Genomic DNA, 57,671 nt, shown 5'->3' on the forward strand with positions numbered 1-57,671 from the left:
TTCAGTCGCTTGTTTGCCATTCTTAGTCCTCCGTTTCCTAACCTTAACGGTGGACCCATTCAGATGGGGAGGCTCACCCACTCAAAAATAGTTTGCGTATTTCGCCAAATATGGGACGGTCTTGAAAGCTTATTGTTTCAGGTTGAGCGTTTCAAGAAGGTGCGGGTTTATGAAAGCCATTGTTGTGATGTTTGACACGCTCAGCCGGCATTTTCTGCCGTGTTATGGCAACGACTGGGTACATGCGCCGAACTTCCAGCGGCTGGCAGATCGGTCTGTGACGTTTGACACCTCTTACGTCTGTTCCATGCCCTGCATGCCGGCGCGGCGCGACTGGCACACGGGGCGGCCGAACTTCCTGCACCGCAGTTGGGGGCCGCTTGAGCCGTTTGATGACTCGATGCCCAAGATGCTGAGCGAGGCGGGCGTACACACGCATCTGACCACCGATCACAACCACTACTTTGAAGATGGCGGGCTGAACTATCACACCCATTACACCACTTGGGCCTATTGGCGCGGGCAAGAGGGCGATCCGTGGATTGGCGATCTCAATGAACCGGGCATTCCCAAGGGCGCCTTTGGCAAAAACGGCATCTACTCTGAGCCTGAGGTGTTTGAGGCCTATCGCAAGGCGTTTCCGGAAGAAAGCAACGCCTCGATGCAGCGGCTGCGCTATCTGACCCGACAAGACTGGGTCAACCGCGGCTTTATGAACGTGGAGGAAAACCAACCGCAGGCGCGATGCTTCAAGGATGGGTTGAAGTTCATCGAAAAGAATGCCGAGCATGACAATTGGATGCTGCATATCGAGACCTTTGATCCGCACGAACCCTTCTACACGCTCGACCGCTACAAAGATCTCTACAAAGAGCATTACGAGGCTTACGACGGGCCGATGTTCGACTGGCCGATGTATGCGCGCACAACGGGCAGTGAAAAAGAGAACAAACATCTGAGGGTGGAATACGCAGCGCTGGTCAGCATGTGTGACGAGTACCTTGGCAAAGTCATGGACATGATGGACGCCAAAGAGATGTGGGACGACACGATGTTGATCGTCTGGACCGACCACGGGTTCCTTCTGGGCGAGCATGACTGGTGGGGGAAGATGTCGATTCCCATGTATCAAGAGATCGCCAATACGCCGTTTTTCATCTGGGACCCAAGGTCCGGCGCCCGGGGAGAGCGACGCAAATCGCTGGTCCAACCTTCCATAGATCTCGCTCCGACACTTCTCAATTTCTTTGGTCTCAAACCAACGAAAGACATGATTGGACAGGATCTGGCAGGCGTGATTGCCCAGGATACGCCGGTGCGGGATGCCGCGATCTTTGGCATGCACGGGGCCCATGTGAACGTGACGGACGGGCGATACGTCTACATGCGCGCGCCGGCACATGAGGACAATCAGCCGCTCTATCAATACACGCTGATGCCCACCCACATGCGCAGTGCCTTCGCCGTCCAGGACTTTGCTGACATGACGCTGTCGTCGCCGTTTCCCTTCATGAAGGGCGCGCGAACCATGAAGATCCAGAACGTCACCTGGGTCGCACGCGACCGTCAATTCGACACCATGCTCTGGGATACACAGGCAGATCCACAGCAAAAGTCAGAATTGAATGACCCGGCGCTTGAGACGCATATGCAAGGCCTGATGCAGGCGTTGATGCGGGACGCAGAGTCCCCCAAAGAACAGTTCGAACGGCTAGGCTTGGGCTGAGGAATATCTGTCGGCGGCCAACAATACCGCGTGCCCTGAGCCACCAGATATGCACCTAAAAGCTTATCCAAATTCTTGAAGATTGGTCGGAGTGAGAGGATTCGAACCTCCGGCCCCTGCCTCCCGAAGACAGTGCTCTACCAGGCTGAGCTACACTCCGACCGTGTCGCGGGTCCTACGGTCCATCCTCAGATTTTGCAAGACCCTTTCGGGCTGGTTTTCGGCGTAGCGCGACGGACACGCGGAAGGCTCCAGGTGAGAAGGCGCGGGTGCGGTTTCGTAGCACTGGTGTGGTGGTCGAAGTTCCGCCCGAGGCCTCGCGTATCACAATGTAAAGCCCACTCACGATGATAATTCCGGCGCCAATAAGTGTCTGTTTGTCAATGGTTTCACCGAACAACAGCGACCCGTAGATGATCGCCCAGATAATCTGCGAGTACTGCATCGGTGCGACGATGGCTGCTTCGCCCACCGTATAGGCACCAACCAGACAAAAGGCTGCCAGAAAACCCAGAACGGCGATGCAGCCCATAGCGGCAAGGTCAACAAGCTGTACGGGCACATAGACAAAGCTCAAGCCGCCCGCCATCACCAGGAAAGTGGCTGCCAGAGGAAACAACAACATCACCACACGGCGTTCTTCCTGGCCAATCTTGCGGGCAATCACCGATTGGGTAGAGGCACAGACCACGGCGCAGAATGCCGCGAGATGACCAAGCTCAAGCTCGGCATTGCCGGGGCGTACCACCACGACCACCCCCGCAAGACCGACCAACACGGCACCCGCGCGATGCAGGCCAACCTTTTCTCCAAGGATCGGGATTGCCAGCAAGGTAATGAGCAGTGGAATGGTGAAGAAGATCGCGTAGGCCTGAGCCAGCGGCAAGGTCGAGACCGCGTAAAACCCGCTCATCCCCCCGAGCGCCATCACCAAGGATCTAAGTGCAATCCACCATGGATGGACCGGGCGTAGATTGCCCTGCGTTGGATCGCGCACCAGCATCAGCGTGACCAACGGAAAAGACATCAAGCTGGTGAAAAACAGGATCTGTACAGGCGAATAGGTGCCCCCCAAATGCCGCACAATCACGTCATGGGTCGAAAAAAGGGCAAATCCCGCCAAACCAAGAAGGATGGCTTTCAAGCTCATATCAGGGGCCTGTGGTTAGATGTGTGCTGTTGCCTCTTTGGACCTCAAGGCCGCGGTGTTTTCAAGAAAAAAGGCGCGGTTGCCCGCGCCTTTCTGCAAAATCACTTTGAAATGGTTCGCCCTTAGAGGCTCGCGTACAGTGCGGCCAGAATGGCGTCGCCCATTTCCGATGTCGAAACTGGTGTACCGCCATCGGCCTGCATCAGATCCGCAGTGCGCACGCCATCGGCCAGCACCTTCTCGATCGCTGTTTCCAGACGATCGGCTTCGGCACCTTCGTCAAAGGAATAGCGCAGTGCCATGGCAAAGCTCAGGATACAGGCCGTTGGGTTGGCTTTGCCCTGACCGGTGATGTCCGGCGCCGAGCCATGTACCGGTTCGTACATCGCTTTGGGGCGGCCGTTTTCCATTGGCGCGCCAAGGCTGGCCGAGGGCAGCATGCCCAAGGACCCGGTCAACATCGCAGCACAATCCGACAGGATGTCTCCGAACAGGTTATCGGTATAAATCACGTCAAACTGTTTAGGTGCACGCACCAGCTGCATCGCGCCATTGTCGGCGTACATATGGCTCAGTTCCACCTCGGGATAGTCTTTCGACACCTCGGTGACGACCTCACGCCACAGGATGCCCGACTCCATCACGTTGGCCTTTTCCATCGAACACAGACGCTTGTCGCGTTTCATCGCCAACTCAAACGCCGCGCGCGCGCCACGCTCAATCTCGCTCTCGGTATAGCGCTGGGTGTTGATTCCGACACGCTCGTTGCCCTCTTCGAAGATGCCGCGGGGCTCGCCGAAGTAAACGCCCGAGGTCAATTCGCGTACGATCATGATGTCGAGGCCCGAAACGATGTCGGTCTTCAGTGACGAGAAATCCGCCAGCGCGTCAAAGCACTGTGCCGGCCGCAGGTTGGCAAACAGGTCCATTTCCTTGCGCAGGCGCAAGAGACCGCGCTCGGGCTTAACCGAGAAATCCAGATCGTCGTATTTCGGACCACCCACGGCGCCCAGAAGAACCGCGTCGACTTCTTGTGCCTTGGCCATGGTGTCGTCATGCAACGGCACGCCATGCGCGTCATAAGCCGCGCCGCCCACGAGGTCTTCGCTCACGTCAAATTTCAGGCCGCGCTTGTCGCCGTACCAGTCGATAATGCGGCGTACTTCGGCCATGACTTCGGCGCCGATGCCGTCGCCGGGAAGGATAAGAAGCGAGGGGTTGCTCATGGGTGTCTGTCCTTGATGAATCTCTTTGCGATTGCCCTAAAGGCACAAGGCGGAAAGATCAAGAAACGAAGGGCCGCAACCCTTGATCCAACAACTCCCAGACCCGCGCGATCCGGGGTGTGTGCCGCAGGGCCTCATGTGCGGTCAGCCAAACTGGCAATATCGGAAGAGGGAAATCCAGTGGTACTTGGATCATGTCTGGATCTTCATCGGCGATATTGGTCTGGCAAAACCCCAGCCCGCAGCCTGCGCGCACCAGCTCCCAATAGGCGCTCTGGTTGTCACAGCGCACGGCGAACCAGTCGCGGCTTGCCGGAATGCCCATGGCGCGCATCTCGCGAATGATGTCGTCATTGCTGTCATACCCCACGATGTCATGCTTTTGCAGATCGCCGGCTCCGTGGGGGGCGCCCTTGCGATCAAGGTAGGCACGGGCGCCAAACATCCCCAGTGTGATGTCGCCCAAATGCCTGGTCACCATGTCCAGCTGCTCGGGGCGATACATGCGCACAGCTATGTCTGCCTCGCGAAACAACAGGTTTTCCGAACTGTCCGACGGCACAAGGTCAATCCGAATGGCCGGTTCGGTGCGGCGGATATCTGCAATGATGGCAGGCATCACGTGATGGGCCATAAAGACGCTTGTCGCGATCCGCACGTCCCCCTCAAGCCGTGTTTCACCCCCGGCCGCCGCCAGCGACAGACCAGCCATCGCTTCGGCCATGCGTTGAGCATGGGCCTGTATCTCGCGCCCTAGGGAGGTCAGCTCAAACCCCCGCGCATGACGCTGAAACAGCTCTACGTTCAAAGCTTCCTCCAAGGACTTGATGTGCCTTCCCAATGTAGGTTGCGACGCGCCCAACTGCCGCGCGGCACCCGACAAGGACCCAGTGTCGGCCACGGCCAGAAAGGATTGGATCAGCGACCAGTCCATGGATGCGAGCGATTTATCCATTCATGAATGAATAGCACATCTGTGAATTTAGAAAATACCTATTCATAAGGAGCAGGCCTATGTTGGGGGTGAGCACGCATCAAAGGACTATTCGCATGACACAGACTGTTCTCATCCTCGGCGCCTCGGGCCGTTTTGGCCATAACGCCAGCCTCGCTTTCAAACAGGCCGGGTGGCAGGTTCGTCATTTCGACCGTCAGAAAGATACCCTGCGTGAGGCCGTGCACGGCGTGCAGGTTATCGTTAACGCCTGGAACCCGCCCTATCCTGACTGGGCCAAACAAGTGCCACGTCTGCACGCGCAGGTGATTGAAGCCGCGCGTACCGTCGATGCGACGGTTATCATTCCGGGTAATGTCTATGTTTATGGCCCCGATAACGAAGCCGTCTGGCATTCATCGACGCCGCATCTGGCCAGAAATCCTCTGGGTCGCATTCGAATAGATCTGGAAGCCGCCTATCGCGATAGCAACGTACGCACGATCATCCTGAGGGCCGGTGATTTCCTAGACACGCGAGAGTCTGGAAACTGGTTTGACATGATCCTCGCTAAACCTTTGCCCAAGGGGGTGTTCCGGTATCCCGGTCGGACCGACATACCGCATGCCTGGGCCTATCTGCCTGATCTTACGCGCGCAGCCGTGCTCTTGGCGGAACAAAGAGATAAGTTGAACCGGTTCGAGGACATCCCATTCCCCGGTTACACGCTGAGTGGCCAGCAGATGCGCGATGCGCTTTCAGAAATCGCCGGTCGCGATCTTCGCCTGAAACAGGTTAATTGGCTGCCCTTCCGCATCATGTCGCCGTTCTGGAAACTGGCCGCTTGCTTGCTGGAAATGCGGTATCTCTGGAACACGCCCCATGAACTTGGCAGCGAGCGGTTTGATGACCTTCTGCCCGAGTTTGAAGTCACTCCAGTGCACACCGCCCTCCGGCGCGCCATTTCATGGCAGGATCAAAAGCCCTCGTCGGTGCCAGTGTCGACGTCCACCCAGACCAGCCGGTGACGGCTTGCGATGATCTCTGCATTGGTGTCGGGCCAGACCACGCCAGACTCGGTGACGGTCCAGTCTGTCGAGGGCAAAACATAGTCGACCCGCATGTCGCCGGGTGTTGGCTCGGACCAATCAGCGGTGTTAAGGCCGCCTGTTGCCGATTGCGGCTTTGGGTCTTGCAGCGTGGGGTGGGACAGCAGGTCACGTATTGCGGCATGGCGACCCTGTCCCTTGTCCGGGTCCAGATTGGCCGTGCCAAGGATAAAGAAACGTGAGTGCGGCGGCGTTCCAAGTGCACCGTTCAACACCTGCAGCCACAGCCGGATTTCATCCGCGTTGCGCAACCCGTTGCGATCCTCGGGCCCATCAAACACCGGCGTCGTGGCACTGAACGCCATGACTGTCACCGGTGGGGCGTTTGGGACGGCGATCGGGACGATCCAATGCCCGGTTGAGGACAACCTCTGCACCGTCTGCGCCTGTTCTGACGGAAATGGCTTTCCGTCGACTGTTGGCAATGTCGCCCATGGCAGATCACGCCACAAAAGTGCGGAGAAATCCTGAACTTGGTCCGTAATGACAGGCCAGCGCGACATCAGCACCATACCACGCTGACCGGCAAAGAACCCAAATCCTTGGGCATCCGACGCGCGCCCGGTCCTGCCATCACCATCCAGATCAAGCCCGGTCGCCATCCCGGTGTTGGGACGCAGCGCGAACACATGGGGGTAGAGAAAACCAGCCTCGGCGATCACATCGCGCAGGGCACGCATTCCCAGCAAATCCGCGTCATAGTCGACTTTCTGCAGGAGCAGGATGTCCGGCGCGTTGCTGGCGATGATCTCTGCCACGGCCCGGGCCTGAGGGTCGCCGCGCAGGATGTCGCGCAACATCAGGCCAGGTCCTTTACGATGCATCTCAACGTTGAAACTGGCGATGCGGAGCGTGTCTGCCAAGAGTGGCGCGGCGGTCAAGGCCACCGCAATACATGCAAGGATCAGATGGCGTGCACGGCCTGTGCAGCGGCATAGGCGCGACGGCGGTTTTCGTCGATCATTTCTGCCACCCTGGTCATTGCCATGCCACGCATGATCAGGCTCGCGGGAATAAAGGCCCATGCGCTAATCGTCCAGATCAGTGTCATCGGATCGTCCAGATAGATCGGATCAATTAGGTCCGACATCATCTGGATGATCGCTGGGATCAAGAATGGCATCAGAAACCCTAACGCAATGTTAAGACGACCGTCGCGCTGCAGTCGTGGCAGCACATCTCCACCTGCTGTCGGGTCAAACAGGGGCAAGTTCACCCAGACGTTGAAAGCGCCGTTTCGGGCAGGCCAGCCCAGAATACGCACATAGAAAAAGAACAAGGTCAGCGTCGCGAGGGAAATCAGATAGGCCATGCCCGACGCTGTCCGCACGGCCAACACCAGTGACTCGGATGCATTGTCGGGCAACATGATGACCATCAGGCGGACAGGCGAGTAGGGGAAATCAATCCAGTCGCCGACGATAAAGCCCAATGTATAGAGGAACGAGGTCAGTGCATTTGGCTCGTACCGTCCGCGCGCAATCACCGACAGGGTCAGAACACACAGGAATATCGCAAGAAACCGCAGCCGATTGAACGGCGGCGCATAGCGAAACTCAACAATGCTGGGATAGGTCGACAGATACTCAATAAACACCAAGCTGCCTGCGAACAGCGCAAACAGAATTACAATGTGAATTGCATCCGTACTCACATTCGGAAGAATTAAAGCGGGCGTCGACATCAGCAACGCCACCAGAAGTGCGCGAGTCAAAGCGCTTGCGAATTTTCCGACCACTGCCTCTTTCCCTTCAACCTGGACTGTCGCGATACGTTGCCGCGAGCTTGTTCCAACTTGATCCCGCCTACTTTGGCAGGGTTTGCCTCATTGTTGCCTTAATCCTGCCCAGTTTCGCTCAAGGTCTCAAGGATTTGTTTTGGCTTGTCCGGATTTCGGGTGATTAGCGGGGTAAGTGGTGCGCCTTTGCACCAATTTGGCACAGAAAAAAGACAGCGAGTCCAATGGGCTACTAGATATTGTGGTGATTAGAGCTGCGAAACGCAGAAAAACTGCGTCTGAGAGTTTTCAAAAATTGATGCTGGCGCCAAAGGAAAACGGGCCGCCCAAATGGGGCGGCCCGTCATATTCTTGCCTTAATTGGGCCTCAGGCCCAGGGGCGAGCGGTGGCGGCTTGTGCTTCGAATGTGTCGATGGCTTTGGCTTTTTCCATGGTCAGGCCAATGTCATCCAGACCATTCAGCAAGCAGTGCTTTTTGAACGCGTCCACTTCGAACGAGATCACGTCGCCTTCGGACGTGGTGATTTCCTGCGCTTCCAGATCAACCGTCATGCGGGCGTTTGCGCCTTTTTCAGCATCTGCCATCAGCAGATCAACCTGCTCTTGTGGCAGAACCACCGGCAGAATGCCGTTCTTGAAGCAGTTGTTGAAAAAGATGTCAGCGAACGACGTCGACACGATGCACTTGATGCCGAAGTCGGCAATCGCCCAAGGCGCATGCTCGCGGCTGGAGCCACACCCAAAGTTGTCGCCTGCGACTAGAATTTCAGCCTCGCGATACTGTGGTTTGTTCAGCACGAAATCGCCAATCTCAGTGCCGTCGCGGTTGAACCGCATCTCATCAAACAAGTTCGCCCCAAAGCCGGTCCGTTTGATCGACTTCAGAAACACCTTGGGGATGATCATGTCGGTGTCGATATTCACCAGCGGCATAGGTGCCGCGATGCCTTGGAGTATTGTAAACTTTTCCATGTCTCGGGCTCCTTAGATCAAATCACGAATGTCAGTCAGCTTGCCGGTCAGTGCGGCAGCGGCGGCCATGGCGGGGGACACCAGATGGGTGCGGCCCTTATAGCCCTGACGACCCTCGAAGTTGCGGTTCGAGGTTGCCGCGCAACGCTCGCCTTCCGACAACTGATCTGGGTTCATCGCCAGACACATCGAACAGCCCGCAAGGCGCCATTCAAACCCGGCCTCTTTGAAGATGTCGGCCAGACCTTCTTCTTCGGCCTGTGCCCGGACAAGACCCGAACCCGGCACGATCATGGCACGCATGCCGTCCTTGATCTTTTTGCCTTTGACCACTTCGGCCACGGCGCGGAAATCTTCGATACGGCCGTTGGTGCAAGAGCCGATAAAGACCGTGTCAATTTCGATGTCGGTCAATTTCTGACCGGGTGTCAGGCCCATGTATTCGATCGAACGGCGTGCCGCTTCGACCTTACCGCCTTCGAAATCTTCGGGGTTTGGTACGACACCGGTGATGGGCAGCACGTCTTCGGGAGAGGTTCCCCAAGTCACGACCGGCTGGATGTCTTCACCTTTCAGAGTAACCACTTTGTCAAAGGGCGCGCCTTCGTCGGTGAACAAGGTTTTCCAGTATTCGACGGCTTGCTCCCATGCGGCGCCTTTTGGTGCGTGAGGACGGCCCATGCAGTATTGGAACGTCTTCTCATCCGGTGCGATCAGACCGGCGCGTGCGCCGCCTTCGATGGCCATGTTGCAAACGGTCATACGACCTTCCATCGACAGATCCCGGATCGCTTCACCGCAGTATTCGATGACATAGCCGGTGCCACCGGCCGTTCCGGTTTCACCGATTACGGCCAGCGTGATGTCCTTGGCGGTCACACCTGGCTTCAGTTTGCCGGTGATCTCAACCTTCATATTCTTGGATTTCTTCTGGATCAGCGTTTGCGTCGCCAGAACATGCTCCACTTCCGAGGTGCCGATGCCATGCGCCAGCGCGCCAAAGGCGCCGTGGGTGGCAGTGTGGCTGTCGCCGCAGACAACGGTCATGCCGGGCAGGGTCCAGCCCTGTTCGGGGCCAACTATATGCACGATGCCCTGACGTACATCGTTCATCGGATAGTAATGGATGCCGAATTCCTTGGCATTGGTGTCGAGCGCGGCCACCTGAACGCGGCTGTCCTCGGTCATTTGCGACGGGTCCTCGCGGCCCGCAGTGGTCGGAACGTTGTGATCCGGCACAGCAATGGTCTTTTCCGGCGCACGCACATTGCGACCCGCCATGCGCAGGCCTTCGAACGCTTGAGGGCTGGTCACTTCGTGAACGAGGTGGCGGTCGATGTACAACAGGCAGGTGCCGTCATCAGCTTCGTGCGCCACATGTGCGTCCCAGATTTTGTCATAGAGTGTCTTGGGGGACATAGGTCCTCTCCCTTGGATGGTCATATGTGAAAAGTGACAGGAATGGGCACGCCTTATAGGCGGGCAAGCACCGAACGGGCTTCGCCGTAGAAGCGTTCGCGCAGACGCGCGCGGTCATCCATGTCGAAAATCCGTGTCATGAAGGGTCAGATATACCGGCTGAGCGAGTCTCGCAAGGGAAATGGCGGTGAAATCACTTGTCCTACAAGGTCAGGCCATGTCACGCTGCAAGACAGTTGGAAGGCGAGTATGACAGAAGAAACGACCCAGGCGGACGAAACGACTACGACGCTCGAGACGATCGAAGGCACTGCTGCTGAGGCGCCCGCTCCGGATACTCAAGAGATCGTGCTAAGCCTATGGGAGCAGTTCTTAAGCTTTGCCGAAGGTCTCGTGCGGCCTTGGAATGCCTACCAGATCGCGATTGCCTTGGGCGTTTTGGCTATCTCGCTGATCCTCGCGCAAGTTCTGAAACCCCGCATGTACGAGTGGATGAAAGAGCGCGAAGGCTGGCCAAAGTGGCGCTATCGCTATCTGGTCACAACGCATCGTCGTTTGGCGCTGATCATTTTCGTTGTTCTGATTTGGTTGACGGTCTGGATCATGCGTGGTGTGACGTGGCCCAGCCGGTCATACATCCTCGCCGTCCTTGCCAATCTCTCGACGGCCTGGCTGGTGGTTGTGGTAGTTTTGCGTCTTGTGAATAACGCGTTCTTGCGTTCGGTCTTACGGTATGGCGCGTGGATTTGGGTGACCGTCTCCATCCTCGGGTTGTCCGAAGAAACCATGCAATTGCTGGACAGTGCCGCGATTGAACTGGGGGATGCACGCATTTCCGTCTGGCTGGCGGCCAAGGCGATCGTCATGCTCGGCATTACCATTGCCGTTGTCAGGTTCCTGTCGAGAAAGACCGCGACGACCATTCGCGACAACGACGCAGTCTCGCCGACCATGCAGGTGTTGTTCATCAAGATCCTGCAGGTCTTTCTTTATGGTTTGGCTTTCATTGTGGGGCTGCGCACGCTCGGGTTTGACCTGCGTGGATTGGCGGTCTTGTCGGGGTTCATTGGTGTCGGCCTTGGGTTTGGTCTGCAAAAGGTGGTGTCGAACCTCGTGTCTGGCGTCATCATTCTGCTCGACAAGTCGATCAAGCCCGGTGATGTGATTTCGCTTGGGGATACTTTCGGTTGGATCAACTCTCTTGGCGCGCGGTACGTCAGTGTTGTCACCCGAGACGGCAAGGAATTCCTGATCCCCAACGAAGACCTCATCACCAATCAGGTGGTGAACTGGTCGCACACAAACTCATTCGTGCGGCTCGATATCTTCTTTGGCACCGCCTACGGGGACGACCCGCACAAGGTACGTAGAATTGCGGTTGATGCGGCCAAGAGTGTCAATCGCGTGCTGACCTATCCGAACACGCCGGTGTGCCACATCGTCGGGTTCGGAGACAGTTCCGTGGATTATATCCTGCGGTTCTGGATTCAGGACCCAACGGGGGGCCTCACCAATATTCGGGGCAATGTGTACCTCGCCCTCTGGGACGCCTTTCAGGAACATGACATCTCAATTCCCTTCCCGCAGCGCGAATTGCGCATGCTGGAAGATCCGGAAACGCCGGCTTCGTCCTAGTCTTCACCCAATTCTTTGCGGGCTTCGCTGTGGCCCATCTCGGCGGCCACTTTTAGGTATCGTAAATAGGCGCGCGGATCGGGGTCGACCCCATTGCCGTCGCGGTAAATCTCGGCAAGTTCATAGGCTGCCATTGATGATCCAGTTTCAATGGCCATCCCGAAGAGGTCTATGGCGGAAATGGGATCGGGGTCAGACATCGTGCCATCGCGATACCACTGCGCTAACAGGACTTGGGCATGCGTGTAATCGGCGAGGGCCGAGGATTCCAAATTCTCCAAAGCCTCTGCGCGGGCGGTTTCACCTTCGTGCTCTTGCAATAGACGGGCCAGGTTGTACTGCGACAAGTAATTGCCGCCTTCAGCACCTTTGCGGAACATCAATTTTGCATCGGCAATGTCCACTGGGCCATACTCTCCATCCCGAGACAGGACCCCAAGGTGGTTGTAGGCGATGAAATACCCGCCCTCAGCCGCGGCCATAAGAGCATCGCGAGACCTTTGGTCCTGCGCTTTGTCATAGGCGCGTCCCAGCCAATAGGCGACCTGAGGGCTTTCAGGCAGTGTTTCTCGGGCCCACTCGCAGCGCGAAACTGCCTCTGCGATGTCAATGTCATTCCAGGCGACACCGGGGAATGGGCTTTGTTGATCATTGGGGTGCGCTGCTGCGTAGCCGCAATTGTTGATGGCTTGCTCAATGTCCGACTTTTCCTGCTCGATGACATGCAGAGTCTCGTGGCCGATGTCTTCAACATGCTGTAGCGCAACCCGGGACCCACTCATCGGAAATACAAATCGATCAAGCCCAACCAATACGGTCCAACTATCCGCGGCCTTGGCGCGATCGACAAACTCTTGGTCCAGAGAGAATGTCGTAATCAGCCCGCCAGAGTCGTGAGGATCTTGCAAAATGCCCCTTGCAAGCGACTTGGTGTCCAACGTGTGGCTGCTGCCATCAGCATTCTTCAGAATGTTCCGCAGATGCACGTTGCGCTGTTGGCTGGGTACAATAATCGTGGTCTTCCACTCGAGCCCATCTGCCTTGAGCTGCACATAAATTGACCCACGCGGCACTTCTACATACGCGATGGGCTGGTCCTCACTGAACCCTGCGTCACCCCAAGTCGGCGCGTACCATGTTCCGTCTTGCGCAACTGCCATCGAAGATAGCGCCATGAAGCATGCGAAAGTCGTGATCGAGATTGCTTTGATAATCGTCATGCCTGCATCCTGTCGTGATTGTCCCCGCACGGGCTGGCCCGTCCAGGCCATGTTAACGACACGCCTTGTCAAAATCAAAAAGCAGCAGGCATTAGACCAAGAAAGCACAAATCGTCGGCAAATGTCACAGGTGTCATCAAATCCGGATGAGGTGTCATTGAGAAACCCCAATCGCAATGCTATCTTGATCATACGCCCGGCGTCGGGGTTTTGCGGCGCGCAGAAAGGAGGGCAGACTTCTGTCTCTGAATACTGATGTGGCTCAGGCCACTTCCGATCCCGTAGGAAACGGGCCCCGGACCGACGTAACCAGCGAAGAACTGCTGGCGCGTATCTTAACTTCACTCGAAGAAGACAAAGCCGAAGACATCGTGCAGATCGACCTGCGCGGCATTTCCGCTATTGGCGATGCCATGGTGATCTGCACAGGCCGGTCTTCCCGTCAGGTGATCTCAATTTCGGAAAAGCTGGTGGATCGGCTGAAATCCGAATTTGGTCGCCTGTCCAAGATCGAAGGCAAGGATACTGGTGACTGGGTGCTGATCGACACCGGTGACGTGATTGTTCATGTATTCCGTCCCGAAGTTCGCGAGTTCTATCAGCTCGAGAAGATGTGGATGCCAGGCGGCAACGCCTGAGCCTGACAACGGGCGACATGCCCGGAGATATTGATGCCGTTACGTGTGCATATCTGCGCCGTGGGCCGGTTACGGTCCGGTCCCGAGCGCGACCTCCTCGACGATTATCTGACACGTTTTGACCGCACCGGGCGGGCCCTTGGGCTTGGCCCGGTCTCGGTGCACGAAGTCGAGGACAAAAAGGGCGGCGGCATGGCAACCGAAGCTGGGCTCTTGTCCGGCGTCATTCCCAAAGGCGCGGTAATCTGCGCGCTGGATGAGCGCGGTAAGCTGATGTCCTCGCCCGACTTTGCCAACATGCTTGGCGGCTGGCGAGACGACGGACGCGGCGATCTGGCCTTTGTCATCGGCGGCGCGGACGGAATTGCCCCCACTTTGCGCGCACAAGCCGACGCCAAGTTGTCATTTGGCAAGATGGTCTGGCCCCACATGTTGGCCCGCGTGATGCTGTCGGAACAGCTTTACCGCGCGGCGTCGATTTTGGCCGGAGCGCCTTATCACCGGGTTTGATGAGGAAGCGGAGTTGTACCCTTGCGCGGAGTCAAGGCCGCAGGCCGCCGCGTAATCGCCAGACCGCCCGCAAGGGCTGGCGATTTGGAAGGCTGGGTATAGCGAACTCACCCTTTGTCCGCATAACCGCCATTAACCCAAAGAAAAAGGGCGCCCCGAAAGGGACGCCCCTAAGTCTTTGAACCAAGTCGCGGTTTATTGCGCGGCGGCGTTGTCGACGTCGATGGTCACGCCTGGGCCCATGGTCGAGCTCAGGGCGATCTTCTGGACGTAAGCGCCTTTGGCACCTGTAGGCTTGGCTTTCAGAACGGCGGCCATAAAGGCACGGACGTTTTCAACCAGCTTGCCTTCGTCGAAGGACGCTTTGCCAACGCCTGCGTGAACCACGCCAGCTTTCTCGGCTTTGAACTGAACCTCACCGCCCTTGGCGGCTTCAACGGCGGCTTTGACGTCCATGGTCACGGTGCCAACTTTAGGGTTCGGCATCAGGTTGCGCGGTCCGAGGACCTTACCCAGACGGCCAACGACAGGCATCATGTCCGGGGTTGCAATGCAGCGATCAAACTCGATGGTGCCGCCTTGAACGGTTTCCATCAGGTCTTCGGCGCCAACGATGTCTGCACCAGCGGCCTGAGCCTCTTCGGCTTTGGGGCCACGGGCGAACACAGCAACACGAACGGTTTTGCCGGTGCCGTTGGGCAGGCCAACAACACCACGAACCATCTGGTCCGCGTGACGTGGGTCAACACCCAGACATACAGCGATTTCAACAGTCTCATCGAATTTCGCAGTGGCATTGCCTTTGACCAGAGCAACAGCTTCTTCAACGCTCAGGTTGCTCTTGCCTGCAGCCGCTTCACGCGCTGCGACAGTACGTTTACCAAGTTTCGCCATTACTTCACCTCGATGCCCATAGAGCGCGCGGATCCAACGATGATCTGCATGGCAGCCTCGATGTCGTTTGCGCTCAGGTCTTTCATTTTCGCTTCGGCAATTTCTTTTACCTGTGCGGGAGTCACCGACCCAACAGTCTCACGACCAGGGGTGTTGGCTGCCGATTTCAGGCCAGCGGCCTTTTTCAGGTAGTAAGACGCGGGTGGCGTCTTGATGTCCATCGCGAACGATTTGTCCTGGTAATAGGTGATCACGGTCGGGCACGGCGCACCGGGCTCCATGTCCTGCGTCTTGGCGTTGAACGCCTTGCAGAATTCCATGATGTTGATGCCGCGCTGACCCAGGGCAGGACCCACGGGTGGCGAGGGGTTGGCTTGACCTGCAGGGATCTGCAGCTTCATCGTGCCAGCAAGTTTCTTGGCCATTTGGCCTCTCCTTCTTTCCAACACTTTCGGGACGCGACCCGAAAGCTCTCAGTTGTGTGGTACAGTCCGCGCATCGCGATGCGCTCGCCTCCCACTCGGGTTGGGCGCCGTTCAGCGCCCGATACATCAGGTCTGTTTGTTGACCTGCGTGTATTCCAGTTCGACCGGGGTTTCCCGGCCAAAAATCGAAACGGTCACTTTCAGACGTTGATTTTCTTCATCAACTTCTTCGACCATGCCATCAAAGTCCTCAAACGGACCGTCGTTGACTTTGACTTTCTCACCGATCTCAAACGAGATCATCAGTTTCGGCGCATCTTCGCCTTCCTGAACGCGGTTGAGGATGCCGTTCACTTCCGCATCGCGCATCGGCATCGGGCGACCCTGCGGACCCAGGAAACCGGTGACGCGGTTAATCGAGTTGATCAGGTGATAGCCCTGATCGCTCATCTCCATATGCACAAGCACATAGCCCGGCATAAAGCGGCGCTCGGTGGTCACTTTCTTGCCACGGCGCACTTCGATCACTTCTTCGGTCGGAACCAGAACTTCGTCGATCTGATCTTCCAGGCCTTTTTCTTCTGCAGAGACACGGATTTGTTCAGCGACCTTCTTTTCGAAGTTCGATAGAACACTGACCGAGTACCACCGTTTTGCCATTAGATCGTTCTTCCCGTCACTCAGCGACCCGAGGGTCGAAATTTCCATCAGTTTCAGCGCATCGAAATGCAGCTCTCCGGAACAAAAAATCGGCGCGCAACTCGAATCGCCGCACGCCATCTCCAGAATTAGGGTGTCGTCTACCCCCGAAATCGCATCAATTCAAGAGCCCGATGCAATTTTGCGCTCGCAACCGGACTTCCGCTGATTGTCCCGTTTTGTACATCCCCAAAATCAAGAATTGTCCGTTTTGGACATTATTTTTGGCTAACAAACTCGCATCTTTCTTGTGGTCCAAAGCCCATTGGACACTTTAGCCGAGAAGACTTGGTTCAGGTCGCACAGGCTGCCAATGTTTCCGAAGGACGTTCGTCATAGAGACTTAGGTAATCTTGCGAGAACTGCCCCAAATGCCAAAATCCGTGCTCGCTCGCGATGTCCCCTACAGTGCATCGCCCTGCTTCGGAGCGACGTAGAATGGCCCTCACAGAGGCAAGCTTGTTACGTTTGAGCAAAGCTGCAGGGGACATACTGAACCGCTCGCGAAACGCGTATTGAAGTGTGCGTTCACTGACGTGGCTTTCGGCACGCAAATCACTGAGGTCGGCCGTTGCCAGATCGCAGTCGGAAAGGAACGTCAGACCTTTGAGGATGGCTATATCGCGCGCCCGCATCGACGGGCGTTTCAGGGGCGTGCGCCGGGCCGCCCCAAGCCAAAAGGGCAAGAGTTGGTACAGAATCTGCCGTGCTAGTTCGGCAAAGCGACCCGGAGGCGCTGATTGCAAAAGGCGCATCCGCCAGATCGCCTGGTCGGCCACGGTTGAAGGAAGGGCAAAGGTCTCGTGCCATTGGGTGTCGGGTTTCAGATCAAGCTCGAGCGTCTCGGAAACACGAGCGATAAAGTCTTGCGAGACAGAAAGCGTGTGGACCTGCGAGCCCGGGCTGGAAAAGCTGCGCAGTTCTCGGCCAACCGGAAAAACCCAGCAACAGTTGCTGTCCACATCATGTCCGCGCACCCAATAGCGCGGCACCGTCGGCTCCATCATGTTGAAAGTCACAAGTCCCTCAGGCGGTGAGCCGATCATGGAAAGCGCAAAAGCAAACTCAGAGTACATGTAGTGCAGGTTGCCATCGATGGTCTGGACAAATGAGGCCACATCTTCAGCGCAATTGGCTTTGGATAAGGGCGATTATTCCGCGTCCCAGGCCTGAAGGGCCTGTGTCATCTCATCAATTTCCTGAAACGGCGCGCGCATAGTGGTTTGAGACCTCTCGCGATGATCTCGGGTTCGTCCGATTTTTGCGGATTTTCGATAACGACGCAAGTCGCAGCGGGCCTAGGCTGGAGGGGATGCATTGTGTGGCCTGCAAGTGCGCTCCCCAAAAGTCATGACATTTGCTAGCTGCATTGTCCACCGAAAGAGGATTTACCGATGAGCAAACACTTCCTATTTGGCAGTTTCACCCTTGGCGCAGCGTTTGCCGTTACAGCGCCTGTGCAGGCGGAAACTCAGATCATACATGATGCCGAGTTTGTTCGGATGGAACAGGAATTCAAAGAAGCCTGGGTGGCGGATGATGACTCGGTTCGCGAAAAGCTGGCTGCGCTTGAGGCGCGGTTCGGCAAAAAACCAAACATCGTCTACATTATGGCCGACGACGTCGGGTACACGGAACTGAGCAGCTATGGCGGCGGCAAGATCCGTGTTGCGCCGACCAACAGTCTGGACCAGATGGCCGAGGAATGCATGCGGTTCCTGTCCTTTTATTCCGAGATCGAATGCTCGCCCTCGCGCGGGGCGGTTCTGACCGGACGGCACCCGATCCGCAACGGTGTCTACAACATCACGCTCCCTGGCGAGACCGGCAGTGGGTTGCATTGCGGCGAGGTGACGATCGCCGAGCTATTGTCGGACGCGGGGTACTACACCGGCTTTTGGGCAAGTGGCATCTGGGAGATGACGAGGGCAACCACCCTACCGAACAAGGGTTTGACGAGGCCGAGTGGTCAGAAGGCACCCCGCCGTGGTGGGTCAATAACAAGAATGCCTTGAAAGATGACGACATTGGTGGCTTCACTCAGCGCACGTTGATGCATTCTCCGGGGTCCGAGGGGTTCCCCTATGACACCGGTGGGGTGATGCGGGCCAAGAAAGGCGAAGAGCCGCAACTGGTCTATGAATACTCGATGGAAAAGTACAACACCTATGACACCGAGGTGGCGGATCATGTCATAGAGTTTATCACCCAGCGCGCCGACAGCGATCAGCCGTTCTTTGTGAACTTCTGGGGTAAGGGCAACCACTTCTGGGGCGCTCATCCGGACTTTCGTGACACACCTGCAGAGACCAACACAGCTGCCCAGATGGTGGAGCATGACTATAACGTTGGCCGGGTGCTGAAAACGCTCACCGATCTTGGCATCGCCGAGAACACACTGGTGGTCTGGAGTTCGGACAATGGGCCAATGTACACAGTGCATCCGCACGGCGGCTATTCCCTGCTGCAGGGCGGCAAGGGTGAGACCCGCGAAGGTGGCATCAGGGTGCCAGCGATTGCTTGGTGGCCGGGCATGATCGACCCCGGTCAGGATCCGTTGGATCTCATCCAGATCACCGACTTCTTTACCACGTGGGCCGGCGTTGCCGGGGTGATGTCAGAAGTGCCGGGGGACCGGGTGATTGATGGCGTCGACCAGAGTGGGTTGTTCCTGCTGGGCGAAGGCAAGGGGCGGCGCGATTACGTGTTTCATTACAACCGCACCAAACTGGAGGCCGTTCGCAAGGATCAGGTCAAGCTGAACCTGAAGCCGCGCAATCCGGACTTTCACTTTTATGAGGTGTTCAATATCTACCACGACCCGGCAGAACGGTTCCCGAATGAGGCGCGCAACGGGATCTGGGCCGGACCGGGCATGACTAAGATGATTCAAGAGCATCTGTTGTTGATTGAGCGATATCCACACCGACCGGTGCAAAGCTATTACCGCGATTTCGATACGTCGTTTGATCCGCAACGCACACCGGTCTACAAACCCAAAATGACCGTCAATTGGTAGAAGCCTCTCGCAGGTTGGGCAATGCTGTTCGACCTACCGCCGTCTAGGCGGTTGGCGGGGAAGCTTAACAATGCATGATTGTAGGTGAGTTACCCGAACAGCCCCAGAACACCCTGCAGACCAGACCGGATCAGAATGTCGACGAGCGCAAAGAAGGCAGCGGTCAGGGCCGCCATGATAAAGACCATAACAGTGGTCAGCATCACCTCACGGCGAGTCGGCCAGACGACCTTGGTGACTTCGGCGCGGACTTGCTGAATAAAGGTGAGCGGATTGGTTTTGGCCATGGTACGATTTCTTCTCTTGCGAACAGAGGCTGACATACGCGGGCCAAGTCACAAATTCAAGTGCCGTTTGTGAGACCTTGTCCAACCTGTTCCTGTGCCGCAATCTTCTCAAACCGGGATTTGAGTTTTTCATCGTCAACAGGTGGCTCAAGCGCGCCCTCAAGATCAGGAATGTGAAACCCGTGAACCCACGAAGGCGGCAAGCGATCTGCCAGCCATTCCACGCTCATCAACAGTCGGTTCCCACGCTTTAACAGACGCTTGGCCCTTTGTGGATTGCGACGGCGCAAGCGATTGTACCACCAGCTCACGATGGCTGCGACCCGATCTGTTCCAAGGAAGGCAATCAACAGCCCCAGGAGGAGGAACACCACCAGCGTAAAAATCGGGATAAACCACGGTCGCCAGACCGCAATCGCGATCAACAACATAATGGCAATATTTCTCGGCTTGCGTGAGAACCGGCGCACTGCACGCCCCGGCGCACCTTCGACGATCGTCAGACGGCGCCATTCCTTCTTGGAGGTCTTAGTTTTTTGAGGTGTTTCTGGTGTGGTGTTCGGGATCATTCCAACCGGCACATCTCCATCCTTGCGGTTCAGCCGTTCTGAAGCACGTTGCTGCACGTCTTCGATATCCAGCAGCTTGTCGCGGGCAAATGTATCTAGATCGGTTAGAACCCTACCAAAATCTTCGGGTGCTTCATGCTCGGATATCGTGGATGCCGCAGGCATATCCGGCGTCAGAGATGTGTCGACATCAGGTTGAGAATCCTCGGCTTCAGGACCGGGCTGCTGTGGCTCCTCGAGTGCAATTTCGGCGCTCAGAGCCATTTGCACCGCGGTATGAGGATCCGGTTCGGGTGAAGAGTGTTCAACGGCAGAGCCCGCCAAGTCTGAGGAGTGCGTGTGAGCGACAGGCTGTTCGGGCTGTGAAACAGGCGTTTCCTCGGCCTCGACCTCAGGCTCATCCGACACCAACATGCGGATGGTTTTCAGCGTGTCCCCGGTGAACGGTTCGCCAGGTTCCACAATATCTTCACCAAATTGGCGCGCAGGTTCGCCATTGGGCCGATAAAGCCCGGGAGCTTTGGCCATCTTTCCACATCCTTATAGCTATAGGTCAGAGCTCAAAACTCAGAACCCAGCCCCCGAATTCAGTGACGTGCGATCTTGGCAGCACGGACGTCAACGATTCGCGCGATCAGCGCAAAGGACATTTTTGTGAAAAATTTGGGAATTCTCGCGGCAAAATTGTGGCAGGAATGAGGCAACCCCCAGTCAACGCTGGCTGTTGGCGTCCTGAAAACGGTGGCGAATTGAGCTGAAAAGTTTGTTGCTGAGCGTCAACTCGACCTTCCACAACCGCAAGAAACGGCGCAGGAAGAAAAAACTGCCGTCGCGCGCCCGTTCAGGTCCTACGGCGATCGCCGCCACAAGGAACAAAAACAAAATGCAAACCATCAGGCGGATGGTGCTGAGCGGGTGCAACCACGCAATCATGATTGCGAGGACAATCGCCATCACGCGGGGGCGGGGCCACTTGGCATTCAGATGCGCATACCGGCGCTCCTGCGCGGCTTGGATTTATTCTGAGGAAGCGCCGGCAAGGTCGGGCGCAGAAAATAGGGGTCGAAACACGGATTTTGCGCAGAGACTTTGGAAATTGGCAGGGGCAGCAGGGTTCGAACCCGCGACCTACGGTTTTGGAGACTGATGCCCAATACTTATTGAGTGTTGGCAGTCATTCTAAACCCTTTGTTTCATTGTAGTTCGTCGTTCCACTCGGCCTAGGCTTTTGGATCTCGGTGCAACCGGTGTGCAACCGGCTGAACACGATGGTCATCAGCTTTCAGGCGGCACCCACCCCGCATCGATGTCGCCCTGCACCTTGGTCACCACAGACTTGCAAAAGGCTTGGTCGAATTCACACCACCAGACGATGGCTACGGCTGCCTCGGCGCGCTTACCATCACCGAGCAGGATGTCGCGGGCGATCTCGTAATGGTCCAGCGTCGGGTCATTCTTGGCTGGCCCCATGCGTTCAAGCATTGAGGCCAGTTCAGTTTCAAAGGTCATTCGGATTTCCTCCTTCGGTCCAATTCAGCCGCAGCTTGTTCGTCGTCGCATGCATTTGACAGCCAGACCAGCTCTGTCTAGCCCCCAATTTCAGTACCAGTAATTTTTGATTTCTCTAATAAGGTTTCAGGTGCCGGCGGGCGCATGTTCAATGCGTGATGAGGCCTGACCTGGTTGTACTGCCTGAGCCAAACATTGATTGCTACCTGGGCTTGTTGTGTGGTGTGGAACCATTCTGCATTCAGGAATTCCCGCCTAAATGTTCCGTTGAACCGTTCGTTGTACCCGTTCTCCCAGGGGCTGCCCGGATAGATTTGCATCGGCTGGATCCCGACCTTCTTCAGCCAATCCTTTAGATGTGCAGCAATGAACTCTGGGCCATTGTCAGAGCGGATGAATTCCGGTTTCCTGTGCTTCATCAACAGAGGGTGTAGCGCATCCAGAACATCGATGGCTTTCATCTTAGGGCGCACTGCCTCGCAAAGCGCCTCGCGGGTGCAATCATCTCAGACAGCTGAGGCCGCCCAATACCGCCAAACTTCTTGCGCCAGTAGTAATAGGTCTTGTCAGAAATCCCCGCTTTGCGACACGCACTCACAACATCCAAACCATCATGAAGATGCACATCAATCTCGCGCAACACCTTCAGCGCATCCTCATCCGAATACCGTTTCCGAGCCACCCCTACATCCTCTCATGACACTAAAAAGTGTCAAAGTTTTAGGGAGCTAAAACAACGACCACAGGCGCGGTGTCCAGCGCCGTCACGTGCTTCGTTGAGAAAACATGTCAGAGATTGTAAATTTTCTGCCTAGTTGAGTGAAACGGCCCATGTGAAGTGAGCCTGTGTTTGGGAAAACGAAGCAAAAGGACGTGGCTCGCATTCTGCTAAAGGTTCAGGAGTGATTTCAACAGGGAGTATTGAAACAGATTTGCATTGCGCAAACTGCGCTTGCAGCTCACGTCCATCGCTCGCAGTATCCAATAAGACTCTACCCCGAGGTAAGAATGCCAAAACTGATTGTACTCCCTTTCCTTATCGTCCTCATGGGGTGTTCAGTACACGATCCCAACGATGGGGCTGGCCGTTTGAGTCGCGAGTTCGCCAAGGGTGAAAAGCTGATGATCAAGTGCCAGGAAAATGAAAGAAAGTGCCCCGCATATTATGAATTCAAGGCTGAATGGGAAAGGGAAGTGCGTCACTACACGACATTTGAAGCCGCATTGGCAAAACACAAAGCCAGAACTGCGCAAGGATACGCTGTTTAGAGGCACCTTGGATGTTGTGAAATTCCACCAACTTCAGCAAGAGCCCCAACTTTGGCAAGCACCGAGCACCGAGTGAGCAGAAAGTGAGTTAAATGAGCCGCATCTTTTTCGCCCGACATTTTGTCATTGCCAGAGTATTGCTTCTTTGTCTGGGGCATATCTTTGGGCCGGTTGTAGCCCAAGCGGAAGCGGTCTCTGATCAAATCAAAGATCTGGTTGGAACAGTGAGCGCTGAGAGCGCGGCCTTACAGAACACAAACCTTGATGCGGCTGATCTGTTGCCCAAACTGTATGATGCGCGAGAATATCGTCCCGCGTGGGGGGAAGAAGGTTCTGTCGAGGTGCTTTTCCGAGCGCTGGACAAAGGTGTTGCTCAGGGGTTCACACCGGCAGATTTCCATATACCGGAGCTGTTGGAGCGATACAAAAAAGCCAAAGCCGGCGGCGCTTGGGAGAAAGCCACGTTTGATGTCTTGGCGATGGATGCGGCCATCAAGCTGATAAACTACTCCATTTTTGGCAAAGTGAACCCCGGCGACTTCGACAAGGACTGGAATTTCGCAAGGCCGGTTATTGAGAGAGACCCGGTTCAGGTGATCACCCAGTACCTTGATGGACAAGGTTTCGCCGCCTTAATGGCGCTTATCGACCTGGAAAACCCTCAATACCAAGGCCTTGTTGACGCACTGGAGACGTATCGTCAGTTTGCGTTGAATGGTAGTTGGCCCGAAGTGCCAAGCGAGACTGTTCTTAAGCCGGGCATGTCTGAACCTGCCGTCGCTGTGTTACGACATCGGTTGGCTGCAGAAGGCGCGCTGAACGAAGGCCAGATTCTCCCCTCAACAATAGATGAAGGTGATCCGGCACAAGTCTATGATGACCGCCTCGAGGTGGACGTAAAGGCTTTCCAAGCGCGCCACGGATTGGAAGCCGACGGCGCGATTGGCCCCAAAACCTTTGCCGTGCTCAACCGATCTGTTGAGGATCGCATCAATCAGATCCGGCTGAGCCTCGAGAGGGCTCGATGGTTGTTTCGAGATGAAGAAAGCGAATACGTACTTGTAAACATTGCAGGTGCGCGAACGTACCTCGCGCGGGCAGATGGATCTGTATGGACAACCCGATCTATTACCGGATCGCAGTATCGTAAAACGCCAGTGTTCCGTGATGAAATACAGTACATGGAGTTCAATCCGACATGGACTGTTCCGGCGTCGATCTTTCGAAAAGACAAATTGGCCCGCATTCGCAAAGATCCCGGTTACCTTGATCGCGGCAACTACATTGTGCGCAATCAGGAGGGGGCGGTCATTCCTGCCAGTTCGGTAAATTGGGGTGCCGACAATCCCAGAGTGACGTTGGTTCAGCAACCGGGACCGAACAACGCGCTTGGCCTCGTCAAGTTTATGTTTCCAAACAAATATGCTGTCTATTTGCACGACACAAATGACCGGACACTGTTTGGCCGTAACGAACGAAATCTCAGTTCGGGGTGCGTGCGCGTGGAGTACCCATTTGAGTTAGCAGGTCTCTTAATGGAAGGTGATCCGGAGTGGAATTCCGCACGAATGCAATCCATTCTAGATAGTGGGAAAACCGTGCGCATCAATCTGCCAAAACCGATGCCCGTTCTACTCACCTATTGGACCGCCTGGGTTGAAGACGGCGAAGTACATTTCCGCGAAGACATCTATGGACGAGACAAGAGGATCCTGACGGCCTTGGACAGGTGAAGTAGGTGAACTCCCTTGCTATATACGTGAAAATGCATGAGGCCCAAAAGGAACCGCTTGTTAGTGCCGATGCGCTAGGCAACTGACTAACATGAGAGGTGATCGATTTAACTGTTGAAAAAGGCGTATTGTGCGACTGACACTTCCCGGCAGGGTCCACCTCAGGCCCACCTAGATAGCCCACCTATGTGCCAACGGCAGCTTTTGCACAGCTGCAACTCAGTGTTTAAGGATCCGATCAACTGCAGCTTTGAGCAGTCGGGAGCAACAATGCATGCCCCGGCCACAGACTTTGCAAATATCGCTATCTGCGTATTCCCGAAATTCGAATCTGACCTAGATGCAGGTGCCGCGAACAACGGCTTCGTCCCGCATCGCAGACCTTGGCACTCAGACGAGCAGGCGCAAAACGTCCAGCGCAGCTGTCGGGACGGTTGAAGTTGAAGAAATCGTTAAAAACGAAGGGTGTTTCTTAACATAATCTTTTGCGCAAAATGGAGAAACGGCCTCAAAAATCTTGTACAACTTGGAGAAACACCCCTCAAAAAGATGTACAACTTGGTCATTCTGCCGGCTTTTCGCAGAGTTAAACCGATCTTGAGAAAGCTTACCGGCCAATCCCGTCCGTGGCTTCCAGCATGACAGACCGTGAGTGCGAGGCAAATTCGCGTCTCCACAACACAAAAAGTGTTAGAAAAGACCCCAAAATCAATGGAATAGCGCCAAACAACCACGCGGCGGCGGCGAGGCTGAAATAGACTGAACGCATGGCGCGGTTAAAGCTTTTGGCCGCTGTGATATTGATTTCACTGGCTTTTCCCGCCCTCGGCAGCCCCGCGGGGTCATTTGGGTCATTGGGCACGGCGGACATGACAACGGAACAGTAACCAAACAGCCGGTGGGCCCAGACGAACTTTAGAAAAGCGTTTGAAATCAACAGGATCATCAAGAGCAGCTTGATCTCGATAACAAAGGTCGGTGCCTTCATAATTGTGAATTCACGTGCCACGCCCGATAATTGGTCAGGATTACCAACCAGCGCCAGCCCTCCCCCAATAGCAATCATCGTCGCAGAGGCAAAAAAAGAGGTGCCCTGACGCAGGTTACCGAGGATCTGTGCATCGAACACACGCGGATTACGGTCAACCAGATGTACCATCCACTCTCGCCGATACTTCACCATGATCTGTGAAAGGCTTGGATGATATTTTGGTGGATTTTCAATGAGATACCCAATTCCCTGCCAGCAGATCAAAAGCAGCAATACAGCGGCAAGCTCTAAGGGTGAAAACAGGTCTAGTCGGTCGGTCCAGCTCATGACGCCACTCTAGCGCGGGAACAAGAGGGTTGCCAGATGTTTAAATTGGTTATATTTCCTTACCAATATTGGAAAGGGAATCGCGATATGGAAATGCCAGCCCCCGATCAGTCGATCATTGCCCGCAAGGCCCGCATCGTCGACCGCCTGCGATCGGTCCTTCCCGCCGACGCCGTGATCGAAGACGAGGTCGAAACCCGTGCTTATGAGTGCGATGCCCTTACAGCCTATCGGTGCCCGCCCTTAGCTGCGGTCTTGCCAGCCTCGACAAAAGAAGTTTCCGAGGTGCTCAAGGTTTGCCATGCAGAAGGTGTGCCGGTTGTGCCGCGCGGTGCGGGAACGTCGCTTGCGGGGGGCGCCTTGCCCACAGCGGACTCGGTAATCCTTGGTGTGGCGCGTATGACCGAAGTGCTTGAGACAGACTATGACAACCGGTTTATTCGGGTTCAGTCTGGGCGCACGAACCTGAGCGTCTCCGGCGCGGTGGAAGAAGAGGACTTTTTCTATGCGCCTGATCCGTCGTCGCAATTGGCCTGTGCCATTGCGGGCAACATCGCAATGAACTCTGGCGGTGCGCATTGCCTGAAATACGGCGTCACCACGAACAACCTTTTGGGCGTGACGATGGTCATGATGGACGGAGAGATCGTTGAGATTGGCGGCGCACATCTGGATGCGGCAGGGCTGGACCTCTTGGGCCTGATCTGCGGATCCGAAGGCCAGTTGGGCGTGGTCACCGAAGCCACGCTGCGGATCCTGCGCAAACCCGAAGGTGCCCGGCCCGTGTTGATGGGGTTCGATTCCAACGAGGTTGCAGGGCAATGCGTCAGCGACATCATCAAAGCGGGCATTCTGCCAGTGGCGATTGAGTTCATGGACCGCCCGTGTATCCGCGCGACCGAGGCTTTTGCCGGAGCAGGCTATCCGGACTGCGAGGCCTTGCTCATCGTCGAAGTCGAAGGCAGTGACGAGGAGATTGAAGCCCAGCTGTCACGGATCAACGCGATTGCCCGCACGCACAACCCGGTTGAACTGCGTGAAAGCGGTTCCGCCGAGGAAAGCGCCAAGATCTGGCTGGGGCGCAAATCGGCCTTTGGAGCCATGGGTCAGATCAACGACTACATGTGCCTCGATGGCACGATCCCGGTTTCGCAGCTGCCCTATGTGCTGCGTCGGATCGGAGAAATGTCCAAAGAGTATGGGCTGGACGTCGGCAACGTGTTCCACGCCGGTGACGGCAACATGCATCCGCTCATTCTGTTTGATGCCAACAAGCCCGGTGATCTGGAACTGTGCGAGGCCTTTGGCGCAGACATTCTGAAGCTCTGTGTCGAGGTGGGCGGATGTCTGACCGGAGAGCATGGCGTGGGCATCGAAAAGCGCGACCTGATGGTGGATCAGTATGATCCCGAAGATCTTGAGATCCAGATGGCTGTGAAAGACGTGTTCGATCCCGATTGGTTGTTGAACCCCGCCAAGGTTTTCCCGCTTGCCTCGAGCCAAGAGCGGCGGATCGCGGCGGAATAGGCGCCGCGCACCATCCCAGAGATATTGAAAAAGAAGACGAAAATGAGACCTGAGAACGAAGCGGCTATGGCCGAGATGGTTAAAACGGCTGCAGGCCCTTTGCGGGTCATTGGCGGCGGCACGCGTGACATCGGGGCGCCTGTCGAAGGCGAAACCCTATCAACGGCCAAAATGTCCGGGGTCTCGCTCTACGAGCCGGGCGCGCTGACAATCGTGGCCGGGGCTGGAACGCCGTTGGCCGAGATTGAGGCTGTGCTGGCCGCCGAGGAGCAACGTCTGGCGTTTGAACCGATGGATCACCGCCCTTTGTTAGGCACCAGCGGCGAACCCACCATTGGCGGCGTTGTCGCGGCGAACGTCTCGGGCCCGCGGCGCATCCAGGTCGGCTCGTGCCGCGATTCACTGTTGGGTGTGCGATTTGTTGATGGCGCTGGCCGCGTTCTCAAGAACGGAGGCCGCGTGATGAAAAATGTCACGGGCTACGACCTGGTCAAACTGATGGCCGGGAGCTGGGGAACACTTGGCGTGCTGAGCGAGGTGTCACTGAAGGTTCAGGCAATCCCGGAAGCGTCAGCCTGCGTGTTGCTAAATGGCTTGGACGATGTGGCCGCTGTAAACGCAATGAGCATGGCGCTGGGCTCACCCTATGACATAACCGGCGCGGCACATGCGCCGGTGGGCGTTGACGGGCATCCGGTGACGATGATCCGGATTGAGGGTCTGGAGGCGTCGGTGGCGTATCGGGCGGAAAAGCTCAAAGCGTTGTTCGCCAAGACCGGCGCCGAAGTGCTTGTCGAGAGAACGCCAGAAAAGCTGACTGCAGGCTGGAAATGGGTGCGCGATGCAGAGCTCATGCAAGGTGGTGCGGGTGACGTCTGGCGGTATTCGCTCAAACCATCGGATGCGCCCCAAGTGGTTGCAGACATTCAAGAGCAGCATCCCGAAATCAAGGTGCTTTACGATTGGGGCGGTGGCCTCGTCTGGGTAGAAGCCCCTGCTGGCACTGACCTTCGGCGCTCGGAATTTGCCGGACACGCGACCTTGGTGCGCGCGTCGAATGCGACGCGTCGAGCGGTTCCAGCCTTCCAGCCTGAGCCAGCTCCTCTGGTGACGATATCCAAAGGCCTGCGTGCCAAGTTCGATCCCCGTGGGATCCTTAATCCGGGACTGATGGGGTAGGGCCGATGCAAACACATTTCACAGATGAGCAAATGCAGGATCCCGGCATTCAACGTGCCAATGAAATCCTGCGGTCCTGCGTGCATTGCGGGTTTTGCACGGCGACGTGTCCGACCTATCAGGTTCTGGGTGACGAGTTGGACAGCCCACGAGGTCGCATTTACCAGATCAAGGACATGCTTGAGAACGAGCGCGTCCCAGACCCCAAGACAGTGCTGCATATCGACCGTTGCCTGTCGTGTCTGGCCTGCATGACCACATGTCCCTCGGGTGTGCACTATATGCATTTGGTGGACCATGCGCGCGAATACATTGAGGGCAAGTACAAGCGCCCGCTCACGGACCGCCTGTTGCGTTGGACACTGGCGCGCATTCTTCCGTATCCCACACGATTTCGGTTGGCGCTTTTGGGGGCCAAGATCGGCCGCCCCTTTGCCTTATTGATGCCAGACGCACGTTTGAAGGCTATGCTTGAGATGGCGCCGAAGCATATCCCACCGGTGAGCCGCAACGACGATCCACAAAGCTTCGCCCCCGAGGTGCCGCGCAAAAAACGTGTCGCGCTGATGACGGGATGTGCGCAAAAGGCGCTGAACACCGATATTAACGACGCCACCATTCGGCTTTTGACCCGGCTGGGTTGCGAAGTGGTTGTGGCCGAGGGCGCGGGATGCTGCGGGGCGCTGACGCACCACATGGGCAAAACCCAAGAAAGCCACGGCACGGCGGCCAAAAACATCCGCGCCTGGTGTGCTGAGATGGATGGCGACGGGCTGGATGCCATTGTCATCAACACCTCCGGCTGCGGTACAACCGTCAAGGATTACGGCTTTATGTTCCGCAATGAAGCTCTGGCCGAAGATGCGAAACGCGTCAGCGATATCGCGATGGATGTGTCCGAGGTTTTGATGACGCTCGACCTCCCCGAAGGAGAAAGTAAAGAGACGGTTGTGGCGTATCATGCCGCATGTTCGTTGCAGCATGGTCAGCAGATCAAGACCTATCCCAAGGATCTGCTCAAGCGGGCGGGCTATTCGGTGGTTGAGCCAGCGGACAGCCATCTGTGTTGCGGTTCCGCAGGAACCTACAACCTCATGCAGCCCGAGATTTCCAAGAAGCTCAAAGATCGCAAGGTGCGCACGCTCGAAGCTAAAAATCCTGACATTATTGCAGCTGGCAATATCGGTTGCATGATGCAGATCGGTGGCGCAACAGAGGTGCCGATTGTGCACACCGTTGAGCTGTTGGATTGGGCGACCGGTGGGCCGCAGCCCCCCGCATTGACCGCCGAAGGCAAACGCGCCCCCGAAATCCCGATCCTGCGCTAAAGGCCCGCGCAACCACAGTCGGCCCATGTTCCTGCCCTAGTTTCGCCTTGTCCCCTTGCTAACAAGGGACAACGTTGAACATGGGGCAAACATGGTCCGATCGCTTTTAAATATTGTTTTCAGTCTCTTGCTGGCAACTTCAGTTGTTGCTGAAGATTCGGGATTGCGCCGTATGGACACGGGCGATCAGGCGCAGGGCTGGGAGGCCGTGGGTCGACTTGAGTTGAATGGGCGTGGGTTTTGCACGGGCGCGTTGATTGCCCCGGACCTCGTATTGACCGCAGCCCATTGTCTTTATGACAAAAGCACGGGCAAGCGTCTGAGTGTCGAACAGATTGAGTTTCGGGCTGGTTGGCGCAATGGACGCGCCGAAGCTTACCGAAACATTCGCCGCGCCGTACAACACCCCGACTATATATTTGGCCGTCAAAACGATGTGCGCCGCGTAACCAATGACCTTGCAGTGTTACAGCTCTATCACCCAATCAAAAACACTCGCGTGGTGCCTTTTGAGACCGTGATGTCTCTGGGTCGCGGGTCCACTGTGGGTGTGGTTTCCTATGCTGAAGACCGTGCCGAGGCGCCGTCCTATCAAAAAATGTGCACGGTTCTGGGTGAGCAGGAAGGCATCTATGTGATGTCCTGCGACGTGAATTTTGGCAGCAGTGGCGCTCCAGTGTTCTCGTTTGAAAATGGTCAGGCGCGGATCGTGTCCGTTGTATCAGCCAAGGGTGAGTACAACGCACGGCCGGTTTCTCTGGGCGTGGCGCTTGATGGTCCTTTCGAGGATGTCATGGCGGCGTTCTCCTCGGTTAAGACCTTGCCAGACAACCGTCTGAGCACGCAGCAGCAGAGAAACCGAACCGGCGCCAAATTTCTCAAAGCTGGAGGGGGTTGAAACCCCAAAAAAGCCTCCCCATCTCAACAGAACCGGGACGCCTGTTAAGGGTTTCGGAGAGAACCGCCTGTCCTTGTTGGAAGGCAAATACTGTTGTCGCTCATGATGGAGGATAACCCATGAGAAGTTTTGATTTTGCACCCCTGTACCGTTCGTCCGTTGGTTTTGACCAATTGGCCAATATGATGGACCGCGTTTTGTCCACCGAAGGCTCTCAGGCCAGCTACCCCCCTTACAACATCGAAAAAACCGCCGAGGATGCCTATCGCATTTCTATCGCGGTTGCCGGATTCTCTGCCGAGGATCTAGGGATCGAGGTGAAAGAAAACGCATTGATCGTGACCGCACGCAACGCCGGTGACACCGATGAGAAAACCTATTTGCACCGTGGCATAGCAACCCGTGCCTTTGAACGCCGTTTCCATTTGGCGGACCATGTGCGCGTGACGGGTGCAAGCCATTCGGATGGCATGCTGCACGTTGATCTCGAACGCGAGATTCCCGAGGCGCTCAAGCCGCGCCGCATCGAGATTGCCAGCGGCAAGCAGATCGAAAAAGACGTGGTTGAGGCCAAAGCCGTCAACTAACGCAAGAAAACGTTTGTCTCGCAAATTCGACCCCCGGTTGCTCGACAGCCGGGGGTTTTGCTGTGCCTTGCCATCTGGTGTCGCTTCACCCAAAGTCCGCGGATCGCCTGAACGGAATGACGCGTGAATTTTGCCGCCCTAAAGTCCCCGAATTTTCGCACCTATGTTGGCGGCAGCTTCTTGGGGCTGTTGTCGCTTTGGATGCAGCGGGTCACCAGCGGATGGCTGGCGTGGGATCTGACAGGGTCTGCCAGCTTTGTGGGGTTGGTTGCATTGGTGCAATTTGCGCCTGCGATCTTTCTCTCACCCCTGTTTGGGGTTTGGGCGGACCGGCTGAATGTCCAAAGATCGGCCCTCTTTGTCCAAACTCTCAATTTCTTGGTGGCCGTAACCTTTTGGGGTGTCGTTGCCTTGGGGGCGCTCACACCAGTGTTGATGATTTGTGTGACTTTGGCATCCGGCATTACCGCCGCAGCCAGCCACCCGGTCCGCATGTCTTTGACACCCCGGCTGGTCAAGCGAGAGTTGATCGGCTCCGTGGTCAACATCGTCGCGATCAATTTCAACGTCGCGCGGATGATGGGGCCAGCGCTGGGCGGTGTCCTCATTGGCACCTTGGGCGTGACCACGACGCTCTTGATCCAAGCCGTATTATACATCCCGTTTCTTTTGGCGCTCAGCCGTGTGACCTTGCGCCCCAAGCGCGACAGCGGCACGATTGAAGAGCCATTTTTCCAAGCACTTGCAACCGGGTTCCGCCACGTTTGGGTGACGCCGGTGATCTGGCGGGCCATGGTGACGGTGGGGGTTCTTTCTCTTGTTGCGCGTGGAACGCTCGAAATCCTGCCCCCCTTGGCAGATGGCGTGTTTCAACGCGGGGCCGGAGGTTTGGGAGTCCTCTTGTCAGCGACTGGTATTGGCGCCTTGATCGGAGGTGTCTTCAAAGGCTTTCTACGTCCGCAGGAGCCGGGTCAAATTCCCGGCCTCTCGTTGGTGTTTGTGCTGCTGGGTTTGGGCTTGGTGCCCTTGTTGGGCGCTGTCCGTGTGTGGGAACTTGCCTTGCTGACCGTCGCCGGAATGGCTTTTGTCACAACCCTCACAGCGATTTCCATGCAGACGGCCATTCAACTGGTGCTGGAAGACGATATGCGCGGGCGCGTCATGAGCCTTTGGGCGGTGGTGACGGCGGGTGGGTCGGCCTTGGGTGCCGGGGTGTTGGGGCTTATGGCGGATGTGTTGGGATATCCACCAACCCTGTTTTGGGTCGGGACAGCTGCGCTGGTCGGTCTGGCAGGATACTTCGCCTATATCCTTGGCCAAAGGTAGGTCGGACAGACTGTCCGACCTACGAGACGTTTGCTTAGTCCTGTGCGGCGAGGCTTTCGGCCAGGCGCATCAGCTGCACAGCCTCTGCCCGGTACCCAAAAGCGTCCTCTCCGCGTGCACGATTGGCCAAGGCAATCGCGTCACCCCAGCTCCAGTCTCCGAGATATCGACCATCACTCAAGAGTTGCCCGAACCCAGCGATCGCGGCGGCAAAGCGCATGTCACCATTTGGCTCTGAAGACGTTTCAATCGGGGTCTCAATCAACTGGCTGACAGTTTCACCCGGCTGCTTATACCGCAGCTTGAGAAACCCAATCTCACCCGAGGCGCTGCCGATCTCCGAGGCTGTGTCATAGCGCAGTGGATCCGTCAGGCGTGCCGGTGATCCAACCGGTGTGATCTCATACAGCGCGGTCACCGAATGACCCGCGCCGATCTCACCGGCATCGACCTTGTCGTTGTTGAAATCTTCGCGGTTCAGGATGCGGGTTTCATACCCGATCAAGCGATATTCAGCGACGGCAGCAGGATTGAATTCGACTTGAATTTTTACATCGTTCGCAATCGGGAACAGGGCGCCGGTCAGTTGATCGACCAGCACTTTTTGTGCCTCGTTCAGCGTGTCGATATAGGCCGCCTGACCGTTGCCGTTCTGGGCAAGGGCCTGCATCGTGGCATCGTCCAGATTGCCGCGCCCAAAGCCGAGGACCGAGAGGTAAGTGCCGCTGTCACGCTTGTCAGCGATAAAGTCTTTCAGCGCGTCGGGATCAGACAGACCTACGTTGAAATCCCCATCCGTCGCGAGGAGCACGCGGCTGACCTCGCCGTCTTCGGACATGGCTTCTGCAACCGCGTAGGCTTGCCGCAACCCGGCCTGGCCAGCGGTTGATCCGCCCGCGTCCAGATTGTTCAAGGCGGCAAGGATCGTCGCGCGGTCACTGGCAGGGGTCGCTTCGAGAACCTGCCCCGCTGATCCGGCATAGGTCACGATGGCGACACTGTCTTCGGGGCGCAGCTCGCTGAGCATCAACGCAAAGCTTTGCTTCAACAGGGGCAATTTGTTGGGCGCACTCATGCTGCCGGACGTATCAATCAGAAATACGAGGTTCAGTGGCGGGCGGTCTTCAATCGCGGGCACTTGGCCCTGCAATCCGATGTGCACAATCTGCGTGTCCGCATTCCAAGGAGTTTGGAAGGTCGTCACATGAGTGGCAAATGGCGCGCCATCCGCGCCGGGTGCTGCATAGTCATAGGGGAAATAGTTCACCAGCTCTTCAATACGCACCGCATCCGGGTTGGGCAGATAGCCGTTCATGATCGAATTGCGCAAGATGCCATACGATGCCGTATCGACGTCGATCGAAAAGGTCGACACAGGGTCTTCGGCAGTCACTTTGAGCGGATTGCGATCGGCTTCAGGATAGGCCTCGGTGTTGGTGCCTTCATGAAGATATGTCGGCTCAGGCGCCGGGGCCGGGCGTGCAAAATCTGCAGAGCTTCCGGCTTGCGGCGCCGAGAGTGTGGCCACTGGGGCTTCGGCGTAGTTTGAGCGCTGTTTCGACAGGATCTCGCGGCGCAGTTCTGCCTCCGAGGCCAAAGCTTCTTCGGTGTCTACCACAACAGTGTCTGGCGTGCCGGACAATAGGCCGTCAATGTCCGGAGTACGGGACAGATCAGGCAGGTAAACCACCAGACCTACAGCAACAAGTGCTGTCGTTGCGGTGAGCGTGGCTTTGGCTGGAAAGGTTCTCAGCATATCAATAACTCCTCTGAACAGACCCCGTTTTGGGGCATCAGAGTTAAGACGCACGCCGTCGCGAGATCCTTGGAGGTCCTCAAAGTTTTTTTGCGCCAAGGCCAGATTTTCCGCCTTGCGAGCAGCATCCGACGTGGGAGTCGCCGCTGTCATGGCAGCCTTGAGGTCGTCAAGATCGAGGTCATCGCTCATGCGTTTTCCTCCTTTTCTTTCAATTCCTTGAGGCGTTTTTTTGCCTCGGAAATACGCCAGCTGACGGTGCCTTCGGAAACTTCAAGCACCTCGCCAACGTCGGCATGGGTCATATCGTCGAGTACCAACGCCAGCGTGTCACGCAAGTCATCTGGCAGGGCACGCATGGCGCGAGTCAGCCAATCGATGCGTTCGGCGGTCTCGGCATTTGCGGCCTGTCGCGCCACTTCCCAATCTCCCCAACCTTCTGCGGCCTTGGTGTGGCTGGCCTGACGACGGCGGCGGTCATGGGCTGCGTTCACCACAACCCGATAAAGCCAGGTTGAGAACCGTGACTGCCCGTCAAACCGCATCAACTTGGATGGCAGAGCTGCGCAGATGTCTTGCGTCAGGTCTTCGGCCTCGGCACGGGCGCTGCTCATCCGAAATGCCAGCGCAAAGATGCGGTCATAGTGGCGCGCAAGAAGGGTGGCAAAGGCCGTGCCATTACCCGCCTTGGCCTGATCAGCCAGCTTCTGGTCCGTTGCTTCCATCATCATCTTGGGTATAGGACGCAGACCAAAGGTCAATCCTTGGTAAAAAGTTCAAAAAAATGGGGCGCCCGAAAGCGCCCCGTCAATTGGATAGCTAAATCGATCACACGGACATGCAGATGTACTTCATTTCAAGGTAGTCTTCGATGCCGTGGTGGCTGCCTTCGCGGCCCAGACCGGATTGCTTCACGCCGCCGAATGGGGCCACTTCGGTTGAGATGATGCCCGTGTTCACACCAACGATGCCGTATTCCAGCGCCTCGGCCACCTTGTAGACCCTGCTGAGATCTTTGGCATAGAAATAGGACGCGAGCCCAAAGATCGTGTCATTGGCCATCGCGATCACCTCGTCCTCATCCTCGAACTTGAACAAAGGTGCCAGAGGTCCAAAGGTTTCGTCGGTTGAGAACTGCATGTCGGGCGTCGCGCCGGTGACAATCGTGGGTTGGAAGAATGTTCCGCCCAGCTCAGATGGGTTACCGCCAAGAATGACTTCGGCGCCTTTGGTCGTTGCGTCGGCGATGTGTTCTTCGACTTTGACGACCGCGTCGGCATTGATAAGGGGGCCGAAGATCGTTCCTTCCTCAAGCCCATCACCCACTTTCATGGTTTCAACGCGTGCCTTTAACTTGGCGGCGAATGCGTCATAGACTCCGGCTTGAACATAGATGCGGTTGGCGCAGACACAGGTCTGGCCGTTGTTGCGGAACTTGCACAGGATCGCACCTTCGACCGCTTCGTCGAGATCTGCGTCATCGAACACGATAAAGGGCGCGTTTCCGCCCAACTCCATTGAGCATTTCATGACCTGATCAGCGGCTTGTCGCAGCAAGATGCGTCCCACCTCGGTTGACCCGGTAAAGGTCAGCTTGCGCACTGCCGGGTTCTCGCAGAACTCTTTGCCAACTTCGGAGGAACGTGATGACGGGACGACATTGAACACCCCGGCCGGGATACCTGCGCGCTCCGCCAGTACGCCCAGCACGATAGCCGAGAGCGGGGTTTCTGCGGCAGGGCGCGCCACAAATGCACAGCCTGCGGCCAGCGCCGGGCCAGCCTTGCGGGTGATCATCGCGTTCGGGAAATTCCACGGCGTGATCGAGGCGGCAACGCCGATGGGTTGTTTGATGACGGTGATCCGCTTGTCGCGTTGGTGGCCGGGAATGGTCTCGCCATAAATACGCTTTGCCTCTTCGGCAAAGAACTCGATGAAGGATGCGCCGTAGCCAATTTCGCCCACGGCCTCAGCCAAGGGCTTGCCCATTTCTGCGGTGAGAATTGTGCCAAGGTCCTGTTGGTTCGCCATCATCAAATCGAACCATTTGCGCAGAACGGCGGCGCGTTCCTTGCCCGTCCATGTGGCCCAGTCTTTCTGCGCAGCTTCAGCTTGGGCAATGGCGCCTGCGACCTGTGCTCGGCTGATATCAGCAACGGCGGCGACAATGTCTCCGCGGGCCGGGTTTGAAACATCAAAGGTGCCATTGTCACCGTCCACCCATTGGCCACCAATGTACGCGCGGGTTTCCAGAAGGCTTGGGTCCTTCAATAAGGATTTGAGGTTGGTAACACTGTCGAGCATGGCAATTCTCCGGAATTCGATGGCACTGGCGGCGGGGATGCGGCTAGGGTGCCGGGGTAAGATGATCGAAACGATACAAGACAACGTGAGAACATGAGTCAATACGCCCTTGATGATGCCTACGCCAACGGAGCCTACATTCCAGGTGCCGAAAGTTTTCCACCGCGCTGGGCGCAAGAGGCCGAGAACTTCTGTCAATCCATGTTGAAAGAAGACCGCGCAACCTTGGACATGCGCTACGGCGAAGGCGACCGAGAAAAACTGGATTTGTTCCTGCCCGAGGAAGAACCCGCTGGACTGTGCGTGTTTGTGCATGGTGGTTATTGGCGCGCCTTTGACAAAACCAGCTGGTCGCATTTGGCCGCCGGTCCCCTGTCGCATGGTTGGGCCGTGGCAATGCCCTCTTATGATCTCTGCCCGGATGTGCGCATTTCAGACATTACACTGCAGATTCTTCGGGCCGTGACCGAGGCAGCCGCACATGTTGATGGTCCTATTTTGTTGGCAGGGCATTCTGCAGGCGGGCATCTGGTGGCGCGAACGGCTTGTCAGAACGTTCTGCCCACGAACGTCGCACGGCGTTTGACGCATGTGATGCCAATCTCGCCATTGTCTGATCTACGCCCGCTCATGCAAACGTCGATGAACGAAGATTTTGCTCTGGATGACGCGGCGGCCGTGGCCGAAAGCCCGATCCTGAAATCGCCATTGAATGTTCCGATCACTGTGTGGGTCGGAGCAGACGAGCGCCCAGCCTTCCTTGATCAGGCGCAATGGCTGGCCGAGGCGTGGGAATGTGGGCATGTTGTCGAAGAGGGGCGCCACCACTTTGATGTCATAGAGGGTCTTGCCGATCCAAACAGTCTGATCACCCAGATGCTGGTTACGGGCGCGCGGGCATGAGCTGGGACTATATTGTTGTTGGCGCTGGCAGTGCTGGCTGTGTTGTTGCCAACCGGCTAAGCTCAGCAGGTCACAAAGTGCTGCTTTTGGAAGCTGGAGGACGTGACAACTATCACTGGATTCACATCCCGATGGGCTACCTCTATTGCATTGGAAATCCGCGGACCGATTGGATGTATAAGACCGCGCCTGACGCTGGGTTGAACGGGCGCGCGTTGCTTTATCCTCGCGGTAAGGTGTTGGGTGGCTGCTCGTCAATCAACGGCATGTTGTACCTGCGCGGGCAAGCGGCGGATTATGATGGTTGGCGTCAAATGGGCAATCCCGGCTGGGGCTGGGACGACGTGTTGCCCCTGTTCAAAAAGGTCGAAGACTACATGGACGGCCCGTCAGAAATGCATGGCGCCGGAGGCGAGTGGCACGTCGATAACCAACGTCTGCGCTGGGATGTGTTGGACGATTGGATGGCGGCTGCCGAGGCTACGGGGATTAAACGGACAGATGACTTCAACACCGGCGGCAATGCCGGCGTGGGCTATTTCAAAGTAAACCAGTCCAAGGGCTTGCGGTTGAACACCGCCAAGGCGTTCCTACGGTCTGCACGCAATGCAAAGCTTAAGGTCGAGACCCATGCCCATACTCGGCGCCTGATCCTGCAAGAGGGCCGCGTGGTGGGTGTGGAGTACGACCAGAACGGATCGACCAAACAGACGCGCTGCAATGCCGAAGTGGTGCTCTGTGCCGGAGCCGTAAACTCGCCTCAAATCCTGCAGCTATCGGGCATAGGTCCTGCTGCTGTTTTGAAAGAACATGGCGTTGAGGTCATGCACGAAGCAGCGCAAGTCGGTGAGAACCTGCAAGATCACTTGCAACTGCGCTGTGCCTGGCGATTGCAGGGCGCCAAAACTCTGAACACAATGGCGAACTCGTGGATCGGTAAGGCGCGGATCGGGGCGGAGTATCTGCTGAAACGCTCAGGTCCGATGTCGATGGCACCGTCGCAACTGGGTGCCTTTACCAAGTCGCGCCCGGACCTCGAAACACCCGATCTGGAATACCATGTGCAACCGCTCACGCTGGAAGCATTTGGGCGACCGTTGCATGACTTTCCCGGCATGACAGCCAGCGTATGCAACCTGAGACCGGAAAGCCGCGGCCATGTGCGTATCGCATCACCAGATCCGCATGTCGCACCGGAAATTGCACCGAATTACCTATCGACCGAAGGGGATCGTGCCGTTGCGGTGTCCGCCCTGCGTCAGGCCCGCCACATCATGGCGCAATCGCCTATGGCCAAATACGCACCAGAAGAGATGAAGCCGGGGATCACCGCGCGGGATGACCAAGAGCTCGCGCAAGCTGCAGGTGACATTGGCACCACGATCTTTCACCCAGTCAGCACAGTTCGGATGGGATCGGACGCCGCCGCGCCACTCGACCCGCAATTGCGGATGAAAGGGGTGCCCGGTCTGCGCGTGGCCGATGCATCCATCATGCCAACAATCACAAGCGGAAATACAAACTCGCCGACCATTATGATCGGCGAGAAAGCAGCTCAGATGATTTTGGAAGGGGCCTAGTTAAGCCTCTTCGCCACCCTCAGGCTCTAACTTGTCCTGGGTGCGGGTCTCAAAGTCTTCGGCAGAGTGACGTTCTCGCAGTTGCGTGTGCAACTCGCCAAAGGCCCGGTTGACCATCACGCCGCGTTTCACGGCTGGGCGGTCATTGATCTCATTCGCCCAGCGTTGAACGTTTTTGTAGCTGGCAACGTCCAGGAACTCACCGGCCCCGTAGAGGCGACCCAGAGCCAATGCGCCATACCATGCCCAGATCGCGATGTCGGCAATGGTGTAATCGTCGCCCACCATGTAACGGCTTTCGGCAAGGTGACGATCCAGCACATCCAGCTGACGCTTGGTCTCCATTGCGAACCGGTCAATCGGGTACTGCCACTTTTCAGGCGCATAGGCGTAGAAGTGACCAAAGCCACCACCTAAATAGGGGGCGCTGCCCATTTGCCAGAACAGCCATGACAGCATTTCCGGGCGTTTGGCCGGGTCCGACGGCAGAAAGGCATCAAAGGTTTCTGCCAGATGCAACAGGATGGCACCCGATTCAAACACGCGGGTTGGCGTGGCGCCGCTGCGATCCATAAGGGCTGGGATCTTCGAATTCGGGTTGACGTCAACAAATCCCGATCCGAACTGATCACCGTCACCGATATTGATCAGCCAAGCGTCATATTCTGCGCCCGCGTGGCCGGAGGCCAGCAACTCTTCGAGCATCACGGTGACCTTTACACCGTTGGGCGTTGCCAGCGAATAGAGCTGATAGGAATGCTCGCCTACGGGCAGGTCTTTGTCGTGGGTTGGCCCGGCGATGGGACGGTTGATGCTGGCGAATCTTCCGCCGCTCTCGGATTCCCAGGTCCAGACTTTCGGGGGGGTATAGGTGTCGGTCATGATCTCGCGCTTTGTCTTTGAGGTATCGCCCCAATTTAGGGTCGAAACAGGATTTGTGCAGGGGGTGAGCCAAATTTGTTTCACCCAACAGCCAACCTGTGCCTGCTGAAACTTCCGTTGCGTCGCCTTGGCTGCGGTTAAGTTGACAACATACTCGGTAGTATGTTTGCGTTGAGAGAACAAGACTACGGAAACAGCTAACAATGTCTGCACCTGCCCAAAAACCAAAATCGGACCGTTACGAGGAAATCCTCGAGGCGGCGGCCGAGTGTTTCCAAAAGCAGGGTTTCTCGGCAACTTCCATCGACACTGTGGCGCGTCACCTCGGATCGACCAAGGGCCGGGTCTACCACTATTTTCCGTCCAAGATGGACCTGTTCAATGCAGTGCGGGACAGGGCCATGGAAATTGCCTTTGATGGCATCCGACCAGGTTATGACACGGATGCAGATCCGATTGAACGCTTGCGGCTGATGTCCATGGGGCATGCCCGTGTGATGATGCTACGCCATTCTTACATGCAGGTCCTGTTGGATGGTCTGCAGATGCAGCGCTACGGAGCGACGACAGAATTCCAGCGTCAGGCTATGGCGCGGCATCTTGCCGAGCGCAATGCATTCGAAACCATGTTCCGCGAGGTTCTGACCCTTGGTGCCGATCAAGGCGTGATGACCATCGGACATATGTCGATCACGCTGCAAAGCTATCTGATCACTTTGAATGGGCCGGTATTCTGGTACCGGCCTCGGTCCGATGGCAGTGCCGACAATGTTGACGCCATCGCCCATGACATCGTGCGCTACGCCATGCGAGGGCTGGGCATCGACGACAATGACAATACATCGACAATCAGCACTGGAGCCTGAGATGAGCGACTTACCACAAACAATGTTCGCCGTTTTGCAAACGGGAGACGGGTATTCCGGTCGCTTTGACGGTCCAGCGATCGAAGATGCCGCGGACTATCTTGAAGGCGCCGAAGTGCCAGTGCCCACGCCGGGACCGGGACAGGTTTTGATCAAGGTCCGCGTGTCCTCTGTGAATCCGTCCGATCTGCATTTTATCAAAGGCGAATACGGTCAACCGCGTCTGAAGGGCAATCCAGCGGGTTTTGAGGGCTGTGGTGACGTGGTTGCCGCGGGTGAAGGGGCCGAAGGGATGATGGGCCAGCGCGTCAGCTTTGTCGTGGCCCAAGGGTGTTCAGGAGCCTGGGCAGACTATGCCACGACAATGGCGATGAATTGCATCCCCCTGCGCCCTGATGTTTCGGACGAAGATGGCGCGGCCCAGATCGTCAACCCTCTGACCGCGATGGCGATGGTGGATATGGCGCGCCAGGCCGGTGAGTCGTTTATTGTCTCGGCGGCCACCAGTCAGCTTGGCAAATTGATGATTTCGCTGGGCCGTGATCTGGGGTTGAAGCCCATTGCCATTGTGCGCCGTGAAGAAGCAGTTACAGCTCTTAAAGAGATGGGCGCGGCCGAGGTTTTGGTCTCAACCGATCCAAATATGTCTGAGGCCTTCAAGACGATTTCGCGCGAATTAAAACCACGCGTATTCCTCGATTGCGTGTCTGACCAGATGTCTGAACAGATTTTTGCGGCCATGCCAAATGGCGCGCGCTGGGTCACATATGGCAAACTGACCGAGGAGCTGCCAAAGCTCACCCAAATGGGACAGTTCATCTTCATGGGCAAAAAGATCGAAGGCTTCTGGCTGACCAACTGGATGCGCAATACGCCACCCGCCGATCAGATTCGCGTTGTGGGTGAAGTTCAGGCCCGGTTCGCCGATGGACGCTGGAAAACCGACGTTTCAACGCGTTTGGCGTTACGTGACGTAGTGTCAGGTTTGGCTGAAGCCACGAAAAAGACTGACGGTAAGGTGATGATTACGCCATAGTGAGTGTGTGATGTTGTGGGGAAGAGGAGCCCTGCAACAGCAACAAGACGCCGGACAACCGGTGCGGGGAGGAAAATTTGGACACTTTGCAGCTCTTGATTAGCGGGCTTGCGAACGGCTGTGTATACGGCTTGATCGCGCTGGGCTTTGTTCTGATCTACAAGGCGACCGAAGCCGTGAATTTCGCCCAGGGCGATTTCATGATGCTTGGGGCCTTTGTCACCATTGGCCTGACCAATGCGGGATACATGGGAGTGCCTTTCTGGCTCGCCGTGCCGATCTCGATCACCATCATGGCCGCGCTGGGCTATCTTCTGGATCGCTTTGTGATCCGTCTGATGTTTGGGCAAAGCCAGACCGCCGTTGTCATTCTGACCATCGCGCTGGGCTTTGTGATCCGGTTTGTTGCCGGCATGATCTGGGGGCACGAACCGCAGTCGCTGGAAAACCCGCTTGCCGGTAAAGAACTGCGCTTGGGCGAGTTGGTGCTAGGTATGGAAGACGTCGCTGTGATCGTTGTGACCGTCTTGCTGACATGGGGGCTCTACGAGTTTTTCAATCGCACCAAAATGGGTCTTGCTATGCAGGGCGCGTCTCAGAACCAGTTGGCGGCCTATTATATGGGTGTGCCGGTCAAGCGTGTTCAGGGCTTTATCTGGGCGCTTGCAGGCGCAGTTGCCTGTATCGCGGGCATCCTTTTTGCCGCCAAAGGCGCTGTAGACCCCAGCACTGGATTGATGGGGATCAAGGCATTTGCCGCTGCCGTGATCGGCGGATTTGGCAGCTTGCCCGGAGCCTTGGCAGGCGGGTTGATCGTAGGCGTGATTGAACCTTTCGCCAGCCGCTATATTGCGGCCGGATATAGTCAGGTTGCGCCTTATGCCTTGCTTCTAGCGGTACTGATCTTCCGACCGCACGGATTGTTTTCCCAAGTCCGCGTGAAGAAGGTTTGATGCCATGAGGATTGTTTTTAAAACCGACTACATGCAGGACATCCGTCCGTGGAAAGACCGCTATCAACTGGGTCTTTATCTGATCCTTCTGGCCGTGGTGTTCGCGGCGCCCATGGTGATTGATGACTTTTACCTCGGTGAATTGACGAACGTGCTGATCTGGGCGCTGGCGGGTATGGGTCTGATGATCCTGACCGGGCACACCGGGCAAGCCAGCCTCGGCCACGCCGCGTTCCTGGCCTTTGGGTGCTATGCCAACATCATCCTTATGGAACAGGGCGTGCCGTTCATGGTGGCCTTTCCGGTTGCCGGACTGCTGACCGGCATTGTCGGGGTCATCATCGCGATCCCAGCCTTGCGGCTGCACGGCATCTATCTCGCCATTGCGACGCTGGCCATGTCGATCCTGACTGATGACATCATTGTTCTGACCGAACCTTGGACCGGTGGTGTTGGGGGTAAATACGCGCCGTCCGTGAACGTCTTTGGGTTTGATATCGACCGCTGGGGCACGCCAAAAGAATTCTACTACCTCGTGCTGGGGGTCGTTGTGATCGTGACCCTTGGGTATATCAACCTGATGCGCGCCCCCCTTGGGCGCAGCTTTATCGCGGTGCGTGACTCCGAAGTTTCAGCGCAGGCGATGGGGGTCGACATTGCGCGCACCAAGGCAATGTCCTTTGGTCTGTCCTGTGCCGTCACCGGCTTGGCAGGTGCGTTGATGGGATTGTTTGCTGGCGCGTTCAACAACGAAACCTTCAGCGTCATTATCTCGATCGAGTTGTTGATGATGATCGTCATCGGGGGCCTTGGCTCGATCCATGGAGCGTTCTTTGGCGCCATCGTTATTGGTTTCCTGCCGCAATTCCTGTCGATCTCAAAAGAATGGGTCGGGGCTGTGTTTGGCGGCTCAAGCGTGGCCATTCCGGGTCTCGAGTTCGGTGTCTTTGGCATGATCCTGATCGGATTTATCCTGTTTGAACCGATGGGAATTTATGGCCGCTGGCTCAAGATCCGTACGTTCTTTGAACTGTTTCCGTTCTATCGAAAAGACATGTTCAAACGTCAGAAGTCCTATCTGAAAACGGAGCGTCTGAGATGAGCTTTCTTGAACTCAAAGACGCGACGCTCAAGTTTGGTGGCGTGACGGCGGTCGACAACCTGTCTTTCTCGGTCAACGAAGGCGAAGTCTTTGCAATTGTCGGCCCGAATGGCGCAGGCAAGTCGACGGTCTTTAACCTGATCTCGCGGTTTTATGATCCGCATGCGGGCTCGATCACCTTTGACGGCCATGATTTGTTAAAATCCAAGCCCAGTGAAGTGGCTACCTTTGGCGTGGCCCGCACATTCCAGAACATCGAGTTGTTCGATCAGGCGACGGTGTTGGAAAACCTGCTGGTTGGACGCCACCGTCATCGCAAAACCAATCTGGTGAACGAGATCTTCTTTACCCCATCTGCTAGGAAGCAAGAGTTGCAGAACCGGCACTTTGTCGAAGAGATAATCGATTTCCTCGACCTACAGGCCTATCGCGAGAAACGCATCGCGGGGCTTCCTTATGGTGTGCGTAAGGTGGTCGAAGTTGCGCGTGCGCTGGCCACTGATCCTAAGCTGTTGTTGTTGGACGAACCGGCCTCGGGACTGTCGGTGGAAGAGACAACGGATATGCGCTGGTGGATTGATGATATCCGTCGGCAAATGGGGATCACCGTTTTGATGGTTGAACACGACATGGGGCTGGTGTCCGGCGTGTCCGACCGCGTTCTGGCGATGGCCGATGGCGCGCGTCTTGCATTGGGAACCCCTTCCGAAGTGCAATCTGATCCGGCAGTGATCGAAGCCTATCTGGGGCATGTGGCATGAGTGAACCCATTCTGAAAATCCGCAACGTCGAAAGCTTCTATGGTCCGATTATGGCCATCCGAGGTGTGTCTCTTGACGTGCATCAGGGCCGGATCGTGTCGATCCTTGGCGCCAATGGTGCGGGAAAGACCACGTTGATGAAGACCGTCTCAGGTGTGATGGACCCCGAAAAGGGTCAGATCATCTTTGAGGGCATCGAAATTCAAGGGCGTGAACCTCATAAGATCGTGCATGATGGCATCGTGCATGTGCCCGAGGGGCGCGAGGTATTCCCGCTTTTGACGGTCGAGGAAAATCTTGCTCTCGGGGCTTATACGCGCAGCGATTCAAAAGGCATCGAACGCGATCGCGAAATGGTCTTTGACTATTTCCCGATCCTAAAAGAGCGTCGCAAGCAAGAGGCTGGAACCCTGTCGGGTGGCCAACAGCAAATGTTGGCGATTGGCCGTGGTTTGATGGGCAATCCCAAGGTTATGCTTTTGGACGAACCCTCGCTCGGGCTCTCGCCGCTGTTGGTTCAGGAAATCTTTACGATCCTGAAACGCCTTAACGAAGAGCAGAACATGACCATGATGCTGGTCGAGCAAAACGCCAGTGCCGCGCTGGAATTGGCGCATGATGGCTACGTCATGGAAGTGGGGCGTATCGTGATGGATGGCACCGCCGATGAGTTGCTCAAATCCGAAGACATCCAGAATTTCTATCTGGGTGTTCAGGAAGAAGGCTCGCGTGAAGCGCGGCGCTGGAAACGCAAGAAGACCTGGAGGTAAGCGATATGAATGTGCAAACCCCTCTGAACACGGCCGTGATCAATGGCGTCACCTACAATGCCGACGCCGGTCAACGGCCTGTGCAGGTCGACGGTTGTGTGACCATTCCCGGATTGTTCAAAAAACGTTGTGCCGATCTGGGCACACGCACGGTGCACCGTGAGAAAGACCTTGGCATCTGGAAAGCCTATACTTGGGAAGATTACTGGACCCACGCCAAGTGGATCGGCATGGGCCTGCGCAAGTTGGGTCTGAAACGCGGAGAAGTCGTCTCGATCCTGTCCGAGGACCGCAAGGAATGGGCCTATTTCGACATGGGCATCCAGTCGGTCGGCGGTATTGCATCGGGTGTTTACACCACCGACTCCGGCGCGCAGCTGACCTATCTGGTGAATGACAGCGCCAGCCGCTTTCTTATTGTGGAAAACGAAGAGCAGCTGGACAAGTTCCTCTCGAACGAAGCGGACATGCCTGATTTGGCAAAGGTCATCATCCTCGAGGATGAAGGTCTGCACGATCTGGACCACCCACGCTGCATGCTGATTGATGAGCTTTACGAGATCGGCAAGGCGGCCGAGGCCGAGGCGCCTGGAGCTTTTGAGGAAGAAATCGACAAAACGCAGGCCGGTGATACCGCGCTGCTGATCTATACGTCGGGAACCACTGGCATGCCCAAGGGCGCGATGCTGTCGAACGAAAACATCATGGCGGCGATCGAAGCAGGGGCGCGACGCCTGCAGTGTCTGGAAAGCGACAATCAGCTGTGCTTCCTGCCGCTCTGCCACATCCTTGAGCGCGATGTGTCGATCTATTTCCCGCTCGCGGCGAAGTGCGTTGTGAACTTTGCCGAAAGCCCCGAGACGGTTTTCAACAACTTGCAAGAGGTGTCACCTGACACCTTTACCGCCGTGCCGCGCGTGTGGGAAAAAATCTACTCCTCGGTGCTTATCATGGTTCAAGAAGCCACTCCGGCTGGCAAAGCGGCCTATGGGATGGCGATGAAGGCGGGCGCGAAACGCGCCGACTATATGCTGGCGGGCAAACCCGTGCCAGCGGGTGTTGCGGCCAACTTCTGGCTTTGGGATCGGCTGGTCCTGCGCAACCTGCGCCGCATGCTGGGTTTTGACAACATGCGCCGGGGTGGCACCGGCGCCGCGCCGATCTCACCAGAATTGCTGAAATGGTACTGGTCCATTGGCGTGCCGCTGGTCGAAGGCTACGGCATGACGGAAACCGCCGGGCTCGCGACGATGAACACCCGGCACGAGAACACCGTGGGCACAATCGGCAAACCGATCCCCGGCTATGATCTGCGCATTGCCGAGGATGGTGAAATCCAAACCAAGGGCCTGAACAATTTTCAGGGCTACTGGCGCAATAACGAAAAAACAGCCGAAACATTTACCGACGATGGCTGGCTGCGCACAGGGGATGTTGGCCGGTTGGACGACAATGGCTTTGTCACGATCACCGGACGCCTGAAAGACATCATCATCACGGCTGGTGGTAAGAACATTACACCCGCTGAAATCGAAAGCCGATTGAAGTTTTCGCATTATATCTCAGATGCGGTTATCATCGGGGACCGGCGCAAGTACCTGAGCGCACTGATTATGATTGATCAGGAGAACGTCGAGAAATACGCTCAGGATCACAAAGTGCCGTTCTCGAACTTTGCGTCCTTGTGTGCCGCGAAAGAGGTCAAAGACCTTATCGATGCCGAAGTGCGCGCCGTGAATAAAGAGTTCGCGCGGGTGGAACAGATCAAAGATTTCCGCCTGATCGATGTTCTTTTGACGGCAGAAGACGAAGAACTGACCGCGACGATGAAGCTCAAACGGTCCTATGTTGAGAAGCGTCACGCGCATCTGATCGAGGATATGTACTAGGAAACGCAGAATAAAACGACATTACCAACGGGAGGAAAACAATGAAAACATTGGTAAGAAAACTATCGCTGGCGGCGGGTTTGACCGCTGCAGCGTCCATGGCTTCGGCCGAGGCGCAGGGCGTTACGGATACCGAAATCATCATCGGCTCCGTCAATGACCTGTCTGGCGTTTTTGCCGCCGTAGGGGTGCCCGCAACCAAAGGCGCAAACCTCTATTTTGACAAGGTGAACGCTGCGGGTGGTGTGCACGGGCGTACGATCCGTTTCATCACCGAGGATCACGGCTACCAGATGCCGCGCGCGATGCAGGGCTATAACAAGCTGTTGAACCGCGACAAGGTGTTCGCGATGATGCAATCGCTTGGCACGCCCATGAACATGGCTGGCTTTAAGCTGCTGGACCCCAAGGGCATCCCGAACGTTGCGCCTCTGACGGCGGCCCGTCAGATGTTGCAGGATCCGATGGACAATAAGTTCACGTCGTTCTCGACCTATGTTGATCAGGCGCGCGTTGGCGTGAAGTATCTCTCAGCCGAATTTGGTGGCACCAAAGCTTGTGCGATGTACCTGCCAAATGATTTTGGCAAGGAAATCCTCGAAGGGGCCAAGATGGGCGCCGAAGAGGCTGGCATCGAATTCGTTGCCGAGACCACCCACAAGCCGGATGAAAGTGACTTTGTTGGGTCTCTGTCCAAGCTGAACGACGCCGGCTGCCAGGTTATCGCCGTTGGTGTTCCTGTGCGTCAGGCGATCACCATCGTTGGCACCGCCAAAAAGATGGGCCTCGCCGACATGAAGTTCCTTGGCACATCCGCCAGCTTCTTGACCGTTGTGGCCAAAGTTCCCGGTGGCATCACTGAAGGGTTCTATGCAGCCGCCAGCTGGCAAGATCTTTGGGCACGTGCTTCTGATCCGGTTCCAGCAGCGTTTATTGCTGAGTACAAAGAGGCCACAGGCGAAGACCCTGTTGGGTTCTCGATGCTGGGCTACAGCGCTGCCGCACTGCTGGTGCGCGGGCTTGAAGCGGCGGGTCCTGACCTGACGCAAGAAAGCTTTATCGCAGGCATGGAAACGCTCGACTTCACAGACGAATTGGTCGGCAACCACATCGACTATGGTCCCGATGACCACCAGGGTGCGAATTCGGTTTATGTATCTGTCGTTAAAGACGGCAACTGGATGAAAGTCCACGAAGAGTAATCTTCCTCTGGCGGGCGCAGCACTGGCGCCCGCCACTCTCTGATTTCAGGTGACACTATGACGGATTTGCAAGAATTCCGCGCCGCAATCCGCGCGTGGCTGGAAGAGAATTGCCCAGAGGAAATGCGCCAGCCAATGTCCGAAGCGGACGTTTGCTGGGGCGGTCGGAACTGGGAGTTCCACTCGGATGCACAACGGATCTGGCTGGAGCGCATGGCTGCACGTGGCTGGACCGTGCCAACCTGGCCCAAAGACTGTGGCGGTGCCGGGCTGAGCGGCGATCAGGATCGCATTCTTAAGGAAGAGATGACCCGTATTTCGGCGCGTCCTCCCTTGCAAAGCTTTGGCATCTGGATGCTGGGGCCAGCACTGTTGGCCTTTGGAACCGAAGCGCAGAAACAGCATTACCTGCCGCAGATTGCGCGCGGCGAAGTGCGGTGGTGTCAGGGGTATTCTGAACCTGGCGCGGGGTCGGATCTGGCTTCGTTGCAGACCAAGGGTGTGGATTGTGGCGATCACTTTGAAGTGTCGGGCCAAAAAATCTGGACCTCATACGCGGACAAAGCTGACTGGATTTTTTGTCTGGTACGCACGGAACCGGAAGCCCCCAAACACAAGGGCATCTCATTCTTGTTGTTTGACATGACCTCTGAAGGAGTCACGACCAAACCGATCCAGTTGATTTCGGGCTCCTCGCCGTTTTGCGAGACGTTCTTTGACAATGTGAAGGTGCCAAAAGCGCAGATCGTGGGCGAACGCGGTACCGGCTGGACCATCGCCAAGTATCTTCTGACTCATGAACGTGAAATGATTGGCGCCACAGACTCGGCGCTTTTTGGCAGCGACGATCTGGTCGAAGTGGCACGCGAAGCACTGGGCGTTGATGAACAGGAGCGTCTGGACGATCCGATCCTCCGCGGGCGCATTGCCGATTTCCTGATCGATGAGATTGCCTTTGACGCAGAACTGGCGAGGGCCAAGTCGTGGATCCGTGCGGGCCAACAGTTGGGGGCTGAGAGTGCAACGCTGAAGTACACCGGCACTGAGCTGAATAAGCGACGTCAGGAACTCATCATGGCGGCAGGTGGACTGGCCGCGCTCGAGTGGGACTTTGCCAACGCCGCAGGCGACGAAAAAGCCTCGCTCTGGCTGCGCTCCAAGGGCAACTCGATTGAAGGCGGCACATCCGAAGTGATGTTGTCGATCCTGTCCAAAGCCGTTCTGGAACTGGGGTAAGGCCATGCGATTGTTGAGTGAAGAACAGACGATGATCCGCGACATGGCGGCTGGGTTTCTGGAAGAAAAAGCGCCTGTGGATGCCCTGCGCAAACAACGCGACAACGATGGCGGCTATGATCGCGCGCTGACGGGCGAGATGGCGGAGATGGGCTGGTTTGGCATGTTGCTGGAGGAAGAGGCCGGGGGCGTGGACATGGGCGCCGAAGCGGCCGGTCTGGTGGCCGAGGAGATGGGACGTCGCCTGTCAGCTTCTCCCTTTCTGTCTTCAGGTGTTATGTCGGCGGTAACCCTGCGCGCGACGGGCAGAACAGATTGGGCTGCAAAGGTTGCCGAAGGCAGCGCGGTTGTCGCGATGGCCATAGACGAACGGGTCAAGCACCGCCCGGACGCGATTGCCACAACCGCGGCAAAATCAGGCAACGGGTTTGTGTTGAACGGTGCCAAGCGCTTTGTCACCGATGGGGCTGGGGCGGACCGCGTGATCGTGACCGCCATAACCGAGGATGGCCTTGGGTTGTTCCTGGTCGATCCGCAGCTGGATGGCGCCGAGACCCGCGACCTCAAAACGGTGGACAGCCGCAATGCCGCCGATCTCCGTTTCGACAACGTTCAACTCGATGGTGCTGCGCTTTTGGCATTGGGGGATGCGGCGCAGGAGGCTCTTGATGGTGCCTTGCGGGTTGGCCGATCGGTGGCTTCGGCGGAACTGGTGGGCGTGTCCAAGGAGATGGCCGACCGCACGTCTGCCTATCTGAAAGAGCGCAAGCAATTTGGGATGGCGCTGTCTAGTTTTCAGGCATTGCAGCACCGCGCAGCCGACCTTTACACGCAAATCCAGACCACAGATGCCGTTGTCGCAGCGGCCCTGCAAGCTATCGACACAGGTCACGACGATGCAGAGTTGTTGTCGCGCGTGGCCAAGGCCAAGGCTGGCAAAACAGCCTCGCTTGCGGTGCGTGAAGCGCTGCAGATGCATGGCGGGATCGGCATGACCGACGCGCTGGATATCGGCCTCTTCATGAAAAAGGCCCGTGCCTGCGCCGAGTATCTTGGCGATGGTGAGTGCCACGGCGATTGGCTGTTGCGGCAGCGTGGGCTTTAGACGCGAACAGGAGGGGAAACTCATGGGAGACGTGCAAACACAACACCGGACTTGCAATATCTGCGAGGCCATGTGTGGCCTGATCGTAGAGCATGACGGCGAAAACGTGTTGTCGATCAAGCCGGATGTGAATGATCCGCTGTCGCGGGGGCATATCTGCCCCAAGGCGGTGGCTTTGCAGGATTTCCGCACCGATCCGGACCGGATCACCGCCCCCATGCTAAAGGTAGATGGTGTGTTTCAGGAAATCACCTGGGACGAGGCCTATGACATCGCGACTGAGAAACTGCGCGCCGTGCAAGAGGTGCATGGACGTGACGGGGTTGGGGTCTATCTGGGCAATCCCAACGCCCACAAGTTCGGCAACTTGTTGAATCTGCCTGCCTTGGTCAAAGCGCTTGGCACGAAGAACCGTTATTCTTCGGCCACGGCAGATCAAATTCCGCACCATGTCGCGTCAATCCACATGTTGGGCCATCCCATGCTGATCCCCGTGCCGGATGTGGAACGGACTGACTTTATGCTGATCATTGGCGGCAACCCGGTTGTGTCCAATGGCTCGATGATGACCGCGCCGGGATTTGGCAAACGCATAGATGAGATCAAATCACGAGGCGGGTGTGTCGTCGTGATCGACCCGCGCCGCACTGAGACCGCAGAAAAGGCCAGCGATCATCTGTTTATTCGCCCGGAAACCGATGCCTTCCTGATGCTGGCGCTGATCCACGAGGTCTTTGCCGCTGGTCTGGTCGACCTTGGTGCATTGGCGGGCAAGGTCACTGGGTTGGAAGCGCTGCAAGAGGCCGTAACGCCCTTCACACCTGATCTGGCGGCCAAACGGACTGGCATTCCGGCCAACATCATCCGTCAGCTTGCGCGCGACTTTGCAACCAGCCCTTCGGCGGTGTGTTACGCGCGCATGGGGGCCTCGACCCAGAGTTTTGGTAGCTTGTGTCAGTGGGCCAACAATGCGCTCAACATCATTACAGGGAATTTTGACCACGAAGGCGGGGCCATGTTCACCACGCCAGCACTGGACTATGTCGGGATGACCAGCCGTAAAGGGCAGGAGCGCACATACCCAGAGCGTCGTTCACGCGTATCTGGCCAGCCGCTCTACAATGGCGAGTTCCCGGTCTCGGTTATGGCCCAAGAGATGGAAACGCCGGGCGAGGGCCAGATCAAGGCGCTGGTCTGCGTGGCGGGCAATCCGGTGCTGACGGCACCGAATGGGCGTCGCATTGAACAGTGTCTTGAGGGGCTCGATTTCATGCTGGCGATCGACATTCATGTCAACGACACCACGCGCCACGCAGACTTGATCCTGCCCGGCACGGTCGCACTGGAAGAAGACATCTATGACATGGTGTTCCATAGTTTTGCGGTGCGCAATACGGCGGCGTATGCGCCTGCGATTTTCGCGCCCCCCAAGGGCAATCCTAAAGAATGGGAAGTGATCGCGCGTCTGACAGCCCGGCTGACCGGGGCCAATCAGATCGGCCCGTCGCCAGAGCAGTTTCTGAGTATGCTGCTCCCGCAAGGTTATCACGGTGATACGGTTAGTGTGGCTGCGTTGCTGGAAGCCGGGCAAAGTGTTGACCTTGGCCCATTGGTGCCAAATGTCACCACCCGATTGGAAACGTCGGACGCTATGATCCACGTCGCGCCGGATGTCTTTGTCGAAGATTTGCCGCGCCTCTTGAATTTCGCGCCGGCCCAAGATCAGAGCTATCCATTGCAGATGATTGGTCGGCGGCAAGTACGCAGCCACAACAGCTGGACCCAGAACAGCCCGCGACTGGTCAAGGGGCGCAATCGGTGCACGGTGGAAATTCACCCCGAGGATGCTGCGCGTCTAGGGGTTACGGATGGATCAGACGTGCAGGTACGCTCAAGGGTGGGGGACGTCATCATGCCGGCCGAAGTGACCGATGTGATGGCACTGGGCGTGGTGTCAATTCCACAAGGCTGGGGCCAGAAGAACGGCAACATCGGCGCGGCCTCTGCCCAGCCAACCACCTCGATCAACGATCTGACCGATGACAGGCGCATAGATCCGATTAGCGGCAATGCGGCCTTTAACGGTGTGGCGGTGTCTGTCACGCCGGTCTGATGCTGATGGCCATGTGATGGAGGGTGCAAGCTGTTTCGAAACTCTTTGGTGCGGAATAGGTAGAAGGATATGGTGCGGGCGAAAAACTCTGAAAGAAGGTCGGCCAGATGAAAGCTCTGAACCCTAAAAGAATTGCACCGCCCTTTGCAGCCTACAGCCATGGCGTTGAGGTCACCGTGCAACGATTGATCTTGACCAGTGGGCAGCTCGGGTTGGCCGCAGACGGTACGATCCCAGAGGGTGCCCGGGCCCAGGCGGAAATCTGTTTTGCCAACATTGACGCGATCCTGGCCGAGGCCGGTTTGGATCGGTCGCACATTTTGAGGCTGAACGCCTTTGTCACTGACCGCTCTCATATGGCTGGGTACATGGTTGCCCGGGACGCTTATCTTGAGGGGCTGGACGTGTTGCCCGCCTCTACTTTGGTCATCGTCTCGGGGTTCACACGCCCTGAATTCGTGGTCGAGATTGAGGTCACGGCAGGGGTGGCTGCCTAACGAAAAAGCCCTGACCAACAGGCCGGGGCTATTCAGAATTCACGATTGTGTTCGATCAGCCGATGGCTGCGGCTTTCACATCATTGTCGATATAGGGCAGGTACTGTTCGAAGTTTTGCGAGAACATTTCGACCAGTTTTGCGGCCTGACGGTCATAGCTTTCGCCGTCATCCCAAGTGCGGCGCGGGTCCAGCAGCACTTCGGCCACGCCGGGGACGTCGACCGGAACTTCAAAGCCAAAGTTTGCATCCTTGCGGAACTCGACCGAGCTGAGGCTGCCGTCGAGAGCGGCTGTCAGCAGGGCGCGGGTGGCGCGGATCGGCATACGTGAGCCGGTGCCATAAGCGCCGCCGGTCCAGCCGGTGTTGACCAGCCAGCAGGTTGCGCCGTGCGACGCGATCTTTTCGCGCAGCAGGTTGCCGTAAACTTCCGGGCGACGCGGCATGAAGGGCGCGCCAAAACAGGTCGAGAACGTCGGCTCTGGCTCGGTGACACCGCGCTCTGTACCTGCCACTTTTGAGGTGAAGCCAGAGAGGAAGTGATACATCGCCTGCGCCGGGGTCAGGCGGGCAATCGGGGGCAGCACACCGAACGCATCACAGGTCAGCATGATGATGTTCTTGGGGTGGCCACCCACAGCAGTCGATGAGGCGTTTGAGATGTAGTTCAGTGGATAGGCGCACCGCATATTGGCCGTCAGGCTGTCATCGTCAAAATCGAGCTCTTTGGTCTCTTCGTCATAGACCATGTTCTCGATCACGGTGCCGAATTTCGAGGTCGTCGCGTAGATTTCCGGCTCGGCCTCGGGGTTCAGGTTGATGGTCTTGGCATAACAGCCGCCTTCGAAGTTGAAGGTGCCGTTGTCGGCCCAGCCGTGTTCGTCGTCGCCGATCAGAACGCGGTCAGGATCTGCCGAGAGGGTGGTTTTGCCGGTGCCCGACAAGCCAAAGAACACCGCTGTGTCAACGGGATTGCCCTTGGCGTGGTTGGCCGAGCAGTGCATCGGCATGATGCCTTTTTCGGGCAAGAGATAGTTTAGCAGCGAGAAGACCGATTTCTTGTTCTCACCAGCATACTCAGTGCCGCCGATCAGGATCAGCTTGCGGTCGAAGTTCAGCGCAATGACGGTTTCCGAACGACAGTTGTGACGTTTTGGATCCGCTTTGAAACTGGGGCAGTTGATGACAGTGAAATCTGCGATGAAGTCATTCAGGTCATCCCGATCCGGGCGACGCAGCATGTGACGGATGAACAATCCATGCCACGCCAGCTCAGTGACCATGCGGACGTTGATGGCATGACGAGGATCGGCGCCGCCTACGAGGTCCTGAACGTAGTATTCGCCACCCTTCATATGCTCGACCATGTCGACATAGAGGGCGTCAAAACCTTCGGGCGTCATTGGCGCGTTGTTTTCCCACCAGATCGTGTCTTCGACGCTGGCGGTTTTCACCACGTGCTTGTCTTTGGGTGAGCGTCCGGTGAACTTACCGGTGGACACGAGGAAAGTGCCCCCATTGCCCAGGGTGCCTTCGCCCTTCTTAAGAGCGGCTTCGATCAGCGCAGGCTCCATGAGGTTGTAATAGACATTGCTCAGCCCATCGATCCCTTGATCTTCGAGGCGGAATTGCGGGTTTACCCGTCCAAATGTCATTCTCTAACTCCTGTAACCGGCTCATCCGAGGCGGCAGATTTTCCGATAGAGGGGCGTAATCGACGTCCCCATCAGCCCGATTCCGGGGTGATGGAGCGCTCATAACATGACGCTTCTGTGAAAGAACAGGACGCTTTAGCGCAGTTAGCGCAACCAAATTTAAGTTAGCGCCACCATGGCAAGGAATGGCCATTTATAAGTCTTTTGTCACCAATCGTCGGGCGTAAGAGTGAGTCATTTTGGCCATTTCAAAGGGAATTCGCAGCCAAATGAGAGCTGTTTGTATCGTGATTCGCACTTTGCGATTGATCAAAAGCACCCAAAAGGCTCATAATGGCACGAAAACAGATAACAAAAATATGAGCAGTATAAGGACCTGACCAATGTCGAAAATCGCTTTGGTGGATGATGACAGGAATATTCTCACATCCGTTTCCATGACCCTTGAGGCAGAGGGTTTTGAAGTTGAAACTTATAATGACGGCCAGCAAGCTCTGGATGCATTTAACAAAAAGCTACCAGATATGGCTGTTCTGGACATAAAGATGCCTCGCATGGATGGCATGGATCTGCTACAACGTCTGCGCCAAAAATCGTCGATGCCGGTGATTTTTCTGACCTCGAAGGACGATGAAATTGACGAAGTGCTGGGCCTGCGCATGGGGGCCGATGACTATGTCAAAAAGCCATTCTCGCAACGTCTTCTTGTCGAACGCATCCGCGCATTGTTGCGCCGTCAGGATGCGGTAGATGGCAACGTCGTCGGTGACACGGAAGAAACCAAAATCATGGAACGTGGTGAGCTGGTGATGGATCCGCTGCGCCATTCTGTCAGCTGGAAGGGCAATGATGTCACGCTGACCGTGACTGAATTCCTGCTGCTTCAAGCGCTGGCGCAGCGCCCCGGTTTTGTGAAAAGCCGCGATCAGCTGATGGATGTTGCTTATGACGATCAGGTCTATGTTGATGACAGAACCATCGATAGTCACATCAAGCGTTTGCGCAAAAAGATGCGCACAGCGGACGATGATTTCTCCGCGATTGAGACGCTGTACGGCATTGGCTATAGATACAACGAAGAGTAAGTGGTGACATGGCTTTGGCCGAAAGGATAGACGTGCGCGACATGGCCCAAGGGCGAGATGGCGACGTTGTTTTGGGTGACGATTGGGTGGCGCCCGAAGCCAATGTTGAAAACGAGATGCAGGGGCGGCGCGATCGGCGGCGCCTTTTGCCGCTGTCAAAATCTCCTCTGACACGCAAGATTATCACGTTCAACCTGATCGCGCTCTGCGTTCTGGTGGCAGGTATTTTGTACCTGAATTCCGCGCGTGACAGTCTTGCCGTACAACGTGCTTCAGGTCTGTTGTCCGAAGCGCGGCTGATTGCCGGTGCGATTGAGGCACAAATGCCGTCTGGTGCGCCTGTCAACCTCGCCACGGGCGATGGCGTCAGCGTTGAGACGACACTCGATCACCTGCCACTCAGCGAAGGCACATTTGTTTATGTGTTTGACGGCAACGAAACTCTCGTCGGCATGGCGCAAGGTACAGAAAGTGCCGAAGCCGCCCAAAGACTTGCGGAACGCCCCCAAGGCACGCCTCTGACCGGGGCCATGAACTGGATTTGGGGCAAGGTCGCGGGCGAAGAAGATCATGTCGAACTGCGCCTGCCTTCTGTGTCCGAACAGGCTGCGTCCTTGTCAAGTAAGGCCGCTTCAGGCGAAGAAATCCTGATCACATTGCGTGGTCCCGAAGACAGCACTGTCTTTGCGGTCGCGACTCCGTTTTCACAGAATGACACCGTCGTTGGCGTTGTTGTCCTGACCAGCGCTGCTGGCGAATTGGACCAGATGGTCCGCAGCGAGCGTGAACGCGTTTTGCAGATGTTTGCGATTGCGACCGTGGTGTCCATCGGCCTGTCCATGGTGTTGGCCTCGACCATCTCGAACCCGCTTTCGGATCTTGCCGCAGCGGCGGAAATTGGTCGTGACAATGATCAACGCACAATAAATCCCGGCCGCGTTCGTATTCCGGACCTGACCGCGCGGCCAGATGAAATCGGCCGTCTTTCCGGTGCGCTCAGGGGTATGGTCTCGGCACTCTATGATCGTATCGACAGCAACGAACAGTTTGCCGCAGACGTGGCACATGAGATCAAGAACCCTCTGGCTTCACTGCGGTCCGCAGTTGGGTCCCTGCGCATGGTCAAGAAAGA

56 protein-coding genes and 1 tRNA gene (1 of these 57 running past the window's edge) are annotated in these 57,671 nt (G+C 56.6%); 32 read left to right on the plus strand and 25 right to left on the minus strand.

Features of this window, described 5'->3' with window-relative positions; translation table 11 throughout:
- The coding region (locus Q0932_RS16880; protein WP_299355785.1) for a hypothetical protein at positions 1–195 on the plus strand (195 nt) is incomplete at its 5' end.
- Complete coding sequence (locus tag Q0932_RS16885) at positions 170–1,726, plus strand: sulfatase (protein ID WP_299355787.1); 1,557 nt, start codon at positions 170–172, stop codon at positions 1,724–1,726. The genes Q0932_RS16880 and Q0932_RS16885, both read left to right, overlap by 26 nt.
- An 83-nt stretch (positions 1,727–1,809) precedes the next feature.
- Here the strand turns inward: Q0932_RS16885 and Q0932_RS16890 are convergent.
- The 4 genes from Q0932_RS16890 to Q0932_RS16905 form a co-directional block, all read right to left on the minus strand.
- A tRNA-Pro gene (locus Q0932_RS16890) sits at positions 1,810–1,886 on the minus strand.
- Positions 1,887–1,901: 15 nt separating this feature from the next.
- Positions 1,902–2,876, minus strand: a complete 975-nt coding sequence (locus tag Q0932_RS16895) for a DMT family transporter (protein ID WP_299355789.1) — start codon at positions 2,874–2,876, stop codon at positions 1,902–1,904.
- A gap of 122 nt (positions 2,877–2,998) precedes the next feature.
- Positions 2,999–4,102 carry a 3-isopropylmalate dehydrogenase gene (leuB, locus tag Q0932_RS16900; RefSeq protein WP_299355791.1) on the minus strand — a complete coding sequence of 368 codons (1,104 nt, stop codon included), beginning with the start codon at positions 4,100–4,102 and terminating at the stop codon, positions 2,999–3,001.
- Positions 4,103–4,160: 58 nt separating this feature from the next.
- Positions 4,161–5,057 carry a LysR family transcriptional regulator gene (locus tag Q0932_RS16905; protein WP_299355793.1) on the minus strand — a complete coding sequence of 299 codons (897 nt, stop codon included), beginning with the start codon at positions 5,055–5,057 and terminating at the stop codon, positions 4,161–4,163.
- A gap of 95 nt (positions 5,058–5,152) precedes the next feature.
- Here Q0932_RS16905 and Q0932_RS16910 point away from each other — a divergent pair, with 95 nt between their 5' ends.
- Positions 5,153–6,064 carry an epimerase gene (locus Q0932_RS16910; protein WP_299355794.1) on the plus strand — a complete coding sequence of 304 codons (912 nt, stop codon included), beginning with the start codon at positions 5,153–5,155 and terminating at the stop codon, positions 6,062–6,064.
- Here Q0932_RS16910 and Q0932_RS16915 read toward each other — a convergent pair.
- From Q0932_RS16915 to leuC, 4 genes are all read right to left on the minus strand, one after another.
- Positions 6,013–7,032 carry an endonuclease/exonuclease/phosphatase family protein gene (locus tag Q0932_RS16915; protein ID WP_366141425.1) on the minus strand — a complete coding sequence of 340 codons (1,020 nt, stop codon included), beginning with the start codon at positions 7,030–7,032 and terminating at the stop codon, positions 6,013–6,015. The two genes, Q0932_RS16910 and Q0932_RS16915, sit on opposite strands and share 52 nt — an antisense overlap.
- Positions 7,033–7,049: 17 nt before the next feature.
- A complete protein-coding gene (locus tag Q0932_RS16920) occupies positions 7,050–7,883 on the minus strand; it encodes a hypothetical protein (RefSeq protein WP_299355797.1) in 834 nt (277 codons plus the stop codon).
- A 367-nt stretch (positions 7,884–8,250) separates the two neighbouring features.
- Positions 8,251–8,856 (minus strand): 3-isopropylmalate dehydratase small subunit, encoded by a 606-nt coding sequence (gene leuD, locus Q0932_RS16925; protein WP_299355799.1) that lies wholly within the window; start codon positions 8,854–8,856, stop codon positions 8,251–8,253.
- 12 nt (positions 8,857–8,868) lie between these two features.
- A complete protein-coding gene (gene leuC / locus Q0932_RS16930) occupies positions 8,869–10,275 on the minus strand; it encodes a 3-isopropylmalate dehydratase large subunit (RefSeq protein ID WP_299355801.1) in 1,407 nt (468 codons plus the stop codon).
- Between the two features lie 249 nt (positions 10,276–10,524).
- Here leuC and Q0932_RS16935 point away from each other — a divergent pair, with 249 nt between their 5' ends.
- Positions 10,525–11,910: a mechanosensitive ion channel domain-containing protein gene (locus Q0932_RS16935; RefSeq protein ID WP_299355803.1), complete on the plus strand. Its 1,386-nt coding sequence runs from the start codon at positions 10,525–10,527 to the stop codon at positions 11,908–11,910.
- Here the strand turns inward: Q0932_RS16935 and Q0932_RS16940 are convergent.
- The gene (locus Q0932_RS16940) at positions 11,907–13,130 is read right to left on the minus strand and encodes a tetratricopeptide repeat protein (RefSeq protein WP_299355805.1); all 1,224 of its coding nucleotides are present in this window, start codon (positions 13,128–13,130) and stop codon (positions 11,907–11,909) included. The two genes, Q0932_RS16935 and Q0932_RS16940, sit on opposite strands and share 4 nt — an antisense overlap.
- Positions 13,131–13,387: 257 nt before the next feature.
- Between Q0932_RS16940 and rsfS the strand changes: the two genes are divergently transcribed.
- Positions 13,388–13,768, plus strand: coding sequence for a ribosome silencing factor (rsfS, locus tag Q0932_RS16945; protein ID WP_299355806.1), 381 nt, complete (start codon positions 13,388–13,390; stop codon positions 13,766–13,768).
- A 33-nt stretch (positions 13,769–13,801) separates the two neighbouring features.
- On the plus strand, positions 13,802–14,278 hold the full coding sequence (gene rlmH, locus Q0932_RS16950; RefSeq protein WP_299355808.1) for a 23S rRNA (pseudouridine(1915)-N(3))-methyltransferase RlmH: 477 nt from the start codon (positions 13,802–13,804) through the stop codon (positions 14,276–14,278).
- 195 nt (positions 14,279–14,473) lie between these two features.
- Here rlmH and rplA read toward each other — a convergent pair whose 3' ends face one another.
- The 4 genes from rplA to Q0932_RS16970 form a co-directional block, all read right to left on the minus strand.
- The gene (gene rplA, locus Q0932_RS16955; protein WP_299355810.1) at positions 14,474–15,172 is read right to left on the minus strand and encodes a 50S ribosomal protein L1; all 699 of its coding nucleotides are present in this window, start codon (positions 15,170–15,172) and stop codon (positions 14,474–14,476) included.
- Entirely contained in the window at positions 15,172–15,597 is a 426-nt protein-coding gene (rplK, locus tag Q0932_RS16960; RefSeq protein ID WP_299355812.1) for a 50S ribosomal protein L11, read from the minus strand. Before rplK ends, rplA begins: the two co-directional genes overlap by 1 nt.
- 126 nt (positions 15,598–15,723) lie before the next feature.
- Entirely contained in the window at positions 15,724–16,257 is a 534-nt protein-coding gene (nusG, locus tag Q0932_RS16965; protein WP_299355924.1) for a transcription termination/antitermination protein NusG, read from the minus strand.
- 332 nt (positions 16,258–16,589) lie between these two features.
- The gene (locus Q0932_RS16970; RefSeq protein ID WP_299355814.1) at positions 16,590–17,414 is read right to left on the minus strand and encodes a helix-turn-helix domain-containing protein; all 825 of its coding nucleotides are present in this window, start codon (positions 17,412–17,414) and stop codon (positions 16,590–16,592) included.
- Positions 17,415–17,690: 276 nt separating this feature from the next.
- Here Q0932_RS16970 and Q0932_RS16975 point away from each other — a divergent pair, with 276 nt between their 5' ends.
- Positions 17,691–18,311, plus strand: coding sequence for a sulfatase-like hydrolase/transferase (locus Q0932_RS16975; RefSeq protein ID WP_299355816.1), 621 nt, complete (start codon positions 17,691–17,693; stop codon positions 18,309–18,311).
- Positions 18,194–19,315, plus strand: coding sequence for a sulfatase-like hydrolase/transferase (locus Q0932_RS16980; protein WP_299355818.1), 1,122 nt, complete (start codon positions 18,194–18,196; stop codon positions 19,313–19,315). The genes Q0932_RS16975 and Q0932_RS16980 overlap by 118 nt, the downstream gene beginning before the upstream one ends.
- Before the next feature lie 89 nt (positions 19,316–19,404).
- Here Q0932_RS16980 and secE read toward each other — a convergent pair whose 3' ends face one another.
- From secE to Q0932_RS17010, 6 genes are all read right to left on the minus strand, one after another.
- Positions 19,405–19,602 carry a preprotein translocase subunit SecE gene (gene secE / locus Q0932_RS16985; protein WP_299355820.1) on the minus strand — a complete coding sequence of 66 codons (198 nt, stop codon included), beginning with the start codon at positions 19,600–19,602 and terminating at the stop codon, positions 19,405–19,407.
- Positions 19,603–19,658: 56 nt separating this feature from the next.
- Positions 19,659–20,699, minus strand: a complete 1,041-nt coding sequence (locus Q0932_RS16990; protein WP_299355822.1) for a hypothetical protein — start codon at positions 20,697–20,699, stop codon at positions 19,659–19,661.
- 183 nt (positions 20,700–20,882) lie between these two features.
- Positions 20,883–21,125 carry a hypothetical protein gene (locus tag Q0932_RS16995; RefSeq protein WP_299355824.1) on the minus strand — a complete coding sequence of 81 codons (243 nt, stop codon included), beginning with the start codon at positions 21,123–21,125 and terminating at the stop codon, positions 20,883–20,885.
- A 321-nt stretch (positions 21,126–21,446) separates the two neighbouring features.
- Entirely contained in the window at positions 21,447–21,680 is a 234-nt protein-coding gene (locus Q0932_RS17000) for a hypothetical protein (protein ID WP_299355826.1), read from the minus strand.
- 77 nt (positions 21,681–21,757) lie between these two features.
- Complete coding sequence (locus Q0932_RS17005; protein ID WP_299355828.1) at positions 21,758–22,141, minus strand: integrase core domain-containing protein; 384 nt, start codon at positions 22,139–22,141, stop codon at positions 21,758–21,760.
- Positions 22,138–22,362, minus strand: a complete 225-nt coding sequence (locus Q0932_RS17010) for a transposase (protein WP_299355830.1) — start codon at positions 22,360–22,362, stop codon at positions 22,138–22,140. The genes Q0932_RS17005 and Q0932_RS17010 overlap by 4 nt, the downstream gene beginning before the upstream one ends.
- 326 nt (positions 22,363–22,688) lie before the next feature.
- Here Q0932_RS17010 and Q0932_RS17015 point away from each other — a divergent pair, with 326 nt between their 5' ends.
- Complete coding sequence (locus Q0932_RS17015; protein ID WP_299355832.1) at positions 22,689–22,949, plus strand: hypothetical protein; 261 nt, start codon at positions 22,689–22,691, stop codon at positions 22,947–22,949.
- A gap of 92 nt (positions 22,950–23,041) precedes the next feature.
- Positions 23,042–24,682: a L,D-transpeptidase family protein gene (locus Q0932_RS17020; protein ID WP_299355834.1), complete on the plus strand. Its 1,641-nt coding sequence runs from the start codon at positions 23,042–23,044 to the stop codon at positions 24,680–24,682.
- A 607-nt stretch (positions 24,683–25,289) separates the two neighbouring features.
- On the opposite strand, the gene Q0932_RS17025 is transcribed toward Q0932_RS17020, so the two are convergent.
- Positions 25,290–26,000: a DUF599 domain-containing protein gene (locus tag Q0932_RS17025; RefSeq protein ID WP_299355836.1), complete on the minus strand. Its 711-nt coding sequence runs from the start codon at positions 25,998–26,000 to the stop codon at positions 25,290–25,292.
- Positions 26,001–26,087: 87 nt separating this feature from the next.
- Between Q0932_RS17025 and Q0932_RS17030 the strand changes: the two genes are divergently transcribed.
- The 6 genes from Q0932_RS17030 to Q0932_RS17055 all read left to right on the plus strand — a co-directional run bounded on the left by Q0932_RS17030 (position 26,088) and on the right by Q0932_RS17055 (position 32,845).
- Complete coding sequence (locus Q0932_RS17030) at positions 26,088–27,527, plus strand: FAD-linked oxidase C-terminal domain-containing protein (protein ID WP_299355838.1); 1,440 nt, start codon at positions 26,088–26,090, stop codon at positions 27,525–27,527.
- Positions 27,528–27,569: 42 nt separating this feature from the next.
- A complete protein-coding gene (locus Q0932_RS17035) occupies positions 27,570–28,706 on the plus strand; it encodes an FAD-binding protein (RefSeq protein ID WP_299355840.1) in 1,137 nt (378 codons plus the stop codon).
- A gap of 5 nt (positions 28,707–28,711) precedes the next feature.
- Entirely contained in the window at positions 28,712–30,034 is a 1,323-nt protein-coding gene (gene glcF / locus Q0932_RS17040; protein WP_299355842.1) for a glycolate oxidase subunit GlcF, read from the plus strand.
- Positions 30,035–30,125: 91 nt separating this feature from the next.
- Positions 30,126–30,932, plus strand: a complete 807-nt coding sequence (locus Q0932_RS17045) for a trypsin-like serine protease (protein WP_299355844.1) — start codon at positions 30,126–30,128, stop codon at positions 30,930–30,932.
- Positions 30,933–31,051: 119 nt separating this feature from the next.
- Positions 31,052–31,519: an Hsp20 family protein gene (locus tag Q0932_RS17050; RefSeq protein ID WP_299355846.1), complete on the plus strand. Its 468-nt coding sequence runs from the start codon at positions 31,052–31,054 to the stop codon at positions 31,517–31,519.
- A 123-nt stretch (positions 31,520–31,642) separates the two neighbouring features.
- The gene (locus Q0932_RS17055) at positions 31,643–32,845 is read left to right on the plus strand and encodes an MFS transporter (RefSeq protein ID WP_299355848.1); all 1,203 of its coding nucleotides are present in this window, start codon (positions 31,643–31,645) and stop codon (positions 32,843–32,845) included.
- Positions 32,846–32,879: 34 nt separating this feature from the next.
- On the opposite strand, the gene Q0932_RS17060 is transcribed toward Q0932_RS17055, so the two are convergent.
- The 3 genes from Q0932_RS17060 to Q0932_RS17070 form a co-directional block, all read right to left on the minus strand.
- Positions 32,880–34,793 carry a VWA domain-containing protein gene (locus Q0932_RS17060; RefSeq protein WP_299355850.1) on the minus strand — a complete coding sequence of 638 codons (1,914 nt, stop codon included), beginning with the start codon at positions 34,791–34,793 and terminating at the stop codon, positions 32,880–32,882.
- Positions 34,790–35,326 carry a sigma-70 family RNA polymerase sigma factor gene (locus tag Q0932_RS17065; RefSeq protein WP_299355852.1) on the minus strand — a complete coding sequence of 179 codons (537 nt, stop codon included), beginning with the start codon at positions 35,324–35,326 and terminating at the stop codon, positions 34,790–34,792. The genes Q0932_RS17060 and Q0932_RS17065 overlap by 4 nt, the downstream gene beginning before the upstream one ends.
- Before the next feature lie 103 nt (positions 35,327–35,429).
- Positions 35,430–36,905, minus strand: coding sequence for an NAD-dependent succinate-semialdehyde dehydrogenase (locus tag Q0932_RS17070; protein WP_299355854.1), 1,476 nt, complete (start codon positions 36,903–36,905; stop codon positions 35,430–35,432).
- Between the two features lie 93 nt (positions 36,906–36,998).
- Between Q0932_RS17070 and Q0932_RS17075 the strand changes: the two genes are divergently transcribed.
- Positions 36,999–37,808: an alpha/beta hydrolase gene (locus Q0932_RS17075; RefSeq protein WP_299355856.1), complete on the plus strand. Its 810-nt coding sequence runs from the start codon at positions 36,999–37,001 to the stop codon at positions 37,806–37,808.
- The gene (locus Q0932_RS17080) at positions 37,805–39,388 is read left to right on the plus strand and encodes an FAD-dependent oxidoreductase (RefSeq protein ID WP_299355858.1); all 1,584 of its coding nucleotides are present in this window, start codon (positions 37,805–37,807) and stop codon (positions 39,386–39,388) included. The genes Q0932_RS17075 and Q0932_RS17080 overlap by 4 nt, the downstream gene beginning before the upstream one ends.
- On the opposite strand, the gene yghU is transcribed toward Q0932_RS17080, so the two are convergent.
- Positions 39,389–40,270: a glutathione-dependent disulfide-bond oxidoreductase gene (gene yghU / locus Q0932_RS17085; RefSeq protein WP_299355860.1), complete on the minus strand. Its 882-nt coding sequence runs from the start codon at positions 40,268–40,270 to the stop codon at positions 39,389–39,391. It abuts the gene before it with no gap.
- Between the two features lie 203 nt (positions 40,271–40,473).
- On the opposite strand from yghU, the gene Q0932_RS17090 reads away from it, so the two are divergent.
- From Q0932_RS17090 to Q0932_RS17145, 12 genes are all read left to right on the plus strand, one after another.
- Complete coding sequence (locus tag Q0932_RS17090) at positions 40,474–41,136, plus strand: TetR/AcrR family transcriptional regulator (RefSeq protein WP_299355862.1); 663 nt, start codon at positions 40,474–40,476, stop codon at positions 41,134–41,136.
- A gap of 1 nt (position 41,137) precedes the next feature.
- The gene (locus tag Q0932_RS17095) at positions 41,138–42,172 is read left to right on the plus strand and encodes a zinc-binding dehydrogenase (RefSeq protein WP_299355863.1); all 1,035 of its coding nucleotides are present in this window, start codon (positions 41,138–41,140) and stop codon (positions 42,170–42,172) included.
- A 77-nt stretch (positions 42,173–42,249) separates the two neighbouring features.
- The gene (locus tag Q0932_RS17100; RefSeq protein ID WP_299355865.1) at positions 42,250–43,125 is read left to right on the plus strand and encodes a branched-chain amino acid ABC transporter permease; all 876 of its coding nucleotides are present in this window, start codon (positions 42,250–42,252) and stop codon (positions 43,123–43,125) included.
- Between the two features lie 4 nt (positions 43,126–43,129).
- Entirely contained in the window at positions 43,130–44,227 is a 1,098-nt protein-coding gene (locus tag Q0932_RS17105; RefSeq protein WP_299355867.1) for a branched-chain amino acid ABC transporter permease, read from the plus strand.
- Positions 44,224–44,988: an ABC transporter ATP-binding protein gene (locus Q0932_RS17110; protein ID WP_299355869.1), complete on the plus strand. Its 765-nt coding sequence runs from the start codon at positions 44,224–44,226 to the stop codon at positions 44,986–44,988. The genes Q0932_RS17105 and Q0932_RS17110 overlap by 4 nt, the downstream gene beginning before the upstream one ends.
- Entirely contained in the window at positions 44,985–45,758 is a 774-nt protein-coding gene (locus tag Q0932_RS17115) for an ABC transporter ATP-binding protein (RefSeq protein ID WP_299355871.1), read from the plus strand. The genes Q0932_RS17110 and Q0932_RS17115 overlap by 4 nt, the downstream gene beginning before the upstream one ends.
- Before the next feature lie 5 nt (positions 45,759–45,763).
- Positions 45,764–47,647, plus strand: a complete 1,884-nt coding sequence (locus tag Q0932_RS17120; RefSeq protein WP_299355873.1) for a long-chain fatty acid--CoA ligase — start codon at positions 45,764–45,766, stop codon at positions 47,645–47,647.
- Positions 47,648–47,688: 41 nt separating this feature from the next.
- Positions 47,689–48,849: an ABC transporter substrate-binding protein gene (locus Q0932_RS17125; protein ID WP_299355874.1), complete on the plus strand. Its 1,161-nt coding sequence runs from the start codon at positions 47,689–47,691 to the stop codon at positions 48,847–48,849.
- 57 nt (positions 48,850–48,906) lie between these two features.
- A complete protein-coding gene (locus Q0932_RS17130) occupies positions 48,907–50,085 on the plus strand; it encodes an acyl-CoA dehydrogenase family protein (protein ID WP_299355875.1) in 1,179 nt (392 codons plus the stop codon).
- 4 nt (positions 50,086–50,089) lie between these two features.
- Positions 50,090–51,190, plus strand: a complete 1,101-nt coding sequence (locus Q0932_RS17135; protein ID WP_299355876.1) for an acyl-CoA dehydrogenase — start codon at positions 50,090–50,092, stop codon at positions 51,188–51,190.
- A gap of 22 nt (positions 51,191–51,212) precedes the next feature.
- Entirely contained in the window at positions 51,213–53,303 is a 2,091-nt protein-coding gene (locus Q0932_RS17140) for a molybdopterin-dependent oxidoreductase (protein ID WP_299355877.1), read from the plus strand.
- Between the two features lie 107 nt (positions 53,304–53,410).
- Complete coding sequence (locus Q0932_RS17145; protein ID WP_299355878.1) at positions 53,411–53,800, plus strand: RidA family protein; 390 nt, start codon at positions 53,411–53,413, stop codon at positions 53,798–53,800.
- A gap of 55 nt (positions 53,801–53,855) precedes the next feature.
- Here Q0932_RS17145 and Q0932_RS17150 read toward each other — a convergent pair whose 3' ends face one another.
- Positions 53,856–55,454 (minus strand): phosphoenolpyruvate carboxykinase, encoded by a 1,599-nt coding sequence (locus Q0932_RS17150; protein WP_299355880.1) that lies wholly within the window; start codon positions 55,452–55,454, stop codon positions 53,856–53,858.
- A 383-nt stretch (positions 55,455–55,837) separates the two neighbouring features.
- Between Q0932_RS17150 and Q0932_RS17155 the strand changes: the two genes are divergently transcribed.
- Complete coding sequence (locus Q0932_RS17155; protein ID WP_299355882.1) at positions 55,838–56,539, plus strand: response regulator transcription factor; 702 nt, start codon at positions 55,838–55,840, stop codon at positions 56,537–56,539.
- Between the two features lie 8 nt (positions 56,540–56,547).
- Positions 56,548–57,671: the 5' portion of a sensor histidine kinase gene (locus tag Q0932_RS17160; RefSeq protein ID WP_299355884.1), read on the plus strand. 595 nt of this gene lie beyond the right edge of the window; 1,124 of the gene's 1,719 nt are visible here — the first part of the coding sequence; the start codon lies at positions 56,548–56,550; its stop codon lies beyond the right edge, outside the window.

This window comes from uncultured Shimia sp., from assembly GCF_947498095.1.
GTDB lineage: Bacteria > Pseudomonadota > Alphaproteobacteria > Rhodobacterales > Rhodobacteraceae > Shimia.

Coding starts and splice junctions, on each gene's coding strand:
- Q0932_RS16885 (WP_299355787.1), top strand. CDS start 170: ATGAAAGCCATTGTTGTGATGTTTGACACGCTCAGCCGGCATTTTCTG.
- Q0932_RS16895 (WP_299355789.1), bottom strand. CDS start 2,876: ATGAGCTTGAAAGCCATCCTTCTTGGTTTGGCGGGATTTGCCCTTTTT.
- leuB (WP_299355791.1), bottom strand. CDS start 4,102: ATGAGCAACCCCTCGCTTCTTATCCTTCCCGGCGACGGCATCGGCGCC.
- Q0932_RS16905 (WP_299355793.1), bottom strand. CDS start 5,057: ATGGATAAATCGCTCGCATCCATGGACTGGTCGCTGATCCAATCCTTT.
- Q0932_RS16910 (WP_299355794.1), top strand. CDS start 5,153: ATGACACAGACTGTTCTCATCCTCGGCGCCTCGGGCCGTTTTGGCCAT.
- leuD (WP_299355799.1), bottom strand. CDS start 8,856: ATGGAAAAGTTTACAATACTCCAAGGCATCGCGGCACCTATGCCGCTG.
- leuC (WP_299355801.1), bottom strand. CDS start 10,275: ATGTCCCCCAAGACACTCTATGACAAAATCTGGGACGCACATGTGGCG.
- Q0932_RS16935 (WP_299355803.1), top strand. CDS start 10,525: ATGACAGAAGAAACGACCCAGGCGGACGAAACGACTACGACGCTCGAG.
- Q0932_RS16940 (WP_299355805.1), bottom strand. CDS start 13,130: ATGACGATTATCAAAGCAATCTCGATCACGACTTTCGCATGCTTCATG.
- rlmH (WP_299355808.1), top strand. CDS start 13,802: ATGCCGTTACGTGTGCATATCTGCGCCGTGGGCCGGTTACGGTCCGGT.
- rplA (WP_299355810.1), bottom strand. CDS start 15,172: ATGGCGAAACTTGGTAAACGTACTGTCGCAGCGCGTGAAGCGGCTGCA.
- rplK (WP_299355812.1), bottom strand. CDS start 15,597: ATGGCCAAGAAACTTGCTGGCACGATGAAGCTGCAGATCCCTGCAGGT.
- nusG (WP_299355924.1), bottom strand. CDS start 16,257: ATGGCAAAACGGTGGTACTCGGTCAGTGTTCTATCGAACTTCGAAAAG.
- Q0932_RS16975 (WP_299355816.1), top strand. CDS start 17,691: ATGAGCAAACACTTCCTATTTGGCAGTTTCACCCTTGGCGCAGCGTTT.
- secE (WP_299355820.1), bottom strand. CDS start 19,602: ATGGCCAAAACCAATCCGCTCACCTTTATTCAGCAAGTCCGCGCCGAA.
- Q0932_RS16990 (WP_299355822.1), bottom strand. CDS start 20,699: ATGGCCAAAGCTCCCGGGCTTTATCGGCCCAATGGCGAACCTGCGCGC.
- Q0932_RS16995 (WP_299355824.1), bottom strand. CDS start 21,125: ATGGCGATTGTCCTCGCAATCATGATTGCGTGGTTGCACCCGCTCAGC.
- Q0932_RS17000 (WP_299355826.1), bottom strand. CDS start 21,680: ATGACCTTTGAAACTGAACTGGCCTCAATGCTTGAACGCATGGGGCCA.
- Q0932_RS17005 (WP_299355828.1), bottom strand. CDS start 22,141: ATGAAAGCCATCGATGTTCTGGATGCGCTACACCCTCTGTTGATGAAG.
- Q0932_RS17015 (WP_299355832.1), top strand. CDS start 22,689: ATGCCAAAACTGATTGTACTCCCTTTCCTTATCGTCCTCATGGGGTGT.
- Q0932_RS17020 (WP_299355834.1), top strand. CDS start 23,042: ATGAGCCGCATCTTTTTCGCCCGACATTTTGTCATTGCCAGAGTATTG.
- Q0932_RS17025 (WP_299355836.1), bottom strand. CDS start 26,000: ATGAGCTGGACCGACCGACTAGACCTGTTTTCACCCTTAGAGCTTGCC.
- Q0932_RS17030 (WP_299355838.1), top strand. CDS start 26,088: ATGGAAATGCCAGCCCCCGATCAGTCGATCATTGCCCGCAAGGCCCGC.
- Q0932_RS17035 (WP_299355840.1), top strand. CDS start 27,570: ATGAGACCTGAGAACGAAGCGGCTATGGCCGAGATGGTTAAAACGGCT.
- glcF (WP_299355842.1), top strand. CDS start 28,712: ATGCAAACACATTTCACAGATGAGCAAATGCAGGATCCCGGCATTCAA.
- Q0932_RS17045 (WP_299355844.1), top strand. CDS start 30,126: ATGGTCCGATCGCTTTTAAATATTGTTTTCAGTCTCTTGCTGGCAACT.
- Q0932_RS17050 (WP_299355846.1), top strand. CDS start 31,052: ATGAGAAGTTTTGATTTTGCACCCCTGTACCGTTCGTCCGTTGGTTTT.
- Q0932_RS17060 (WP_299355850.1), bottom strand. CDS start 34,793: ATGAGCGATGACCTCGATCTTGACGACCTCAAGGCTGCCATGACAGCG.
- Q0932_RS17065 (WP_299355852.1), bottom strand. CDS start 35,326: ATGGAAGCAACGGACCAGAAGCTGGCTGATCAGGCCAAGGCGGGTAAT.
- Q0932_RS17070 (WP_299355854.1), bottom strand. CDS start 36,905: ATGCTCGACAGTGTTACCAACCTCAAATCCTTATTGAAGGACCCAAGC.
- Q0932_RS17075 (WP_299355856.1), top strand. CDS start 36,999: ATGAGTCAATACGCCCTTGATGATGCCTACGCCAACGGAGCCTACATT.
- Q0932_RS17080 (WP_299355858.1), top strand. CDS start 37,805: ATGAGCTGGGACTATATTGTTGTTGGCGCTGGCAGTGCTGGCTGTGTT.
- yghU (WP_299355860.1), bottom strand. CDS start 40,270: ATGACCGACACCTATACCCCCCCGAAAGTCTGGACCTGGGAATCCGAG.
- Q0932_RS17090 (WP_299355862.1), top strand. CDS start 40,474: ATGTCTGCACCTGCCCAAAAACCAAAATCGGACCGTTACGAGGAAATC.
- Q0932_RS17095 (WP_299355863.1), top strand. CDS start 41,138: ATGAGCGACTTACCACAAACAATGTTCGCCGTTTTGCAAACGGGAGAC.
- Q0932_RS17105 (WP_299355867.1), top strand. CDS start 43,130: ATGAGGATTGTTTTTAAAACCGACTACATGCAGGACATCCGTCCGTGG.
- Q0932_RS17110 (WP_299355869.1), top strand. CDS start 44,224: ATGAGCTTTCTTGAACTCAAAGACGCGACGCTCAAGTTTGGTGGCGTG.
- Q0932_RS17115 (WP_299355871.1), top strand. CDS start 44,985: ATGAGTGAACCCATTCTGAAAATCCGCAACGTCGAAAGCTTCTATGGT.
- Q0932_RS17120 (WP_299355873.1), top strand. CDS start 45,764: ATGAATGTGCAAACCCCTCTGAACACGGCCGTGATCAATGGCGTCACC.
- Q0932_RS17125 (WP_299355874.1), top strand. CDS start 47,689: ATGAAAACATTGGTAAGAAAACTATCGCTGGCGGCGGGTTTGACCGCT.
- Q0932_RS17130 (WP_299355875.1), top strand. CDS start 48,907: ATGACGGATTTGCAAGAATTCCGCGCCGCAATCCGCGCGTGGCTGGAA.
- Q0932_RS17135 (WP_299355876.1), top strand. CDS start 50,090: ATGCGATTGTTGAGTGAAGAACAGACGATGATCCGCGACATGGCGGCT.
- Q0932_RS17140 (WP_299355877.1), top strand. CDS start 51,213: ATGGGAGACGTGCAAACACAACACCGGACTTGCAATATCTGCGAGGCC.
- Q0932_RS17145 (WP_299355878.1), top strand. CDS start 53,411: ATGAAAGCTCTGAACCCTAAAAGAATTGCACCGCCCTTTGCAGCCTAC.
- Q0932_RS17150 (WP_299355880.1), bottom strand. CDS start 55,454: ATGACATTTGGACGGGTAAACCCGCAATTCCGCCTCGAAGATCAAGGG.
- Q0932_RS17155 (WP_299355882.1), top strand. CDS start 55,838: ATGTCGAAAATCGCTTTGGTGGATGATGACAGGAATATTCTCACATCC.